Here is a 45,075-nt window from a genome sequence, read left to right as displayed (position 1 = left end):
GTGACCAATAGTTCCTATATTAGCGTGAGGCTTCGACCTCTCAAATTTTGCCTTTCCCATAATAATTCCCTTGAGTTTTGCGTTAAAAAAGTTTAAAAACCAGTCTTAAACTACAGAAATCTGTAAAAATGTCAATTTATTTCTTTATTAATAAGGAATTTTCATCTTTTTGAAAGTTTATCCGAATAGTTTTATCTTAATAACATATTCAAATAAAGCTTTTTTCGTTTGTTTTCAGTGTTATTGTTATTTATCTATAATTATTTTCCTGTCTTCTTTTATAAATGGATGACCTTGTTTTTTTGCTAAGTCATTGTAATGATTTACAAATATAGGATTCAGCCTATGCTGCATTAGATCTTCATATATACTATTATAACCTGTTGCCTTCTCTCTAAAACTGGCTTGTTCTTGGCAATCTTTAGTCATATACCTTACGACATCTAAGTAGCTGATTTTGGGACCCAAATCCTTATCATCTTTAAATTGCCTTAAAATGCGATACATCCCTATTTTTATACAATCACTTGCCAAAACATCATCTTTTCTGTTGTGAGTTCCAATAAAATATTTAGGCTCGGTAACTATCATTTCCATTATGTTTGCTACCGAATTAAAGACTCTTGAAAATGCAGATCTTAAGTTTGATGATTTTGTCATACCAGCCTCCTTTGTTAATTCTAAGGCTAAACAAAAAATCCTGCAAAATCAATAAGATATAGTTAAAAAATTTTAAATTATGGTACATGAATAACGAGCGAAGCTGAGTCAAACCTAGGTGAGCGAGGAAATGGCGCATACCAAATTTATAAAGGATTAACTATATAAAAAAAGGGCGCCTATATTTCTATAGACGCCTTTTTAATATTCATCTTAAAATTAAGATGCTTTTGAAATCACTTCGTCAGCAACATGTTGCGGAACTTGTGAATAATGAGAGAAGATCATTGAGTATTGCGCACGACCCTGTGACATTGATCTAAGTTGGTTTACATAACCGAACATCGATGCAAGTGGCACCATAGCATTAATTACTTGCGCGTTAGCTCTGTGTTCCATACCAGAAACCTGACCTCTTCTTGAGTTTAAGTCACCGATGATGTCACCCATATACTCGTCTGGTGTAATTACCTCAACTTTCATAATAGGCTCAAGTAATTTAGCACCCGCTTTTGGCATAGCTTCTTTGAAAGCAGCTTTTGCAGCAATTTCGAATGCAAGTACGCTTGAGTCAACGTCGTGGTAAGCACCGTCAAGTAATGTAACTTTAAAGTCAATTACTGGGAATCCAGCAAGAGCGCCCGATTCTTTAGAAGCTTCCAAGCCTTTTACAACACCTGGAATATATTCTTTTGGTACAGAACCACCAACGATTTTAGATTCAAATACGAATCCTTGACCTGGCTCAAGTGGCTCGAACATTAATTTAATTTTCGCAAACTGACCAGCACCACCAGATTGTTTCTTGTGTGTGTAATCAAGCTCTGCGCTTCTTGTAATTGTTTCTCTATAAGCTACTTGTGGAGCACCAACGTTAGCCTCTACTTTGAATTCACGACGCATACGGTCAATGATAATTTCAAGGTGAAGTTCGCCCATACCTTTAAGTACTGTTTGACCTGTTTCTTCATCAGTCATAACTTGAAGAGAAGGATCTTCAGATACGAGCCTTGAAAGAGCCATACCCATTTTTTCCTGGTCAGCTGTTGTTTTTGGTTCAACCGCAACTTCGATTACCGGAGCTGGGAATTCCATTCTTTCAAGAATTACAGGATTATCTGGGTCGCAGAGTGTATCACCTGTTGTTGTATTTTTAAGACCTGCAAGCGCAACGATGTCACCAGCTCTAGCTGATTTGATATCTTCACGGTTGTTCGCATGCATAAGTAACATACGGCCGATTCTTTCTTTATTATCTTTAACAGAGTTAATTACTGTTGTACCTGAGTTTAATGTACCAGAATAAATTCTTACGAAAGTAATAGAACCTACGAATGGATCGTTGATTACTTTGAACGCAAGAGCTGAAAATGGCTCTTTTGGATCAGATTTACGGAGTAATTCCTCTTCTGTTCTTGGGTGAATACCATGTACCGCAGGAACATCAAGCGGGCTTGGTAAATAGTCAACAACTGCATCAAGAAGCGGCTGAACACCTTTGTTTTTGAACGCACTACCTAAGAATACTGGTACGAATGTACTTGTGAGTACACCTTTACGCACACATCTTTTAATATCTTCTACAGCAATTTCTTCACCGCCTAAGTATTTTTCCATAAGACTGTCGTCCATTTCTACTGCCATTTCAACAAGTGCAGCATGGTATTCTTTAGCTTTTTCTACTAAGTCAGCAGGAATTTCACCAATGTCGAATTGAGCGCCTAGGCTATCATCACGCCATGTGATTCCTTTCATTTCTACTAAGTCTACAACACCTACGAATGTATCTTCGATACCGATTGGAAGCTGCATAACCATAGGACGCGCACCTAAACGGTCTTTAATCATATCAACGCAACGGAAGAAGTTAGCACCAACACGATCCATTTTGTTAGCAAAACAAATTCTTGGAACACCATATTTATCAGCCTGACGCCATACTGTTTCTGATTGCGGCTCTACACCAGCAACACCGTCAAACACTGTGATAGCACCATCAAGTACTCTCATAGAACGCTCTACTTCAATGGTAAAGTCTACGTGACCCGGTGTATCAATAATGTTAATTCTGTTTTCATTCCAGAATGTTGTTGTAGCAGCAGAAGTAATTGTAATACCTCTCTCTTGCTCCTGCACCATGTAATCCATTGTTGCAGCACCTTCGTGTACTTCACCAATTTTGTGTGACTTACCTGTATAATAAAGGATACGCTCTGTTGTTGTTGTTTTACCAGCATCGATGTGCGCACAGATACCAATATTTCTATATCTCTCTAAAGGATAATCTTTTGACATGTTTGTTTTGACCTCTAAATTATGCTTGCCGTAAATTTTACAGATTTTTTAAATAAAATCTACAAAATTTAAATAAGTAGTTTTCACAACTCTACATGAGTATGAATTTTTATAAAAATTTACCAATTCAATTACTGCTTTGGTAAAAAATATTGCCATTGAATTTGAGGTTCGAATGGCAACTTAATATCAAAAAGCACCAGTTTAAATTGGTGCTTTTCAATGTATTATTCTTAGTTTGATACCCAAGCAAAGTGAGCAAAAGCTTTGTTAGCTTCAGCCATTTTATGCGTATCTTCACGCTTCTTAACAGAAGAACCTCTGTCATTGAAAGCATCCATGAATTCACCCGCAAGTCTTTTCATCATTGACTGCTCTGAACGCTTTGAAGCATATTCAATAAGCCATTTAATAGCTTTTGCAATACTTCTAGCTTCTCTTACTGGTGTTGGTACTTGATATGTAGCACCACCAACCCTTCTCGATCTAACTTCAATTGCAGGTCTAACTTTTGCTAAAATTGCAAGGAACATTTCTACTTTCTTTTCATCGCTATCAATTTTAAGCTTTTGCGCTGCCAAATCAATTGCACCATAGAAAATTCTTTCAGCTACAGACTTTTTACCACCTTTCATGAGACAGTTGATAAATTTCTGCATAATTACGTTATGATACTTTGTATCTGGGAATATTACGCGCTTATTTGCACTATGACGTCTTGCCATCTTCTACCTATTATATTAAAATTACTTCGGTTTTTTAGCACCATATTTCGAACGTGCCTGCTTACGGTTTTTAACACCCTGAGTATCTAATGCACCCCTAATAATGTGGTATTTAACACCCGGAAGATCTTTTACCCTACCGCCTCTCATAAGAACCATAGAGTGTTCTTGTAAGTTATGGCCTTCACCTGGGATATAAGCAATTACTTCCATTGAATTTGAAAGTCTAAGTCTTGCTACTTTACGTAACGCTGAGTTTGGTTTTTTTGGTGTTGTTGTATATACACGAACGCAAACCCCTCTTACCTGCGGACAATTTTTCATTGCAGGAGCTTTAGATTTGATCACTTTTTTAACTCTAGGCTTTCTTACAAGCTGGTTAATTGTTGACATTGATTCCTCATTTTAAAAATAATAAAAATTATATATTTTACTAAGCTCAGAATATTATTAAAACCTAAAGACTTAGTCAAGCTTTATTTATTAGCGATATTCTCAGAATTTTCTAAAATCACCGACTAATAATATATACGGCAATAACCTTTCATTAAGTAAAATTAATATAATTTTCAGTAATTTAACTAACAAAACCAGCCAAAGAGCCACCTCTTTTCCTGGTATATTTTAACTATCTTATGTATTAAATTAATTAGGTAATGTCAATTTTTTTATAAATATATATAATTTTATTTTAATATTTTATCTAAAAGCTTGTATAAGACCCACCTAATTTTTTAATATCATCAAAAAATCCTGGATAACTCGTTGATATCATATCATAGGTTTTAATTCTGACCTTATCTTTTGATATCATACTTAAAATACCAAAGCTCATTGCCAGCCTGTGATCGTATTCAGAATCAATTAAAACCCCACCTTTTGGGCTACCGCCTGTTATTTCAAGGTTATCACCTATTATTTCAGCATCTATTCCCATTTTATTTAAGTTATTACATATTGCCATAAGCCTATCAGTCTCTTTATTACGCAAACCTAATAAACCTTTAAACACAGACTTACCTTTACTACATGCGGCTGCAACACTCAGTATTGGATATTCGTCAATTAAGTCAGCAAAATCAGAAGCTTCAGTTTGAAAGGCTTTTAAAACCGAGTGTTTAATAACTATATCCACAGTTTTTTCGTATATAACATTTGATTCGTTTATTATTGTTATATTTCCGCCCATTTTCTGTAAAATTTCTATCGCTTTAAAACGCCTTGGGTTATAACAAATGTTTCTGATGGTAATTTCCGAATCAGGTATAATTAAAGCGGCAACTATCAAAAACAGACTTGAAGATACATCACCTGGCACTTCTATGTCCTTTGCATCAAACTGACAATCACCTTCTATTATGATTTTGGAATCTTCTGTTTTTATAGGATAATCAAGGTATTTCAGCAGATTTTCTGTATGATCGCGCGTAGGAATAGCCTCATAATATACTGAAGTTCCAGGCGCATTAATACTTACTAAGATAAAAGCAGATTTTAGCTGAGCTGATGGCGATAGCGGTTCATATTCACTATTTAAAATATTGTTATTTCCTTTCATTAAAAGAGGAGCTTTATAATCATCATGCTCAAAAACCACCCCTAAGTTTTCCAGCATTTTAATCACGTGCTGGTTACTTCTCGATGAAAGACTTTGATCACCATAGAAAAAACTTTTGAAAGAAAATGGCGCAAGAAGCCCCATTAATAACCGTAAAGAAGTACCTGAATTCCCTACGTTAATAGCATTCTTAGGCTTATTCAAACCTTTAATCCCCACTCCATCAACATAGTACTCGCTATGTAATTTATAAACTTTCACACCTAAATTAGCCAGAGCCTTTAATGTTGAGAATATATCTTTAGATTCCAGTAAATTGGTAATTTTTGTAGTGCCATTTGCTATAGAAGCGAGTACCAAAGCTCTATGGGAAATTGATTTATCAGGACTTGCGCTTACCTCACCCTGTAGAGGTAAAAATTGCCAAAATGATATTATGTTAAGTTTGTTATTTTTTTCCATAAGATATATGCATTAATAATTTGTAGTGACTTTTTTCCTATAAAAAAAGCACCATTTTTTTCAAAATGATGCTTTTTTCTTTATTAATCAAGTAAGTTTTAGTCTATAATTTTTTTCCAAAGACCTCTGAGTAAAGAAGGACTATCATCTTTTTTACCTTCAGCACCTACCAACTCAGGCTCCTTACCTGAATTTTGCATGCCTCCACCTTCTTTATTATTCCTTCTTTTAAATTTACGACGATTATTACGCCTGTTAGGCTTTCTGTAACCACCAGCTTTTGTTGTTTTTACTTCATCTTCAATCATTTCTACATTTGAGGTAGAAGTAATCGGTTCTATTAAAGAAATTGGCTCATGCTCAACTTTTGCAGCTGCTGGCTCTTCTTGCGACTGATTATTTTGGTTTTTATCTTTATAATTATTACGCCATTTTTTCTGACGCTTGTTTTTATTATAATTAGATTCGCCATCACTGTTTGCATATGCATCAATTTCTCTTGGAGAATCATAATATAAATAAGGCGATCTTCTTACTTTATCGATTGAATACTGATCAGATTGCATCAGATAATCAATCTGAAACATAATTTTTGTTCTAAATCTGTTACTGATTCTGTCAATATCAACTCTATAGTTATTTAACAGGTAAACGATATTATCAGGAGATGCATATACATTAACTTCGTCGTAATCACCACGGCTTAATTCTGTTTCTACGGCTCTCATAATGTTAATTGCCATAGTTTCGATAGCTCTTACCCTACCTTTGCCACTACAATGGCTACAAACAACAGTGTTTGACTCCTGGAAGCTTGGTTTAAGCCTTTGTCTTGAAATCTCTAACAAACCTAGCGGACTAATACGACTTAAATGGATTTTTGCTTTATCACTTTGCAAAGCACCTCTTAGTGCATTTTCTACTGACGCCCTGTTCTTTGGCTCAAGCATATCAATAAAGTCAACAACTACTAAGCCAGATAAATCTCTAACTTTCATTTGCTTAGCAATTTCTACTGCCGCTTCCATATTGGTTTTAAGAGCTGTTTCTTCTACGTTTTTCTCAGAAGTTGCCTTACCAGAGTTCACATCGATTGCAACTAATGCTTCTGTATGGTTAATTACCAGATAACCACCAGATTTCAATGTAACTGTAGCATCATGCATATTTGCGATTTGATCTTCAACATCAAACCTTACAAATAAAGGCACCTTACCTTTGTAGTGCTTAATTTTCTCAGCATGATCAGGCATGAATATAGACATAAAGTCTCTAGCCGCCTTGTAAGATGATTCACCTTGAATAATGATTTCGCCAATAGTAGAATCATAGTTATCACGTATGCAGCGCTTGATAACATCGCCTTCTGCATGAAGGAATATTGGAACAGTTGAAGCATTATCAATAGCTTCTTTAATATTATTCCATAAGTTTACTAAATAGTTGAAATCCCTTTTAATTTCAGCGTTAGATCTATCAGCCCCAGCTGTTCTTATGATAACACCTGCACCGTTTGGAAGACCAAGATTTTCAATTAAATCTCTAATTCTTCTTCTATCATCGATATTAGAAATTCTGCGAGAAATTCCGCCACTTCTCATGCTATTTGGCATTAAAACCGCGTATCTTCCTGCTAAAGACAGGTAAGTTGTAATGGATGCCCCCTTATTACCACGCTCTTCTTTCATTACCTGAACCACAATAATTTGGTTCTTTCTGATAACATCCTGAATTTTATATTTCTTTAAAGCCAAACTTTCTGCGTCTTCTGAAACAGGTTCAATTTCTTCACCAAATTCATCAAACTCGAGTATATTAGCATTTTCAGCTGATGATTCCTGAGAGTTAGCGTCGATTACATCAAAAATTTCTGGAGCAGGCTGATCAACAATTTGATTATGCTCTCTGATTTCTGGAATAGTTTCCGGTGGAGTTTCATCTTCTGGAACAAGTGGCTGGATATTAAATGTCTTATTTTCCAGCATTTTCCTTAGATTAAAGTCATCTGCAACATCCTGCATTGTACCATCTTCATTAAGCGGTATATAATAATCAGGATGGATTTCAGAAAACGGTAAAAAGCCATGTCTGCCATCAATGTACTCAACAAAAGCAGCCTGTAGTGATGGCTCAACTCTTGTAATTTTTGCTAAATAAAGGTTGCCCTTTAGCTGTTTTTTTGCGATCGTATCATAGTCATATTCTTCAACCTGATTGTTGTCGCAGTTTACTACACGAACTTCCTCCGGATAGACACCATCTATCAGTATTCTTTTTGTCATTACTTATTTTCTCCAAAAATTTATAAGAAACAGCAATATAGCTGTTGAAATTTTGCATTTTAATTTTGGAAAGAGATACAAATTGCTTAGACTTATTTCGATATGAATGTGTGTTAGCAAGGATACGTGAAGCCCTTTGCTTTATGAGTCTAGCTATATTTTGTAAAAAAAAGTGCATCCCCTTCACTCAATAATGTTATATATTACAGTAATTTATTTATAAACCACTGTCTACACCAAATGTGTTGTATTATTACCTCTAACGTTTTACTAAGTTTAGAGAAATAACTCAACTGTTATTGCAAGTTTTTCTATTAAAATATATTGTGACATTAAAAGGCAATAATTTTTTTCAAAATATTTGGTTAATGTACACAAAAGCATTAATATTTTTAATACTCATTTTTACTTGGGCAAGCAACTGCTTTGCTACAAACGATATCGTATTGCTTAGATGGTCTGATGATAAATCTAGAACACGGATTGTTTTAGAAACTTTTTTAAAGCCTACTTATTCAATTAACGAATTAGATGATAATCTGGACATTTTTATACAAAACGGCAAAATAAAAAAATTTGATATCAGCAAAAATCTTAACAAACACCCAAACTTAATTAAAAACGCTATAATTTCAAATCAAACGGGCGGAACTCTTTTTAGCTTAAGGCTTAGAAAAAATGCAATTATTAAACATTTTGTTATAGACAATGATGATCATCCTTATTATCGCATAGTAATTGATGCTATTTACAGCTCATTTCCTAATCAAAAAATTCCACCAAAACCTTTACACGTTGATATTTATAGAGATAAACCATCTGCAAAGCCCTCCGCATCTGTTAAAGTTGCAGAACCTAAAGAAATTGACGTTAAAGTTACTAAAAAACGTCATGTACCAATTATCGTAATTGATCCTGGTCATGGCGGTAAAGATGTTGGCGCTACCAGTAGCAGCGGCGTTCATGAAAAAAATGTTACATTAAAATATGCCTTAGCTTTAAAAAGAGCATTAGATAGTAAAAAGAAGTTTAAAATATATATAACACGAAGCAGAGATGAATTTATTCCACTTTCTCAAAGACTTAGCAAAACGGCAAATCTTAAAGCAGACTTATTCATTTCAATTCATGCTGATTCTCACTATGATAAAAAATTACGTGGTTTATCAGTTTACACGCTCTCAGAAAAAGCATCAGATGCAGAAGCCGCGAATTTAGCTGACCATGAAAATAAGGTAGATATTCTGTCTGATATTGATATTGATGCTCGACATAAAGAAGTATCTGAAGTGATACTAGACATGATCTACCATAAAAAACAAAACTATGCTAAAATGTTTGCTGAGTTTTTAATAAAGCAATTATCTAAACAGGTTAAGATGCTAAACCATTCACATAGATATGCGAATTTTAAAGTTCTTAGAAGTAAACACGTGCCATCTATACTAATTGAATTAGGGTACTTATCTAATTTAGATGATGAAAAATTACTTACTAATGACAATTACAAACAAAAAATCATTGCCTCAATAGTGCAGGCTATCGATCATTTTTTCAATAATTACAGCAAGTTATAAGTTATGTTACGCAGAATCTTTTCTATACTTTTTATGACATTCATTTTACTAGGTTTACTCGGAGCATCAGGCCTTGTATATTTAATTAACTATTATAAAAATGATCTACCTGATTATAAACAGCTTGAAGAATACAACCCGCCAGCTACAACTCGCGTTTATAGCGTTGACGGTAGATTAATAGCTGAATTCTCAAATGAAAATAGAATCTTTGTGCCTTTTGAAATGATGCCTAAAACATTAATTCATGCATTTATTGCAGCAGAAGATCAGAATTTTTACTCACATCCTGGCATTGACCTCACCAGCGTACTTAGGGCAATTGTACAAAACGTATTGAACATAGGAACCAGAAAATCACTTGTTGGCGGATCGACTATTACCCAGCAGGTTGTAAAAAACTTTTTACTAACCAGCGAAAGGTCTTTAGCACGTAAAATTAAAGAAGCCATTCTTGCATATCGTATATCACAAGTATATTCCAAAGACCGTATTATCGAATTATATTTAAACCAAATTTACTTAGGTAATGGTGCATATGGCGTTGCTGCTGCTGCACTCAGTTATTTTAATAAATCTTTAGATCAGCTTACTCCTGCTGAATGTGCATTTTTAGCAGGACTACCTAAAGCACCAAGCACATATCACCCAAAATCTAATTACTCCAGAGCAAAAGCCAGAAGAGATTATGTAATAGATAGGATGTATGAAGATGGTTATTTAACCGAAGCTGCTGCTAAAATTGCTTTAAATAGCAAAATTGTAACTGCTAACAAATCAGATATTAAATTATTCCGCACCGATTATTTTACAGAAGAGTTACGCAGACAACTCTTTGAAATATATGGAGAAAAGACTGTAATGGAAGGTGGTTTAAGTGTTTATACCACTGTAATCCCTGAAATGCAGGTAGAGGCTGAAAAAGCCTTAAAAACCGCTTTAATTAATTATGACCAGAAACGTGGATATCGCGGGGCAGTTACAAAAATTGATTTATCCACTTGGAAAGTTGCCAAAGAAAAGATTAAAAAACCAGCAGGTAGCGGGAACTGGCAATTAGCAGTAGTTCAAAGCGTAGAAACTACTAAAGTAAATCTTATTACAAACGCAATGACCAAAACTAGCGTTCCTATAACTGATCTTGTATGGCTTAAACGCGAAGTTACCAATCTTAAGGAACATTTCAAAACTGGTGATGTTGTATTAGTTGAGAAAACTCCAGAAAAATACTTAATCCGTCAAATACCTGAAATAAGTGGCGGTATGATTGCCTTAAACCCTGATAATGGAAAAATATTAGCTATGGTTGGCGGATATGACTTTGCTATATCTCAGTTTAACAGAGCAACTCAGGCTAAAAGACAGCCAGGTTCTACCTTCAAACCTTTTGTTTATCTTGCTGCACTTGAAAACGGAATATTACCAACAAAGATTTTTGAAGATGGACCTATTGAAATATCCCAAGGCCCAGGACTTCCAATGTGGAAACCTAAAAACTTTGGAAATAACTTTATGGGACCTATAACAATGAGGGAAGCCCTTGAAAAATCAAGAAATACTGTAACTCCAAGAATTGCTCAAATGATAGGCATGGCAAAAGTTGCTGAAATTGCCACACGATTTGGCATATATAATAACCCTCCTAAAAACTTTGCAACAGTACTTGGAGCGAGTGAAACTACTTTGCTGCAAATGACACTAGCTTTTGGTATGATTGAAAATTTAGGCACAAAAATTAATCCTAATGTTATTGATTATATTCAAGATATTAATGGTAAGACCATATATAAAAACCCTGATATAGAATGTAGAGGCTGCATGCCTGGTAATGTCACAAACGATAACATAGATAAAGAACCGACTATAGAATACACAACGCCTAAAGTAACAGATGAAAGGTCTGCCTATCAAATTTTATCTATTTTAAATGGCGTGATACAGCGTGGTACAGGACAGCAGGCAAAATCTTTAGGTATGACATTATTTGGCAAAACTGGCACTACAAACGATAGTAAGGATGTATGGTTTATTGGTGGAAATACTGACTTAGTGGTTGGTACTTATATTGGATATGACCAACCTAGAACATTAGGACAAAGGGTAACAGGTGCTACGCTTGCACTTCCAGCTTTTATTGACTTTATGAAACGTACAAAAGATTGGTATAATGATCATGACTTTACAGAACCGGAAGGAATTAGTTTTATAAATATTGATTATAAGACCGGAAAAAGTACCCAAGAAGAAGCAGATGGAAAAAGAATTATTAAGGAAGCTTTTAAAGCAGGTAATGAACCTGAAGAAACTTATGATGAATCATTGCCTACTTCTGATAATTCTGCTAATAACTTAGAAGATTTTGATGACGATGGGGTCTATTAAAATAATAGAGGATTATCAAATTGATAGAAAATATTGAAGAAATTAGGGCTAATATCGAAAATGTAATAGATCTGCTCGGGAGGGCGCTTTGAAAAGCAAAACGCCTTTAATAGACTCAAAGAGCTTGAAGAAAGCTCGCTAAGTTCTAACTTTTGGGATGATCAAAAAAATGCCCAAAAAGTAATGAAAGAAAAATCATTAGTAGAAGCCAAGGTAAATAATTACAATAAATCTAAGCAAGAAGCATCTGATTTATATGAACTTTTTGAACTTGCAAAACTTGAGCAGGATGAAAGCGCTAAGGAAGATATAGCAACATCAATGCTTAGCCTTGCTGCGAAACTCAAAAAAGATGAGATTGAATGTTTATTTTCAGGGGAAGTTGATAGCAACGACTGTTTTATTGATATAAATGCAGGAGCTGGCGGAACTGAAAGCCATGACTGGGCGCTAATGCTTATGAGAATGTACTTAAGATGGGCGGAAAAACGCGGCTTTAAAACTGAAGTTGTAGATGAGCTGGACGGCGAAGAAGCAGGTATAAAGTCTGCAACTATTAAAGTTTCCGGGATGTTTGCATATGGCTGGTGCAAAAGCGAAAGTGGAGTTCATAGACTTGTTAGAATCTCTCCATTTAATGCAGCAGGTAAACGACAAACCAGCTTTGCAAGTATTTGGGTATATCCTTTAATTACAGACGCAGTAGAAGTTGAAATTAATGAAAAAGATCTAAGAATCGACACTTACAGGGCATCAGGTGCAGGTGGGCAGCATATTAATAAAACAGACAGTGCCGTTAGAATTACCCACCTACCTACTAATATAGTAGTGCAGTGTCAAAGCGACAGATCTCAGCATAAAAATAAAGCAGCTTGCATGGATATGTTAAAATCAAGGCTTTATGAGCTTGAACTTAAAAAGCGAGAAGAGACTATAAACTCCTTAAGTGCTACTAAAACTGATAATTCCTGGGGTCATCAAATAAGATCTTACGTACTTCAGCCCTATCAAATGGTAAAAGACCTACGTACTGATTATGAAACTAGCGATACTTCAGGTGTTCTAGATGGCGATATAGATAATTTTATGTCGAGTTATTTAAAATCCTTAGTAACAAACTAAAAAAAAAGGGGGCGATAAACGCCCCTCTTTTTTTGTAAAACCTACTATTAACCAATAAGTTTGAGTAAGCTTTGTGGTAATTGGTTAGCTTGAGCAAGAACCGAAATACTCGCTTGAAGTCTAACTTGTGAGCTTGCAAAGTTTGTAGACTCAGAAGCAACATCTGTATCAAGGAAGATACCACGTGCAAAGTCTTGGTTTTGAATACTACTTTGAATGTTAGAAGCAGCATAAGCAAACCTTGATTGTAAAGCACCAATGGTAGCTCTGAGTGATGTTACAGTACTGATAGCTTTATCAAGTACGTCACCAGCAATGTTAGCATTAGCAAGTGTATCGATAGAAATATCTACAACGTTACCATCAGCATTACGATAAATGTTGTTTGTTGCAGAGCTTTCCATTTGTACAAGTACTGTATCTGTAGATTTTGTACCTACCTGGAATGATAAGCTTGTTCCACCTTCACCTACACCAAACGCTTCTTCAAAAGCTTTTTGTAAACCTTCTGCTTCAGCTTTGTTTGTAATATCAATTTGTACAGCACCGTTTGTGAACTGAAGTACTTTTTGTGGATCAGTTGTGCTTACAAAACCAATGTTAGCAGCAGCCGCTATTGAACTACCCAATGCAGTTGTAACACCAAAGTTGTTATAACCACTTCTGAATGTTTCACCATTAATTGTGAACTCAATTAATGCTTCTGTACCACCAGAAACTGGAGCTTCAACTTTAACTTTCTCAACTTTTAAATTTTCAAAAGAACTGTTAATTAATCTGAAGGATGTACCAGATAAGTTACCGCTTTGTGTTGTACCACCTGTAGGGAATACAGAACCTGCAGCAACATAGCTTGATACTGTACGTTTTTGGAAGAAATTTAACCCTTCAAACGCTTTATCAATACGAGCTGCGAAATCATCAGATTCTTTTTGGTTTGTTACAGCTGTTTGACCAGATGTAGCTGAATCATTTACCTGAAGGTCAAAGAATCCGCCACCATCTTCAATTGAAGACAACCTTACAATAGTATCAGCTGCAGGAGTTGTTTCTACGTTTTTAGCTTGGTAAGTATAGTTACCAACTTTAATTGATAAATCAACACGGTCAGGTGAAGAGTAAACAGCCTTAAAGCCTGAAACTTTACCAACAAAAGCTGAGTTATTTGAAACACCAGAAGTGTTCACACCAGTTGCGTTACCAGCACCAGCAGCAGCTGCTACAACGTCAATAGCGGTTAAGATTGAGTCAGAAACTGTTCCTCTAGCAAATGTAGAAGCTGTAGAGTCATAAGCACTTGTACCACCAGTTGCGAACTTACCAGCATTTAGGTCACCTGTAACACCAGCCACACCACCTGCAGTATTTAAGTCATATACTGTAGCTACGTTAAGAGCTGTTGTACCGTTTAATGTTAAGTCAGTTGCAGCAGCAAATGTCACACTACCTGTAATATTGATTTCTCTACCACCACCACTGTTAAACTCTGTACCAGAAGATTTAGAAGTAATAGTTACTTGACCTAATGTGTCATTAAGTTCAAACTTGAGAGCTGACAAGTTAGCTTTATCATCTGCACGAGCAGGATCAAGAGAGTTTATAACGTTTTGAATAGCATTATAAAGTGCAGTAGCTTTACCAGCAATAGTTGTCTGTGTAGCATCTGCTTGTCTTGGGTCAGAAGATGGTGTTGTATCAAATGTAATTACAGTTCCATTGATTGTTAGTGTTGCACCATCGGCAATTGCGACACCTGCGGTACCAAATGTAAGTACACCTTGTACTGAAGTTGCGTTAGCTTTAGCATCTGTTTTGATTTCAGCAGGAGCAAAAATACTACCATCTAATAATTTAATACCGTTAAAGTTGGTAGATCCAGCAATCCTGTTGATCTCATCTTTAAGATTCTTAAACTCGAGATTTAAGTAACCACGTGTTGTAGCATCAAGAGTACCTGAAGTAGCTTGTGTTGCAAGAGCTTTCTGACGAGATAAAATCTCACCAATATTCTTTAAAGCACCGTCTGCCACCCCTAAGAGTGAGCTAGCCTGAGCAGTGTTTGTAAGAGCTGCGTTAAGTGTGATTACGTTACCTTGAAGTGATGTACCGATAGCGAGACCTGCCGCATCGTCTCTTGCTTCAATAATTCTTTCACCAGAAGCAAGCCTTTTTGATGAAGAAGCTGTCTCACTGTTAGCTTTTTTGAGACTTGCTTGTACACCAATCGCTGTTGTATTAGAAATTATACCAACCATAATTGTATTCTCCTACATGGAATAGTTAAATTATTTGACTATATGTCATATTATTAAGATTAACTTTTTTGACTCAAAAGTGTCAAGAAAATTAATATTTTAATTAATCATACCATGATCAAGAATTTAATAAAAGTAAAAATTTTAACTATTTTAAAAAATTATTTATTTGACGATGATTTTACAAAATGTTATATTTATTAATATATTAACTTTTATGAAACGAATGGTAGCTCATATGAAAAGTTCAGTAACACGTGCAACACTTGCAAGAAAAGTAGGGAAGAAAGCTGGTATCCCTGAGAGTGAAGCAGGTATTATTATAAATACATTAGTAAACTCATTATGTAAAAGTATTACTACAGGTGAAAAGGTCAATATTATGCATTTTGGATCTTTCCAACAAAAAAGTAAGAAACCAAGGATTGGAAGAAATCCAAAAACTTTGAAAAATTATGAAATTTCTGCTAGAACAGTTATTAAGTATGTTGTATCCAAAGATCTTAAGCAAAAAATCAATGGTGAGAGTGCTAAAAACGATAAAAATGAAAGCAATTAATAGCTTTTTATAAAATATTTGTAAGATGGTTTTGAAAAGTGTCAGACAATAAAACATATAAAACAATTGGTGAAGTTTCAGATATATTAAATATACCTGAATATGTTTTGCGTTTTTGGGAGACTAAATTCCCTCAGATATCTCCTGAAAAAATTAATGGACGCCGCTACTACACTGAAAGCCATATTGATAATATTCGGAAAATTAAATCATATTTATACGATAAAGGCATGACCATTAAGGGCGCTTTAAATGCATTATCTAACAATAACATTGAGCTAGACTCAAGTAAAACATCTTTTTCTAATGATAATATAGTTAGTTCACTGGAAGAAATTAAAAACAACCTAGAACTAGCTTTAGGGAAAATTATTAAAGCAGATTTATAAATAGACCATATAATATGGTCTATTTAGGTCTTAAATTTATTTCATCTAAATTAGCTTGCTCTAATCTTTCAATTTTTGCCATTTTCTCTGCTATCTGTTTTTCTTCTATAATCTCATATTTTTTCTTACTTTCAAAAAGCAGCCTTAAAATCTCTTGCTCTCTTGCCAAGCTTTCCTCTATTTTCACAATCTCATTTTTCAGCATTTCCTGGCGTTCTATATTAGTAGCCATGTAGGAAGTTGCAATATCAGCAAAACCATAAATAGTGACTGCCATCTCTTCTTCCATTTGAGTTTTTAAATGATTTAATGCTGCGTTCAAGCGTTCTAGATGAAGATTTATCTTACCGATAATTTCAATTTGCTTATCGATATCATTTTTATGAAGTCTTATAAGGGTTTTAAGGCTTTTAGGCATTTAATAGAATTAATAAGCAATTGTTTTACTTATAAATTCTATTAATATTATACTTGCGCTGCAAGTTTTTTTGCTTCTTTGGCTTTTTTAAATTCTTCCATAAGGATTACAGCATTACCTGCAATAATAAATACTGCACCTACTAAAACAAATTCTGTAGGAATTTCATTATTAAAAAGATAATCCATAACTATTATCCAGCAAAAATAAGTATAATCATATGGCGCAAGGCTTAGACCTTTTGTTAATTTAATTGCAATTGCAAAACCATATTGCGATAAAGCTGCCATTGCTCCAATAGCAATTAGAAGTAGCCAATCATCATAATCTAATGGCTTCCAGCTTTCACTAATAAATGGCAATGAAATTAATATAAGAAAGATATTAGGATAAATTATTATACCTAAAGAATTATCATGAAATGATAGTTTTCGTATTATAATTTTATTTACTGAAGCAAAAAAAGCCCCAACCAATGTCACTAAAGCACCTAGCCTAAATATTTCAAATCCTGGTCTATATGCAATAACCACACCTATTGCCCCTAAAACTATAGCAATAATATGATATCTTTGGAGCTTTTCGTTTAAGAAAACTACTGATAATATTACAAAAAATATAGCAGATGTGTAACTAAGCGCTGAGGCTTCTGCAAGCGGTATAAGTTTAAAAGCCCACATAAATGCATAAGTACGCCCGCAACCAATTACAGCATTTATTAAATGCGCCCACGGGCGGTTGGTTTTAAGAGGAGCCAAGCTTCTATAAAATAGTAATAAAGCTATAATTAATGGTATTAATCTGGAAACTGCTCTTAAAAAAGTAACCTGCTCCACTGAGTAATTTTTATTTAATAACATTTTTACAAGAGCGTCTGAGTATGCATATAGAAAGAGCGAAAAAAGTACAACACTTATCCCCTTGATAGCATTGTACTTTTTTGCTTGACTTTGCATAAAACCTCTATGAAGCTAAAGCTTCTATTTTTTTCTTTGCTTCTTTGGCTTTTTTAAATTCTTCCATAAGGATTACAGCATTACCTGCAATAATAAATACTGCACCTACTAAAACAAATTCTGTAGGGGTTACATCTGTAAATAAGTATTCCATCAGAATAATCCAGCAGAAGTATGTATAGTCATATGGTGCAAGAGTTAAACCTTTTGTAAGCCTTAAAGCAATGGCAAAGCTATACTGTGCTAAGGCCGCCATAGCACCGATTGCAAGGAATACTAACCAGTCTTCCATTTCTACCGGCTTCCAGTTTTCACCAAGGAAAGGAAGAGTAATAAGAAGTAAGAATAGGTTAGGATAAATTACGATACCAAGAGAATTATCCTGGAAAGATAGTTTTCTAATAATAATCTTATTTACCGCCGCAAAAAATGCGCCAACAAGCGTAACAATCGCACCAAGTCTAAATATTTCAAGACCTGGTCTATATGCGATAACCACACCTATAGCACCTAAAACTATAGCAATAATATGATATCTTTGTAACTTTTCATTTAGGAAAACTACTGATAATATTACAAAAAATATAGCAGATGTGTAACTAAGCGCTGATGCTTCTGCAAGCGGTATAAGTTTAAAAGCCCACATAAATGCATAGGTACGAGCGCAACCAATAACCGCATTGCTTAAATGCGCCCATGGACGATTAGTCTTGAGCGGAGCCCAGCTTCTGTAAAATAAGGCAACAGCCCCAAAAAGCGGAATAAGCCTTGTGAATGCTCTTAAAAAAGTTGTTTGTTCAACGGAATAGTTTTTATTCAGCAATACTTTAATTAAAGCATCTGAATACGCATATAAAAATAAAGAAAAGAGTACTAAAGCAATACCCTTTAAAGTATTTAATTTATTTTTTTGTAAATTTACGGTCATTTATAATAAAAATTAGAAGGTGGTGGCTGGACCAGGAATCGAACCAGGGACACAAGGATTTTCAGTCCTTTGCTCTACCAACTGAGCTATCCAGCCTTAACTTTATCTATTTCTTTTGACCAAACATAGCGTCAAAGCCGCCAAATTTGCCCATGAATTTAGTAACTTGTTCTGATTTTGTATTAAGATCAGATACAACTGCTGTTTTCTTCCACGCTGGGTGATCATGAATTGATCTCTCACAATGGAACTCATCGCCTTTATATGTTGAAATTGTTTCAAGAATTTCGCCATTAGGCATGATAAATTTTACTACTTTACTTTTTGGATGAATATCTTTTTGCATGATTATTCTTCATTTCAATATATTAAATTATGCTTGTTATATACAATGGGTTTTTAATTGATGCAACCTTTTTTTCATTTATTTTGCGTATTTTTTCAATAAAACATCTCGAGCCTGATTAATTTTCTGAGCAAAATACTCCGAACCACCCTCTTTATCTGGGTGAAACCTTGCCATCATTTTTTTATAAGCCTTATTTATTTCTTCTTTTGATTCTCCACCTTTTAAGCCTAATATCTTGTATGCTTCCTCTTGTTCTAAGGTATCGCCATTAGCTGCAGAAGACGTATTGTTATAATATTGTTGATATCTTGCTCCTGAGCCAAATTCAACGCCGCTAAATCCCTTAAAGAATTGATTTATATCGATATTTCGAGGAAGTAGCGATGTTGCTACAAAAAATAAAGCTCCTAAAATTATTAACGTGGTAATACCAAATTTTATAAGCAATATCGCTAAAATCAGCATTCCAAAGGTTTTTATTATACTCTGCAACTTTCTAATATTCAAACCACCCATGAGCATTTTATATCCAAAAAATGCCATCACTCCAGCTATTAATAAGGTCATTTAAACCTCCTCTATCTCCATTTCATAACTACTAGCAAATAGATTAGAGGTTTTTAACGATTCATCAATCTTTTTTAGACCTAAAGCCTTTAAAAATAATTTTAGCTCCTGTCTGGCACTAATATGTGATAGTGTAAGAGGTATATTTTGCGCAGCTAAATCAAGCAGCGTAATACCCTGCAGAAATAATTCTCTAAAAATTACCCTTTCTGAAAAGCCAGGAGCATGTCTAAAACCGATTCTTGATGAAAGTTTGTTTAACACCTCTGTCATATTTCTTTTATTTTTAGCATCGATATTACTTAGGCGATTACGTAATAAAATCCAGTCAATGGACTCCTGATTTTTTGCCGCTCTTTTCATTTTTTGCTCCCAAACCATTTGGCTATAATGCGCTGGTTTTTCGATTGCAAAAGTATCAGGATTTACTTTAGCTAAAACGTCTAGATCTACAAAACTATCATTCATAGGAGTGATAATAATATCAGCATGAGCATGAGATAAATTTGATAAAAATGTGTTATTGCCAGGCGTGTCGATTACTATAAAATCCATTTCGGTGGCGTGATTTATTGCGTCATTAAAACGCTCCTCTTCCTCTTTGGATTTTTCATTTAAATCAGTAGAATTTGACTCAGGTATTACAAAATGCAGAGGCATTAATAGTACTCCGCCTGCTTTCTTTTCATTTGTATTAGTGCGGTTCTCCACATAACGGGTAAGGCTTTTCTGGCGAGAGTCTACATCAATTGTTGCCACTTTAAACCCTAGTGTAAGTAATGATGTAGCAAGGTGCATTGTTGTTGTAGTTTTACCTGCCCCGCCTTTCTCGTTACCAATTACAATAATAACAGTTTTTTTGTTATCCAGCGGATTAATGCCATTTAATTTCATAAACTCGGTATTCCTCTTACATTGTCTTTATTAAAAAACTATATTAAACATAAATTCCTTGATATCCAAGACTTTTTAACGTTCATTATAACTTAAATTACCCTAACTATTGACGAATTAATCAATTAGTGATAGATTAATCAAAATTTAATTTGATTATAAATTATATGCAAAGCTTAGATGTACAAACTATTGTATTTTCTAAAAGCCCGTTTTCAATTGGCTTAACCGCTTTTGCTACCTCTTCCTTTAAACGCTTCCATTTCCATTGGCTTTAAGCCAATTATATGCCCTAAACAGGCGGGATTTGGAATACTAGCTTCCTCAAACACTTTTATTACCAAGTAAAACTTTCTTAAATATTAAGTCCCGTCTTCTAAACTCCGCTAGATTTACACGCTTAATTTAAAAGGAAAAATTACAATGACTATACTTCAAAGTCAGCCTAAGGCATTTAGGCTAATAGCTTTAATCCAGATATGCGAATCTTTTAGCTATTATGGAATGAGAGCAATTTTAATATTATTTTTAATGAAATCATTTTTAGCAAGCGATAGCAAGGCATATGCTATTAGCGCAGTGTTTGTTACATTAGTAGAGTTTATAAGGCTTATTGGAGGGGTGGCTGCCGATAAAGCACTCGGTCTTAGGTATTCTATAATTTTAGGAACCATTATAATATCCTCAGGACACATATTAATGTCATGCAGTGACTTTATATACCTTTCTGAAAATACCTTATTTTACATAGGACTCGGAATGATTGTGCTAGGAAGTGGTTTATTTAAAGCCAACTGTGCTAGCTTACTGGGTGAATTTTATCAAAAAGATGATCCAAGAAGACAAAGTGGATATACACTTTACTATACATGTATTAACATAGGGGCATTATTATCTACTATATTATGCGGCATAGTATCTGAGGTTTACGGATATAAATATGGCTTTTCTCTTGCTGCAATAGGAATGTGCATTGCTAATATCTTTCTATATATAATGAACGGGTATTTAGAGGATAAAGGAAGACTTCAAAACTTTAGAATTTCTAAAGCTATCAAAGTTTTTTGTCTTTATCTATTGTTACTTCCAGTAATTATATATGCTGTTATTAATGCAGAACAAAGCCTTAATATTTTACCTATAATTATGGGTATTGCGCTTTGTATTATTTCTTTAAATTTCAGGAACTTATGTAAAGAAGAGATTAAAAATATTGGAATTATTGCTCTTGCCGTAATTTTAATGGCATTGTTTTATAGTATCGAACTTCAAATGGGTAGTACTCTAATAATATATGCTGAAAACTTTGTAGAGAGACAAATTATGGGCTATACAATACCTTCAAGTGTAGTCAATGCTATAAATCCTTTATCTATCATATTCTTAGGGTCAATTGTTGCTAAAATTCTGAGTCGAAGATCTTGTGGTTTAATATCAAGCTTCAAAAATATTGGATACGCCTTTACAATAGTAGGACTAGGTTTTATCGCATTATCATCTGTAGGCATCATAAATCCCGAAACTAAGTTATCATTAATAGCTTTTTTGCCCATATTTGCATTAATTGGAGCATCTGAATTATTAGTAGGTCCTGCCATATATGCCTTAAGCTCAAGGCTTGCTCCTTCAAACCTAAAAGGATCGGTAATGGGATTAGTAATGTTTGGTTATTCTCTTGCAGGTATTATTAGCGGCTTTACCAGCAAAATGTTTGTATTCAAAACAACACCAACTATTAAAGACTTTTCAAATAACTATAGTTTAATAGGATTTACACTGCTTTTAATAGCCTTTGCTATTATAGGAGTTACTACAATCAAACAAAGTAAAAACGCTAAATTGGCTTATTAGTGAAAAAAGAGGTTATGTTAAGTATAACCTCTTTTTTGTAGTATTTTTAAGTTAGATTAAATATAGAAATAACGAGCGAAGCCTAGTAAAACCTAGGTAAGCGAGGAAATGACGTATATGTAATCAACATAAAGTACTATAATCAATGGCGCTTCACTTCATCTCTATCATTAAACTTATTATCTGAAGTAATAAGCTTAGGATTATTAATAGCTATAATTTCTGGATGATCATCTGCAATTGGCACAATCTTTTTAGTTAAAGCTACCTCTAAAACGTCATTTAAGTGGCTAACTGGTATGATATCAAGTGCATTTTTGATAACATCTGGAATTTCGGCTAAATCCTTTTTATTCTCTTCAGGAATTATTGCTGTTGTAATACCGCTTCTTGTAGCAGCCAGCAATTTTTCTTTTAGTCCACCAATTGCAAGCACTCTACCGCTTAAGGTTATCTCACCTGTCATTGCAACGTCTTTTCTTACTGGTATGTTAGTAAATAAAGATACTATAGTGGTAGCCAATGCAATACCTGCTGAAGGTCCATCTTTTGGTGTTGCTCCTTCTGGCACATGAATATGAACATCATAGTTCTGATAAATTGATGGAAGTATACCAAATTCTTTAGCTTTAGATTTTACATAACTTACAGCAGCTTGTGCTGATTCCTGCATAACCTCTCCAAGTTTACCTGTAACTTTAACATTACCTTTGCCAGGTATTTTAACTGCCTCAATATATAAAAGCTCACCTCCTGCCTCGGTATATGCCAGACCATTAGTAAGACCAACGCGGCTTTCTTTTCCAGCTTCTGTAGATAAGAATTTTTTAACCCCTGCAAAATCTTCAATATTATCTTTTGAAATAACAATTGATTTAATATCAGAAGTCATAATCTTGCGAAGTGACTTACGTATAGCTTTTGCAAGTTCGCGTTCTAAATTTCTAACCCCTGCTTCACGCGTGTATGACCTGATAAGCTCTAATACCGCATCTTCTGTAATGGTCACTTCATCTTTTTTAATCCCATGGTCTTTTAGTAACTTAGGAATTAAATGGAGCTGGGCAATTTCAAGTTTTTCTATTTCTGTATAACCTGAAAGCCTGATTATTTCCATTCTATCAAGTAAAGGTCTTGGTAAGTTAGTAGAGTTTGCCGTTGCAACAAACATTACTTTAGATAAATCAAATTCTACTTCCACATAATGATCAACAAATGTGGCATTTTGAGCAGGATCTAAAACCTCTAAGAGGGCAGAAGTTGGGTCACCCCTAAAATCCATTCCCATTTTGTCAATTTCATCTAGTAAAATAAGTGGGTTTGCAGACTTCACTTTCTTAATAGAATTTATCACTTTACCTGGCATAGCACCAACGTAAGTTTTTCTATGACCCCTAATTTCAGCCTCATCACGTACACCACCAAGCGATATTCTTACGTAATTGCGATTTGTAGCTTCCGCTATTGATTTAGCAAGTGAAGTTTTACCAACACCTGGAGGACCCACTAAACAAATAATCGGACTTTTAAGGGAGTTGGTACGTTTTTGCACCGCCAAATATTCTAATATTCTTTCTTTAACTTTTTCTAAGCCGTAATGATCGGAATCTAAAGTTTTTTCAGCTTTATTTAAATCTATTTTGTTTTTAGTAAACTTACCCCAGGGTAAAGATAAAATAAGCTCAATGTAATTACGAATAACTGATGCTTCCGCAGACATAGCGTTCATCATTTTAAGCTTTTTAATTTCACCAGTAAGCTTTTCTCGAGCTTCTTTGCTGAGTGGTGTATTTTCAATTTGCTGTTCAAGTAACTTAATATCATTTCTAACATCATCTACTTCACCAAGCTCTTGCTGAATGGCTTTCATTTGCTCATTAAGGTAATATTCCCTCTGAGTTTTTTCCATTTGCTTTTTAACACGCGCCTTAATTTTATGCTCAGCGTCTATCAGACTTATTTCTTTCTGCAAATATGTTAAAATTTCTAAAAACCTAACTTTTTGATCTTCGATTTCTAAAAGCCTTTGCTTTTCTTCAACTAAATTAGGTAAATGATAACATACAAGGTCTAAAAGTTTTAAATGGTTTTGAGTTGCAAGAATATTTGAGTGTAGATTAGGATTAGACCTGCGCGTAAATTTTGAAAAATATTCAAAATCGTTTTTCACCGACCGCGCTAAAGCCTCAACTTCAACGTCGTCACTATCTAATTGATCTTCAATAACTGTATATTCACAGAAAAATGTCCCTTCATTATCAATATATTTGTTCACTTTAACTTTCTGATGACTTTCTACTAATAATTTTAATGTGCCGTCTGTAAGCTTGAGGATTTGTATAATATTTCCTATTACACCTACTTTATAAATATCATCCAATTTAGGGTCTTCAATCGCTGCATCTTTTTGAGCAACAAGCAGAATTTGGCTATCAGTTGAATTTGTTGCAAAGTCTATTGCTCTAAGTGACTTTTCACGACCTACATATAATGGAACCAAAATACCTGGAAAAACTACTTCATCACGGAGAGGGAGAACAGGGAGTAAGTCTGGCAATTCCTTGAATTCTTTGCTGTTAAATAAATCTTGATCTGTATGCATTATTACTCTCCCTACGTATTTGTTAGGACATATTCTTATAAGTAAGATTTATAATATAAACACTTATGGCACTTAAGAATTTTCATTCTAACAGTGCCATAACTTACTGAAAAACTAAAGACTAATTGCCCGAGGCTTTCTTCTTCTTTTTATTTCCGGAACTGTCCGCTAATACTATTATAGGTGCTGATTTCTGTTCTACAACATCCTTTGTAATAATTATTTCTGCAATATCCTGATTTGATGGAACTTCAAACATTAAATCAAGGAGTAAATCCTCCATAATTGCCCTAAGTCCTCTTGCACCAGTTTTTCTTACTATTGCTTTTTGCGAAATAGCTTTAAGAGCCTCTTCTTCAAATTTAAGCTCTACATTATCCATTTCAAATAATTTTGCATATTGTTTTGTAAGAGAATTTTTTGGCTTAGTTAAAATATCCATAAGCGCTGCTTCATCAAGATCATGAAGTGTTGCAATAACCGGAAGTCTTCCGATAAATTCAGGGATCAGACCAAATTTTACTAAATCTTCAGGCTCAACTTTACTAATCATTTCACCTGCTTTTTTAATTTCCTTAGATTTAACAACCGCATTAAAACCAATAGATCCTTTATTTAATCTATCAGAAATGATCTTTTCAATACCATCAAATGCACCACCGCAAATAAATAGAATATTTGAAGTATCAACTTGCAAAAATTCTTGCTGCGGATGCTTTCTGCCACCTTGAGGAGGAACAGATGCTACAGTACCTTCAATAATTTTTAGAAGCGCTTGTTGCACACCTTCACCTGACACATCGCGCGTAATAGATGGATTATCTGATTTACGGGAAATTTTATCAATTTCGTCAATGTAGACAATACCTTTCTGGCAACGCTCAACGTTATAATCAGACGCTTGTAATAGCCTCAAAATAATATTTTCAACGTCTTCACCAACATAACCAGCCTCAGTTAAGGATGTTGCATCAGCCATTGCAAAAGGAACGTTAAGTACGCGTGCTAGTGTTTGCGCAAGTAATGTTTTACCACTACCTGTAGGTCCTAAAACCATGATATTTGATTTAGATATCTCTACATCACTATTTTTATCGACATTCATTAATCTTTTATAATGATTATGAACGGCTACAGCTAAAGTTTTTTTAGCTTTGTCCTGACCAATAACGTATTGATTTAATACTTCAGCAATTTCACTTGGTTTTGGCAAAGAGTCGACTTTCTTAACGCCAGATAATTTAGCATCATCTTTTATGATATCACCACAAAGATCAACACATTCATCACAAATAAAAACAGCTGGTCCTGCGATTAGTTTTTTTACTTCGTGCTGGCTTTTACCGCAAAATGAACAGTATAGGGTGCCTTTGTTGTCAGTTTCGCCTGATTTTCCCATGTATGACTCCCAAAGAAGCTTAGTTTATTCTACTTATTTCACATAAATTTTTATATTTATATGAAATAAGATTTTTTTATTACATTCTGATTTTAAACATTAAAATTTGAAAAACCAGAGGATTTTTATTTTTTTGTGAAAATCTATATTTCACAGTATTTTATCAATAAATCCGACCAAATTTACAGCCGGATTTATTATAGAAATTTAATTGTTATGCATCCTGACGCTTGTGAACAACTTTATCGATGAGACCAAACTCAACAGCTTTGTCAGCAGACATGAAGTTATCACGTTCCATATTGTCCTGAATAATTTTTAGCTTTTGTTTTGTATGATGCACATAAATATCATTAAGCCTTGCTTTAAGATCTAATATTTCTTTTGCATGAATTTCGATATCAGTTGCCTGACCTCTAAACCCGCCAGATGGCTGATGAATCATTACTCTTGCATTTGGAAGAGCATATCTCATGCCTGGCTCACCTGCAGTCAACAATAACGATCCCATAGAACAAGCCTGACCGATACATAATGTAGATACTTTCGGTTTAATATATTGCATAGTGTCATATATCGAGAGACCAGCGGTCACAACACCACCCGGAGAGTTAATGTACATCCATATGTCTTTCTCTGGGTTTTCAGCTTCCAAAAACAGAAGCTGAGCAACCACTAAACTAGCCATATTATCTTCAACAGGACCAACTAAGAAAATAATTCTTTCTTTAAGCAAACGAGAAAATATATCGTATGCGCGTTCACCACGATTTGTTTGCTCTACGACCATAGGAACTAGGTTCATATAATCTTCATATTTGCTTATGATATCATGCATTTTACTACCTTTTCATTAAAAGATTAACATATTTAGCAATAATCTAGCATGCTTATATTTTTTCTGCAAACTCTTTTGGGCTAATTTCAATTTCATTTAATTTCACTTTGCCCATAATGTGGTTTACAACTTTATCTTCAAGCACTGAATTTCTAATTTGATCTAAGAAAACCTGATTTTTACTGTAAAGCTCAACAATTTGCATTTCCATTCCAGGGAAGTTTCTTGCCTGATCTAAAATTGCATTTCTGATTTCTTGTTGATTTACATGAATATGTTCATCATCAGATAATTTAATAAAATATAAGCTTAAAAGAACACGTCTTTTAGCAATTTTAATATTCTCTTCTTCATCATCAGCTGGATTCATTTTTTTAACTTCTTCAAGCTCTTCTTTTAAGAGTTGCTCTGGAACGTCATTATCTAACTGATCAACCAATTTATCAAATAAATCTTTTTTACTTAAAGAATGCGCAGCACCTGCAAATTCTCTATCTTTGTATTGCTTTACTTTTTCTTTTAAATCTTCGTAAGTTTTAATACCACTTCCGATTTTAGCAAAAAATTCTTCGTTAACTTCAGGTAATTCTCCAGGAATTTTAATGTCTTGAATTGTTACATCAAATACTGCAGGCTTGCCTTTTAAATCAGCTGCATGATAGTTCTCAGGGAATGTTACTTTAACAGAAACTTTATCGCCTTTTTTATGACCGATTAACTGACCTTCAAATCCTTCAATAAATTGTTTTGAACCGATTGTAAGCTCATGACCTTCGCCTGTACCGCCGTCAAATTCAACTCCGTCAATTTTTCCAACAAAATCAATAACAGCAACATCGCCTTCTACGATTTTGTGTTTATCGTCAGCGCTTTCAAGATCTCTCATGTTTTTTCTAAGGTCTTCAACTACTTTTTCAATGTCATCTTCACCCATAACAACTTTATATTTGTCTACAGTGAATGCAGAGAAATCAATTTTACCAAAATCAGGGAAAATCTGGAAAGAAAGGGTAAATCCTAAGTCATCACCTTTGTCAAAATCTTTGAAGTTTACATCTGGCTTTGTTGCAGGTCTTACATTGTTTTCCTTGCAAATCTGTGCAAAACTTTTATCTACCAATTTAGATACTACATCTGGCATAACCTGATCTTCGTATTTAGCTCTTACGATTTTAATCGGAGCCTTACCTTTTCTAAATCCTGGTAATGATGCTGTAGATTGAATTTTTGCTATTTCTTTAACTACTTCTTCTTCAACCTGTGTTTTGCTTACAGTAATATCATATGATCTACTTAAGCCTTGGTTTTCAATTTCACTAATTTGCATGAAATGTATCCTTCAATATATGTGTAAAACGTGGTGCGGATGAAGGGACTTGAACCCCCACAACTTTCGTTACCAGAACCTAAATCTGGCGCGTCTACCAGTTCCGCCACATCCGCTTAAATCCTAAATTCGAGATATTAATAACAAGGAATTTATGACTATACAAGTAAAATCTACAATTTGCGCAAATTAAAAATAATTTAATAACTTAATTAGGATTCAAAAGACACATTTTTGATTTTAGAAACATCTATTTTCTTAATTAAAGCTTCACCCAATTTATTTGGCACGACTAGATTAATAGTATTATTTTCAGCTCTTTTTTTGTCACTTTTTACAGCAATCTCAATGATATTATCTAAATTTCCTAAATATTCCGGAACATCATATGCTTCCAAAAGAGATTTAATTGCTGAACTTGTTTTCTTTGATGATAGCCCTAGCTTATGAAGCAAATCAGTTTCAATGTACATACCCATACCCACAGCTATACCGTGAGGAATTTTATTTTCTTCATATGATTCAATTGCATGACCAATAGTATGACCAAAATTAAGTATCATTCTTTGGTTACTATCCAGCAAATCTTTTCCAACCACCTGATTCTTAAGCTTTATTGCCTTTGTTATTAATTTTCTGATGAGTTTAAAATCTAAATTTAAGATATCATATTTTTTATTTTGCAAAAACTTACAAAAATTAATGTCTCTGCAAATTGCGATTTTAATAGCTTCGCATACACCTTCTAGAATTTGAGCTTCAGTTAAAGACTTTAGCATTGAAGTTGCGATAATAACATTATTAGCAGGATAAATTGTCCCGATTTTATTTTTAAAATTATTATAATTTATACCGTTTTTACCACCAATTGCGCTATCTATCATACTTAGCAAAGTAGTAGGTATTAAAATAAGCCGAGTACCTCTGTTAATTATACTTGCAACAAAACCTACAATATCAGTAATAACGCCCCCACCAAGACCAATAATGTAATCTGATCTTTTGGGGTCAAAACTTATAATTTCATCTATGATTTTCCCTATAGTTTCCCATGACTTACTCTTTTCAGAAGCATCTATAATTATAAATTCAGCTTGACCTTTAGAGCTTACTTTTGCTAAAACTTCCTGAAGGTATAAATTTGCTACGTTACTATCAGTAATAATAAAAAATCTGCTATCTTTTTTTACATCTATATTAAAATCAAATGCATCAGATATTTCGACTTTAGTTTTATACTGAGAGTTATATTTTTTATCTATTTGCATCTTCTTCATTATATTTTTGGATTGCAGTGATAATGTGCTTTACTGTTTCGATATGAGTATGGTTATCGCTGGTTACTATAATATCCGCTTCTGAGTAAATAGGATATCTTTGGGAGGTTAAAGCTTCAATAATAGTTCTTTTGTCACCAGTCTCTAATAGCGGTCTGTCACTTCTTCTTGAAACCCTTTCTAATAAGACATGAGCGCTTGCTTTTATCCATATAGATAATGCTTTATCTTTTATTACTTTACGCACTTCCGGGTGAATAAATGATCCCCCACCTGATGCTATAACTTTAGGAATTGAATCTGTAAGAAGAGCATCAATTACCTGCTTTTCAACTTTTCTAAAATATTCTTCACCTGCATAGTAAAAAATATCTGAAATCGAACAACAGGCTATTTTTTCTATTTCTTTATCAGTATCGTAAAAAGGTGCATTTAGAGATGCAGCAAGCCTACTTCCAAGGGTAGTTTTACCTGACCCCATCATGCCAACAAGTACTATTGGTGTTCTAAGTATAAAATTCATCTTGATTGCTGCTTATAATTACAATATTATTTTCATAGCTAGTAAACATTAAATATAAAGAATAATCAAGGCAAAATGAAAAAATCTAACTTTTTATCAAATTTAAAATATGCAATTTTGCTAGTAATAGCACTTATAGTTGGTTTAATATTTTACGGAACAAATATAAGCAACCCAGAATTTAAAGAAGTAAGCTCTGAAATAAAGCTAAATGCTCATACAAAATAATCAAACAGTTTTAGAAAATTTTCAAAATTATTTAGTATCTGAAGCAGGTTTAGGTAAACTCAGTATTAAATCATATGTTACTGACCTAATACTCTTTTGCAACCACGTGAATAAAAACCTGGTTTCAATTACTTCAGATGAAATCAATGGTTATTTGAATTTCTTGAGAAAGGAAAATACCAAACAAACTTCTATTAACCGTAAAATATCGGCGTTCAAGCATTTTTATAATTTTTTAGTGTCTGAGAATATCATAGAGATATCCCCCACCTCTCTTTTAAAACATGGTAAAACGGGGAAGCAAATACCTAAATATCTTTCAAAAGCTGAAATTGATAAAATTTTATCATATGCAAATGAAACAAATCATACATTTGAAGAAGCAAGGTTGAGCTGTATGATTCATATTATGTATGCAAGCGGACTTAGGGTTACAGAACTTATATCACTTAAAACTTCTAATGTAAATTTAGAAAAGCTAATTAAAGAGCCGATCCTTAGAATCATTGGTAAGGGCAACAGAGAACGCATTGTTCCATTATACCCAGATGCCATTAAAGCAATTCATGAATATTTAAAATGGCGCAAAACTAGCCCTCTGGATGATAGTTTATATTTATTTCCTTCTAAAGCAAAGCAAGGGTATATTACAAGGCAAAGGTTTTTTCAACTTCTTAAAGAGGTTGCAATACTTGTTGGAATAGACCCAAATACTATTTCACCCCATGTTATCAGGCATTCTTTTGCAACACATTTATTAGAAAATGGGGCCGACCTAAGAGTTATTCAGGAAATGCTAGGTCACAAAGATATTGCAACAACCGAAATATATACTCATGTTAGTAATAAAAGGCTCAAGGGAATAGTAGACAGGTACCATCCCCTTGCTAAATAAGTTTAAGCCTCCTGAGTAACTACTGATAAGTAGTGGTCATACACTTTTTTAATACCGTCTTTTAATTTTAGACTTGGCTTCCACCCCATATTAAATAATTTATTTGAATCAAGGCATTTACGCATTATCCCATCAGGATAATTTGGGTCAAAATCAATGATTCCTGCAAATCCCGTAACTTCCTTGACGATTTCAGCAAGCTCTTTAATTCTTACTTCTTCCATAGATCCAACGTTAATTACTTCGCTTGAATTATAATTGTTCATTAAAAATACAAATGCATCAGCTACGTCGTCTGAATAAATAAACTCTCTATATGGAGTTCCACTTCCCCATAAAGTAACTTTATCAGCATTTTCAGACTTTGCTTTATAAAATTTCATTATTAATGCGGGTATAACATGTGAGTTTTCTAAGTTATAATGATCGTTAGTACCATAAGTATTTGTCGGCATAACAATGACAACATTTAAACCATGTTCTTTTGCGTATGACTGACACATTATAACACCATTTAGCTTAGCTGTTGCATATGCAATATTTGTTGGCTCTGGCATGCCTTGGTATAGCTTTGATTCATCCATTGTAGCGTTCTCTATTTTTGGATAAGTACAAGATGATCCACAGAAAAGCAGTTTTGCAACTTTATATTCATAGCATGCATGAACAATATTTGCCTGCATCATTGTATTATCATAAATAAATTTAGCAGGATAAGTCGAGTTTGCTTTAATTCCGCCCACAATAGCCGCCATATGAAATACATACTCAGGATTTACACTTTGAAATAGTTTATCTACTTCTTGCTTACTTCTAAGGTCGCAATCTTTTGAAGCAATACATACAATATTTTTATACCCTTGCTGCTCTAAAATTTTCTTTAAAGACGAGCCAATTAGACCAGTTGCTCCTGTTATAAGTATTTTGCTATCAGCCTTCATTAAAACTTCCTAATTATAAATTGAAAAATCCCTCGACAATTTATCTTAATTAGTTATATAAGGCAATTGAAATGAACTAATGGAGTAAATCTATGTCTAAACATCTCGATACTATTAAGCAAGGAATTGAAGCTTACTGCGCAGAAAATTTCAATTTTGAATTTAATCCTGAAAATCCTGTAATCCGTCTTCATGAACCTACTTTCTCTCACGAAGAAGTCTTTGCTGCAACTCAGCAAATGTTATCAACATATGTTACAATGGGTAAACAGGTTAGAACCTTTGAAGAGCAATACGCCGAGAAATTTGGACATAAGTATGCTGTTACAAATAATTCAGGATCATCTGCAAACTTACTTGCTGTATCTTTACTCTCCAATCCAAAAACAGAAAATCATTTGAAACCAGGTGACGAAGTTATAGTTCCTGCACTTTCCTGGTCTACAACAGTTTGGCCTATTATTCAGCACGGTTTAGTACCTGTATTTGTTGATTGCGATCCTAAAACATTCAATATGACAGCAAAGCATATTGAGGAAGCCATTACTCCAAAAACACGCGCTATTAAACTTGTTCACGTTTATGGCAATCCATGTGACATGGAAGAAATTATGGCAGTTGCTAAGAAACATAATTTGTTTGTTATTGAAGATTCATGCGAATCTATGGGCGCAAAATTCAAAAATCAGTACGTAGGATCTTTTGGTGATATTGGTACACTTAGCTTTTTCTTCAGCCATCATATCACAACATTAGAAGGTGGCATATGTACAACAAATAGCTTTGAAATGGCTGAAAATCTTAGAATTTTAAGAGCGCATGGCTGGTCAAGAGAAGCAGACGAAAAACAAAAATACATTGATATGTATCCTGATATTGACCCTAGATTTATTTTCGTAAACCTTGGTTACAACTTAAGAATCACAGAAGTTCAGGCAGTAATTGGTCAGCAGCAACTTGTAAAGTTCGACTCAATTGTTTCAAAAAGAAGAGAAAACGTTGATACATATAAAAAATTACTTAGCGAATACGAAGACATTTTTGACTTCCAGCATGCTACAAGAGAAAGTGAGCCTACATGGTTTGGCTGTAACTTTATATTAAAAGAGAATGTAAATTTTGGTCTTAAAGATATTACATCTTTCATTCAGTCAAATAAAATTGAAACACGTCCAATTATTGCAGGTAACATGGCAAAACACCCTGCTCTTACAATGTTTCAGCATAAGTTAGTTGGCGACATGACAAATGCAAACCGCATTATGGCACGTGGTTTTTCTTTAGGATGCCACCAAGCAGTAACAGAAGCAGGATGTGAATATGTAGCAAATGTAATCAAAACATTTATTAAAAATAATTACGTATCTGCACATAAAAATACAGCCGAAACAGTAGCTTAAGGTAATAAAATGCAAAAACTTTTAGTATTAGGCGCAACAGGATTTATCGGCAGAAATATGCTGGAATACTTTGCAGCACAAAATAAATACGATGTACATGCTGTATATAACAAACGCCCAAGTTTTGACATAGCAAATGTTACATGGCATAAAGCAAACTTATGCGAAGCATCTGACATCAACAATGTCTTAGATGGTGTAGATATTATTGTACAAGCCGCTGCTACAACATCGGGTTCTAAAGATATTGTTACAAGACCATTTATACACGTGACCGATAATGCTGTAATGAATTCATTACTTTTCAGAAGCGCAATGGAAAAAGGCGTAAAGCACGTTATTTTCTTTAGCTGCACAGTAATGTATCAGTCTAGTGATATAGCGCTTAAAGAATCTGATTTTGACGCAAGCAAACCGCTTCATCCAAGATATTTTGGTGTTGGCAATACAAAGCTTTATATCGAGAAAATGGCAGAATTTTTTGCATCCATAAGTGATACAAAATATACGGTTATCAGACACTCAAATATATATGGTGCGCATGACAAATATGACTTTGAACGTAGCCACGTATTTGGTGCAACAATCTCTAAGGTTATGCTTGCTGATGAAAAAGTAGTAGTTTGGGGTAGCGGTGAAGAAGAAAGAGATTTACTGCATATTGATGATCTTACGAATTTTGTTGATATGGCAATAAATAATCAAGAATCTAAATATGCTTTATATAACTGTGGACTTGGAAAAGCTGTATCAATCAAAGACCTAGTTCACAAGATTGTAAATTATTCCGGTAAAAAGCTTAAAATTGAGCATGATTTATCACAACCAACCATTAAAACAAGCTTATTTTTAGACTGCTCAAAAGCAAAAGAAGAACTTGGGTGGGAGCCAAAAGTAAACCTTGATGAAGGTATTAAAGATACTTTATCGTGGTGGAAAGAAAATATTGACCCGCAAACATTAAAACTAAAGGAGACAAGTGATGTCGTTTTATAAAGGAAAAAGTATATTGGTAACTGGCGGAACAGGTCTTATTGGCAGACCACTTGTTGAAATGCTGATTGCCCAGGGTGCAGACGTTACGGTTGCATCACTTGATGATCCTTCAAGAGTTCCAAATGGCGCTAAATTTAAAAGACTTGATCTTCGTGAGTTCCAAAATTGCGTAGAAGTTTGTAAAGATCAAGAAATTGTGTTTAACTTAGCTGGAGTCAAAGGCTCGCCTGCAATGACTGCAAAACGTCCTGCAAGCTTTTTTGTTCCTACACTTCAGTTTAGTATTAACATGATGGAAGCAGCAAGAAGAGCGGGTAGTGAGCGATATCTTTTTACAAGTTCTGTAGGCGTATATTCCCCTAATGAAGTTTTTTATGAAGATGATGTTTGGAAGACTTTCCCATCACCAAATGACAGATTCGCTGGCTGGGCAAAAAGAATGGGCGAACTTCAGGCGGAAAGCTATAAAATTGAATATGACTGGGATAAAATTTCTATAGTAAGACCAGCTAACGTTTATGGTCCTTATGATAATTTCGATCCAGAAAATGCTATGGTAATACCATCACTAATTAGAAGAGCAATGACTGAAAACCCACTTGTTGTTTGGGGAGACGGCTCACCAATTCGTGATTTTATTTTTGCAAAAGACGTAGCGCGCGGTATGATGCTTGCTGTAGAAAAAGGTATTAATGAGCCGATAAATCTTGGTAGCGGTACTGGCGTTACCATTAAAGAAGTTGCAGAAATCATTTGCAGAAATCTTCCAAACTCACCTATTGAGCTTGTTTTTGATGAAACAAAGCCAAAAGGTGATGCAAAAAGACTTATGGATATGACTAAAGCTAAATCCTATGGCTTTGAATGTGAGACATCCATTGAAGAAGGCATTAAAGAAACAATCAATTGGTATTTAAATAACCAAAACAATTTAAGCAACAGGTATAATGCGTTTACTGATAGCGCTCACGTACCACAAAAGGTAACAGAAAATGTCTAAGACATTATTAATAACTGGCGGCTCAAGTCCTATTGGAGCTGCCATTATTAAAAAATTTGCTGAAAACGGTTATAATATATTCTTTACGTATAATAGCCGCAATGATGAAGCAAATCAGCTTGCAGCAGATATTAAAAATATTGGTAAAGAATGCATAGCATTTAAGCAGGATATGACTGATATTCATGCTGCAAGTAACATAATATCACATTTTGAAAAGCATTTCGATCATCTTGATATTTTAGTGAACAATGCCGTTATTAAGCCTTTACGCCAGCCTTTAATATCAATGTTAGATGAAGAAATAGACAATCAAATTATGGTAGGTCTTACTAATGCCATTAAGCTTTGTAAACATGCTAGCAGCATTATGAAAAACGGCAGTTCAATTATCAATATATCTTCAGAGTCTGCTAAATTTGGTGGAAATAAGATTGCAGTTTACGCAGCTTTAAAAGGCGCTCTAAACAGCTTTACTATTGGTTATGCCCGTGAGATGGCTGAAAGTGGAATTAGAGTTAACGCTATAAGTCCTGCAATAATTCATGAATCGGAAGATGTTATAGAAGATCAAACCATTCCATTAGGAAGAAAAGGTAAGCCTTCAGAAGTTGCTGATCTTGCCTTCTTCTTATGTTCAAAAAGTGCAGCTTATATATCTGGAAGCATTCATACAATCAGTGGCGCAAGATAATTACGCCACTTCAAATTTTATTAAAACTATAATTTATTAAATATATAAATTATTTATCCTTTGCAACCCTGTATATTATTTGCTAACATATTGATATATAACTTTATATGTTTATGAATTATGGTAATTGTTAAAATGAAATCCCTCATTGCTAATCTTCAAGAGGAACTCCAAAGATTTTGGAAAGAAATAAATTATAAATTCCATCATATAGCTGAGTCAAACGAAGAGCTTTGCTATTATTATATATTTAACAAAAATTATAGTGACTTAAGGTTTAGACTAAAGTTTTTACGTAAATTCTATCCTAATTATACAGGCTTTAGATTTTTTAATGCTTTTGATATGATGATAAACGGTATGGAAGGTGATGCTAAAGAAGAGTTTAGATATGTTGCTAAAGCTATCCCTAATCATCCTTTTGCAAGCTATTATGCAGATGCTTTATCTGGAGAGTTTCAGGATAATATACCTGAAAACATTATAAAAGCTCATTTTGACTTAGTAGCACCTTTTTATACACAGTTAGATAAAACTGAAAGAGAAGCATACATTATTCAGTTTATGCATAACCATAATTTATTTAAATTTGAGCAAGATCAGGTCTCTGTTCTTGATGTTGGCTGCGGCAATGGCTATACCACAAAACGTATTTATCAATTTTTAGGTAAAATGCCTGTAATACGCGGCGTTGATATATCTGAGAAAATGATAGAATGGGCAAAACAAAGAAAGCTTTCAAGTGGTGTTGATTTATATGAAGAAACACATTTAATGGATGCTAAAGATTATTTATCTAATCAGAAAGACAAGCATGATATTATTCTTTGCTTAAGTCTCATAAATTACATAAACGATTTGCCAGGCTTTTTTAAAGAAGTAGAAAGTAAACTTTTAACAAGCGGCGCTATGATACTTGGTTTTGAGTTCGACGATCGTTTAGAAAGCAGATCAATAAGTAAAGACTATATGAAGTATACATATTCAAGAGAATATATAAAAGATCTTCTCAAAACGGCTAATTTAAGAATTGTAAGTGAGCCAATACAGGCAAGCTCAGGATTTTGCTTAAACGTTATAAAGAAAAATAGTTAGTTATAAATACCTATCAAATTACTTATTATCCTTAATTATAAGTTGATGCTCGTTGTTTTGTAATGGACGGGCATTCATCTTATATTTATTTTTATACATTTCAATTTGCTCTTTAGAAGCTGTAATAGGCTGCTGCATTACAAACCAGTTTACCCCTTCGTCACAAGGAGGGGTAGTTAGTGACCCAATAAATCTGAAATACTTCTCATCTTTCGGCAATAGCTTAAGTAAATCAAGATTATCAATAGTAACTTCTTTTGCATCGCCCGAAGGAATAGCTTTAAACATTTTCTCAATTTCAGTGTTTGCCTCACCTTCTTCAAACATAATACCAATTACTGCTAAGGTATTAGAGTCTTTTTCTTTATGAACTAAATGCAGCTCCATAGGATACGCTTCGTTACTAATATGATATTCACTAGGAGTATGAAAATGAATCTGTAAAAGCTCATAAGTTTTTTTCTCAGCTATAATCGTATTGCCACTATCAAAATTTAGCTGAAAGTTAAGCCCTTTATCTATAATTTTCCCACTACCTTTTATATAATTATATTTTATAGACTCAAGGTCAGCTTCTACGTAATTTTTAATATTTACAGGAGACTGCACTTTCCCTGTTTCACATACAGTATAATCAGGATGAATTTTACCCCAGTTTTCAGCACCTTTTTCTCCAGTGTATGTCCAGCTTTCTTTATCATTTGCATACATATTATTGAGAGTAATTACTGATAAAAAACCATAAGCGATTAAACTGACTAAAACTTTCATAATCAACCTTTATATATATTTCATTAATAATTATGAATTATAGAATAAAATATTACAACAAATATGTTAATATTTGTACAAATTTACAATTAGTGTCAGTAGTGTTTTTAAAGAATTTATAATATTAGTTTCAATTAGCTCGTAACAAATTATTCGTGACAATGCCCTTAAATACCATTTTTTTAGAACTTTATAATCAGTTTTATCGATTGTTTTATAGCTAGTTTTGATACGGTTATAGATTTTTACATGTTCTTTATAACATTTTAGGATAGTTCTACGATTATTTCCAAACGTAGTAGAATTTTGATGAACTAAATAGTTATAAAACCCACTATTATCGAGAATATCAAAGCTTTTTTTATTAAGAACGCACTTCAATATAAACTCTAGATCAGCCGCAATAAAATTTGAACCATCATCGTCTTGTTCCCAAAAATAGTTATTTTCTATAAAAACATCTTTTTTAATAAGCTTTGCGCCAATATTCGGATAATATAGCGCATTATATATATTTAAAGACTTTTGATCATAACTTTCAAATGTACGTAAAACTTGATTGTTTTCATCTATAAACTTACAAGGCAATGAAATAATGTCAGGTGATTTATGGTCAGCAATTATTTTAGCATTTTTTAAAATATCACCTTCATAAAAGTCATCGGCAAAAACATACCCTATGTATTTGCCTTTTGCTAGTTTGGCGCCTTTTGCCATAGCATTGGTTGCTCCACTATCTTTTTCAGATATGAAAATATCAATTTTGTCTTTGTACTTATTGATTACATCAAGAGTTCCATCAGTAGACTGTCCGTCAATTACAACATACTCTATAAAGTCAGGCTTATTCTCAACTACAGATAATATAGCTTTTTCAATCGTATTAATATTGTTTCTGACAACTGTAATTATTGAAAATAAAACCTGACTCATATTATTTAGAATGGTCCTTTAAATGCATCAATTTCGCTAACACCAAATGCTACTGCGGGGATACTATTTTCATCAAGCTCTGCATCTTTTACTAACTTATATGCTTTTTTTGCAATAGTAAGCGGATTTGGATAAAAATGATCTTCTAATACCCTGGTTGTTGGGCATGTTGTAAATGCAAAACCTTCACGCGCCATTTTTAAAGGCTTTTCATCTATTCCATTAGGAAGCATTTCCATCATTTTTGCCATAACTTCACTGGACAATCCACAAGGCAGCCATGCGTTATCTACTATGAGCAACCTTTTGGTTTTTGAAAATGATTTCACAACAGATTCATAATCCATTGGACTGAGCGTAACAGGATCGATAATTTCTGCATTAATACCTAAGGCAGCTAAAATTTTTTGCGCTCTTAATGCTTCGATAACCATATGAGAAACAGCTAAGATTGTAATATCGCTACCTTCGATAAAAATTCTTGCTTTTCCAATTTCACCTTCAATGTAGTCTGTTGGCACAAAGTTTTTTGTACTATATAAAAGTCTATGCTCAATAAAGATAACCGGATTATCATCTCTAACAGCAGCAGCAAGCATTGCTTTTGCATCATAAGGGTTTGATGGTGCAATAACTTTAATACCGGGAACATGCATAAACATAGAATGCAGCGCTTGTGAATGCTGTGCACCCTGCCCCCATGATCTTCCTATCATAGCCCTTACTACCATTGGTACTTTTACCTTACCTTCTGTAACATAATTTGCTTTAGCTGCCATGTTTATAAGCTGATTCATAGCTAACAATACAAAGTCCATACGAATGTGTACGTGGATTGGACGCATACCATGCATAGCAGCCCCTATTGCAACACCAGTCATAGCATCTTCAGATAGCGGAGTACCGAAAACACGATCCTTACCGAATTTTTCTTTAAGACCTAAAGTAGAACCCTGAATTCCCAAATGATCATCAACATCAAGACCAAATAAGAAAACGTTTTCATCCTGCTCCATTGACTGCTCAATCGCCTCATTAATAGCAACAGCATAAGTGATCTCGCGTATTTCCTGATTTTGCTCTAATTCTTTATTTTCAAGCGTAGACGTTTGCATATAAGTCCTCTTTTGTTGGGAATAAATCATTTTCAGCAAATAATTTTGCTTCTTCAATTTCCTGAGCAACTTGCTCTTTTATTTTCTGTACTATATCAGAAGGAAGTTTTGCCTCTAACATATCAATTTGATCATGGCTTCTCCATTTTTGATATACCGACTGATCTCTATATGCCTGATGAATATCGTCTTTGGGTCCTACGTGTTCTTTATACCTGTAAGTATCAATTTCAATAAATGCAGGTTTTTTTGTAGTTCTAATATATTCTAGAAGTTCATTGGTTGCTTCATATATCTCAAGTACATCACCGCTTCTTACTGCTTTTGTTTTAATACCGTATGTAGCAATTCTTTCTAGCAAGTAAGGCGTTGCCCATCTATTCTCTAAAGGATTATGAATTGCAAAACCATTATTCTCACATACAAATAACATTGGTAAATCATGAAGTGCTGCAAAATTTATAGTTTCACTAAAACAACCTTCTTCTGTAGATCCATCGCCAAAAAATGAAGTCATAATTCTTGATGTATTATTTTTGGCATTTTCTCTTTTAAGAGCAAGCGCATATCCTGCAGATACTGGTATTGTTGTTCCAACTACTGCAGATGCTCCTGTAATACCGCTCTCTAAATCAATAAGATGCATAGAACCTGCTTTGCCACCAGCACAGCCATTTTTCTTGCCATAAAGCTCTGCCATCATTTGCTTAAGGTTTCCGCCTTTTGCAATATAAGTAGCATGACATCTGTATGTATGAGCGATTAAATCATCTTTATTTAATGCTTCGCAAACACCGCTTGCAACTGCTTCCTGACCAATAGATAAATGTACAGGACTTTTAATAACATCTGTAAAATACACTTTGCAAATTAGTTCTTCAACTTCTCTAATAAGCAGCATAGATTTATACAATCTTTCTGTAAGATTACTGTTTTGCATAAACATTCCCAATAAAAATTTTCAAGCCCAAACTATCAGTTGAAGCACCCAATGTCAATTATATCCAAAATTCCTTGACTAAAATTTTATAAAAATTTATGGTTCGCGGTAAGTAACAACTAAGAATTATATCAATGAGTCACTTATGAAAAAGAAAGTTTTAATCACGGGCATTACTGGAATGGTTGGATCCCACTTAGCAGATTTTTTATTAGAAAAAACTGACTGGGATATTTATGGAATGATCAGATGGCGTAGTCCACTTGATAATATTAGTCATATAATAGAGCGCATTAACAAAAAAGATCGCGTGTTTTTAGTATATGGGGATTTACGTGACGATATTTCACTAAATAATATTATTAAAGATGTTCAGCCTGATTATGTGTTTCATTTGGCAGCTCAAAGCTATCCGCAAACAAGCTTTACAGCACCTGTTGATACACTTGATACAAATATTCAGGGAACAACAAGGCTTCTTGACGCTCTTAAAAATCATAAACGCGATGCAATAATTCACGTATGTGCCTCTTCTGAAGTATTTGGTAGAGTTCCAAAAGAAAAAGTTCCAATTGATGAAGAATGTACATTTCACCCTGCTTCACCTTATGCAATTTCTAAAGTAGGTACTGACCTGGTTGGAAGATTCTATGCAGAAGCATATAATATGACTGTAATGACAACCAGAATGTTTACACACACAGGTCCTCGCCGAGGTGACGTATTTGCCGAATCCACGTTTGCTAAACAAATTGCAATGATCGAAAAAGGATTAATGGCACCTGTCGTAAAAGTTGGTAACCTTGAATCACTAAGAACATTTGCAGACGTAAGGGACGCTGTTCGTGCATATCATATGTTAGTTACCGTAAATCCGATTGGTGGTGAGTATTATAATATCGGCGGTACTTATACATGCACCATTAAAGAAATGCTAGATTTTTTAATTTCACACTCCACAGTTAAAGGAATTGAAGTTAAAACTGACCCTGAAAGACTTCGCCCAATCGATGCGGATCTTCAGGTTCCTGACACATCAAAATTTTTCAAGCATACGGGCTGGAAACCAGAAATTTCATTTGAAACAACTATGCTTGATTTACTTAACTACTGGCGCGAAAGGCTTAATACAGGAAGCTTTACAGACAGGTAATGCTAAAGGCTCTTACTCAAGAGCCTTTTCTATTTATAGTAAAATTACAACACCTGCAAAAATTTGTATTTCAAATATGCATTTTAGGTAAATAATTTATAGCAATATTCAAATAACTACATATTATAACTATTGACTTATACATAAATAAAATGTACTTACTGTACGTTTTGTATGTATAACTTAAACACAGGTTATACAATGTAACTTAATTTTTTTGGAGTTTATTATGGTAAAGCAACTTCTTTCTTTAGCTTTCGTAGTTTTCTTAGCTTCTTGTGGTACAGGGTTTGGTAGTGGCGCTGGCGGTGCTGGTGGTGCTGAAAATGCTCATATCGTTCCAGGTACACAATCAGATTTAGAAGCTAACGTTGGCGACAGAATTTTCTTCGATTTCGATCGTTCAAACGTTAGAGAAGACGCAAAAGAAACATTAGCTAGACAAGCTGCTTGGTTACAACAGTATCCAAACGTTCACGCAACTGTAGAAGGTCATGCGGATGAGCGTGGTACACGTGAGTACAACCTTGCTCTTGGTGAACGTCGTGCTGAAGCTGCAAAGAAATATCTTATCAGCTTAGGTGTAGATGCTAAAAGATTATCTACAATCTCTTATGGTAAAGAGCGCTTAGCTGTTGTTGGTAACACAGAAGAAGCTCATGCTCAAAACCGTCGTGCAGTTTCAGTTGTAGTTAGCCACTAATTATTGCTGAGCTTCAAGAGAGCTTATATATTAAAGGCGCCTTTCTAGGCGCCTTTTTTAATGGGATAAATTATGGAAATTTTAGATTTTAATTTTAAAGATAATGACAGAAGTAGAAATATTCCTGTAAGGATATATTATCCTGATGCAACAAGTCCTGTTAAAACTATGATTTTTAACCCAGGATATCAGGGACAGGAAGAATTTACTAAGCCAGACTTTGTATATGCTCATCTTGAACATACTTGGCTTGCAAACTATTTTGTTAATAAAAACTATACATTTATTACCATTCAACATGATACTGCCGGTGATTCTGATGGATTAGAAACTATTAATCTTGATGACATTCAGCATTATGCTAGGGAGCATTTATACAAAAGGGGCGTACTGAATATATCATTTGTTCTTGATCAGCTTAAAACGGAATTACCTGAAGTGAATTTAGATAACTTTATTATAGGCGGTCATTCTAACGGTGGTGATATTGCAAAATATTTTGTAAATGAATATTCTGATTACTGTAATGATATAATACTATTTGATGCCAGACGCTGTTTTTTAAGACCACAAAAGCCTATTAAGTTATTGATGTTTGAAGCTGATGATACGTCAACTGATACAAAAGTAATTCCAGACCCTGAGAATATTCCTAATTCTGCAAGATCAATGATTGACTGGCTTATAGTTAAACCGAAAAATGCAGTGCATGCAAGTTACATGGATCCTTATATAACCGAGGATTTGAAACAAAAAGTCTACAAATATTTAGATATATTTCTTGATATATAACTTCAATTGTTCCTGAATTATAATAAATTACTTTCCAATCTTTTTATATTCTTTAAGTGCTCTAGTCCCTAATATAAAATCTGTGAAATTAAATTTAAATCTGTGGTTTAGAATTCTTGCTCCACCAGAGAAATTAAGTACTTGCTCTTTTTTAATATATTCCATTAAAGTAGCATTATCTTTATTACTATCACGTGCACCCATTAACAACAAATTCAATGGCTTTGGAAGATTAAAACTTGCAAGTTCCAGGAAATAATTTACGAAGCTTGAGAAAAAATATGCGGCAGCTTTTCTTACATATTTTGATGCAAATAAATTCCCAGCCTTTGGAGCAAATGCAGCAAGTGCCATATCAAATAAAAATGCCACCCCTATTCTTCTAAGAATATTTTGACCAAATACTAAAGCCTTTTGAGCAGTCGGAGCAAATGTTAATCTATTATTCATTTCCTTATCTCTAGCCTTCATAGCATCTTTAAGATAATTTGCTATGTCACCACAACCTGACATTTCTTTAGCAACTTCATAAGGAGTCATTCTTGTGTTATTTATAATTCTAGCTCGCTCAAATAAATCTGCTTTATTCTCTACTAGTAACTTTACAATCTCTAAATTATTTTCGTAAACAGCCCTATGTAAAGGTGATCCTAAATCTTCTCGGCAATTACCTAAATTTACGTATGCTCCGTTTTCAAGTAAATATTTACAAAGATCATATTTACCATTTAATACTGCTCTGTATAATATACTTGTTGCGTGGTCGCCATTTGTAAGCCTATAGTTTACAGCTTTCCTTCTATCATCCTCGTTTAATTTTTGTAAATATTGATGTAACTTCTCAAAACTATCATCGCTTTTTGGTAGAGGCAGACCGAAAATAGATCCCACTTTTTTAAACCCATTATTGTGTAAGTCTTCTTGAAAAGCTTTTTCAGCATCAGTAATTTTTAAAAACCATTCAGGAGCTTCATTGTAAACAGGTACATTTGCTGGGGTAAAGTTAATTTGCTTAGACATATCAAAACCATAGAAATATTAAATAATGCGCAATATTAACCTATTTTTAACAAAATATCAATAAATTTATAATATCGCTTTAGTAAACTTAATATTATCAATAGTTTACAAACGAAATATAGAACCTAAATTCTAGAATCTAATGCAACAGCTGATATGTAAAAAAGGTAAGGAAGTGGTGTTGAGTAAAAGAAGGATTGGAAT

Annotated in this window: 39 protein-coding genes, 2 tRNA genes and 1 pseudogene; 15 read left to right on the top strand and 27 right to left on the bottom strand. The window is 33.9% G+C overall.

What is annotated here, in order from left to right; translation table 11 throughout:
* Window positions 1-246: 246 nt before the first annotated feature.
* From BGO27_00440 to BGO27_00415, 6 genes are all read right to left on the bottom strand, one after another.
* The gene (locus tag BGO27_00440; GenBank protein ID OJV12040.1) at window positions 247-597 is read right to left on the bottom strand and encodes a hypothetical protein; all 351 of its coding nucleotides are present in this window, start codon (window positions 595-597) and stop codon (window positions 247-249) included.
* A gap of 282 nt (window positions 598-879) precedes the next feature.
* Window positions 880-2,955, bottom strand: a complete 2,076-nt coding sequence (locus BGO27_00435) for a translation elongation factor G (GenBank protein ID OJV12039.1) — start codon at window positions 2,953-2,955, stop codon at window positions 880-882.
* Between the two features lie 233 nt (window positions 2,956-3,188).
* On the bottom strand, window positions 3,189-3,680 hold the full coding sequence (locus tag BGO27_00430; protein ID OJV12038.1) for a 30S ribosomal protein S7: 492 nt from the start codon (window positions 3,678-3,680) through the stop codon (window positions 3,189-3,191).
* A gap of 21 nt (window positions 3,681-3,701) precedes the next feature.
* Window positions 3,702-4,073, bottom strand: a complete 372-nt coding sequence (locus BGO27_00425; GenBank protein OJV12037.1) for a 30S ribosomal protein S12 — start codon at window positions 4,071-4,073, stop codon at window positions 3,702-3,704.
* A 310-nt stretch (window positions 4,074-4,383) separates the two neighbouring features.
* A complete protein-coding gene (locus BGO27_00420) occupies window positions 4,384-5,700 on the bottom strand; it encodes a 3-phosphoshikimate 1-carboxyvinyltransferase (protein ID OJV12036.1) in 1,317 nt (438 codons plus the stop codon).
* Window positions 5,701-5,798: 98 nt separating this feature from the next.
* Window positions 5,799-7,982, bottom strand: coding sequence for a hypothetical protein (locus BGO27_00415; GenBank protein OJV12035.1), 2,184 nt, complete (start codon window positions 7,980-7,982; stop codon window positions 5,799-5,801).
* A gap of 368 nt (window positions 7,983-8,350) precedes the next feature.
* On the opposite strand from BGO27_00415, the gene BGO27_00410 reads away from it, so the two are divergent.
* The 3 genes from BGO27_00410 (at window position 8,351) to BGO27_00400 (ending at window position 13,063) form a co-directional block, all read left to right on the top strand.
* Complete coding sequence (locus BGO27_00410) at window positions 8,351-9,559, top strand: hypothetical protein (protein OJV12034.1); 1,209 nt, start codon at window positions 8,351-8,353, stop codon at window positions 9,557-9,559.
* A 3-nt stretch (window positions 9,560-9,562) separates the two neighbouring features.
* A complete protein-coding gene (locus tag BGO27_00405; protein ID OJV12033.1) occupies window positions 9,563-11,941 on the top strand; it encodes a hypothetical protein in 2,379 nt (792 codons plus the stop codon).
* 183 nt (window positions 11,942-12,124) lie between these two features.
* The gene (locus BGO27_00400; GenBank protein OJV12032.1) at window positions 12,125-13,063 is read left to right on the top strand and encodes a peptide chain release factor 2; all 939 of its coding nucleotides are present in this window, start codon (window positions 12,125-12,127) and stop codon (window positions 13,061-13,063) included.
* Between the two features lie 47 nt (window positions 13,064-13,110).
* Here the strand turns inward: BGO27_00400 and BGO27_00395 are convergent, their stop codons facing one another.
* Window positions 13,111-15,318, bottom strand: coding sequence for a hypothetical protein (locus tag BGO27_00395; protein ID OJV12031.1), 2,208 nt, complete (start codon window positions 15,316-15,318; stop codon window positions 13,111-13,113).
* 238 nt (window positions 15,319-15,556) lie between these two features.
* Between BGO27_00395 and BGO27_00390 the strand changes: the two genes are divergently transcribed.
* Together BGO27_00390 and BGO27_00385 are read left to right on the top strand one after the other, a co-directional pair.
* Entirely contained in the window at window positions 15,557-15,877 is a 321-nt protein-coding gene (locus BGO27_00390) for a hypothetical protein (protein ID OJV12030.1), read from the top strand.
* Window positions 15,878-15,915: 38 nt separating this feature from the next.
* Window positions 15,916-16,266, top strand: coding sequence for a hypothetical protein (locus BGO27_00385; protein ID OJV12029.1), 351 nt, complete (start codon window positions 15,916-15,918; stop codon window positions 16,264-16,266).
* A gap of 19 nt (window positions 16,267-16,285) precedes the next feature.
* On the opposite strand, the gene BGO27_00380 is transcribed toward BGO27_00385, so the two are convergent.
* From BGO27_00380 to BGO27_00350, 7 genes and pseudogenes are all read right to left on the bottom strand, one after another.
* Complete coding sequence (locus BGO27_00380; protein ID OJV12028.1) at window positions 16,286-16,684, bottom strand: hypothetical protein; 399 nt, start codon at window positions 16,682-16,684, stop codon at window positions 16,286-16,288.
* A 47-nt stretch (window positions 16,685-16,731) separates the two neighbouring features.
* The gene (locus BGO27_00375) at window positions 16,732-17,640 is read right to left on the bottom strand and encodes a hypothetical protein (GenBank protein ID OJV12027.1); all 909 of its coding nucleotides are present in this window, start codon (window positions 17,638-17,640) and stop codon (window positions 16,732-16,734) included.
* 7 nt (window positions 17,641-17,647) lie between these two features.
* Complete coding sequence (locus tag BGO27_00370) at window positions 17,648-18,568, bottom strand: hypothetical protein (GenBank protein OJV12026.1); 921 nt, start codon at window positions 18,566-18,568, stop codon at window positions 17,648-17,650.
* Window positions 18,569-18,588: 20 nt separating this feature from the next.
* Window positions 18,589-18,664 (bottom strand) — tRNA-Phe (locus BGO27_00365).
* 10 nt (window positions 18,665-18,674) lie between these two features.
* Window positions 18,675-18,914 (bottom strand): 50S ribosomal protein L31, encoded by a 240-nt coding sequence (locus BGO27_00360; GenBank protein OJV12025.1) that lies wholly within the window; start codon window positions 18,912-18,914, stop codon window positions 18,675-18,677.
* A 78-nt stretch (window positions 18,915-18,992) separates the two neighbouring features.
* A pseudogene (locus BGO27_00355) lies at window positions 18,993-19,202 on the bottom strand (hypothetical protein).
* A gap of 282 nt (window positions 19,203-19,484) precedes the next feature.
* Window positions 19,485-20,363, bottom strand: a complete 879-nt coding sequence (locus tag BGO27_00350) for a hypothetical protein (GenBank protein OJV12042.1) — start codon at window positions 20,361-20,363, stop codon at window positions 19,485-19,487.
* A gap of 438 nt (window positions 20,364-20,801) precedes the next feature.
* Here BGO27_00350 and BGO27_00345 point away from each other — a divergent pair, with 438 nt between their 5' ends.
* Entirely contained in the window at window positions 20,802-22,229 is a 1,428-nt protein-coding gene (locus BGO27_00345; protein ID OJV12024.1) for a hypothetical protein, read from the top strand.
* A 142-nt stretch (window positions 22,230-22,371) separates the two neighbouring features.
* Here BGO27_00345 and BGO27_00340 read toward each other — a convergent pair whose 3' ends face one another.
* From BGO27_00340 to BGO27_00310, 7 genes are all read right to left on the bottom strand, one after another.
* On the bottom strand, window positions 22,372-24,831 hold the full coding sequence (locus BGO27_00340; GenBank protein OJV12023.1) for an endopeptidase La: 2,460 nt from the start codon (window positions 24,829-24,831) through the stop codon (window positions 22,372-22,374).
* Between the two features lie 121 nt (window positions 24,832-24,952).
* Window positions 24,953-26,230: an ATP-dependent protease ATP-binding subunit ClpX gene (locus BGO27_00335; protein OJV12022.1), complete on the bottom strand. Its 1,278-nt coding sequence runs from the start codon at window positions 26,228-26,230 to the stop codon at window positions 24,953-24,955.
* Between the two features lie 214 nt (window positions 26,231-26,444).
* A complete protein-coding gene (locus tag BGO27_00330; GenBank protein OJV12021.1) occupies window positions 26,445-27,068 on the bottom strand; it encodes an ATP-dependent Clp endopeptidase, proteolytic subunit ClpP in 624 nt (207 codons plus the stop codon).
* A 52-nt stretch (window positions 27,069-27,120) separates the two neighbouring features.
* Entirely contained in the window at window positions 27,121-28,395 is a 1,275-nt protein-coding gene (locus BGO27_00325) for a trigger factor (protein OJV12020.1), read from the bottom strand.
* Between the two features lie 31 nt (window positions 28,396-28,426).
* Window positions 28,427-28,511 (bottom strand) — tRNA-Leu (locus BGO27_00320).
* Between the two features lie 96 nt (window positions 28,512-28,607).
* A complete protein-coding gene (locus BGO27_00315; protein ID OJV12019.1) occupies window positions 28,608-29,663 on the bottom strand; it encodes a hypothetical protein in 1,056 nt (351 codons plus the stop codon).
* A complete protein-coding gene (locus tag BGO27_00310) occupies window positions 29,650-30,195 on the bottom strand; it encodes a hypothetical protein (GenBank protein ID OJV12018.1) in 546 nt (181 codons plus the stop codon). Before BGO27_00310 ends, BGO27_00315 begins: the two co-directional genes overlap by 14 nt.
* Before the next feature lie 211 nt (window positions 30,196-30,406).
* Between BGO27_00310 and BGO27_00305 the strand changes: the two genes are divergently transcribed.
* Window positions 30,407-31,318: a hypothetical protein gene (locus BGO27_00305; protein OJV12017.1), complete on the top strand. Its 912-nt coding sequence runs from the start codon at window positions 30,407-30,409 to the stop codon at window positions 31,316-31,318.
* Between the two features lie 2 nt (window positions 31,319-31,320).
* Here BGO27_00305 and BGO27_00300 read toward each other — a convergent pair whose 3' ends face one another.
* The gene (locus BGO27_00300; GenBank protein OJV12016.1) at window positions 31,321-32,259 is read right to left on the bottom strand and encodes a GDP-fucose synthetase; all 939 of its coding nucleotides are present in this window, start codon (window positions 32,257-32,259) and stop codon (window positions 31,321-31,323) included.
* A gap of 182 nt (window positions 32,260-32,441) precedes the next feature.
* Here BGO27_00300 and BGO27_00295 point away from each other — a divergent pair, with 182 nt between their 5' ends.
* The 5 genes from BGO27_00295 to BGO27_00275 all read left to right on the top strand — a co-directional run bounded on the left by BGO27_00295 (window position 32,442) and on the right by BGO27_00275 (window position 37,444).
* Window positions 32,442-33,659: a hypothetical protein gene (locus BGO27_00295; GenBank protein OJV12041.1), complete on the top strand. Its 1,218-nt coding sequence runs from the start codon at window positions 32,442-32,444 to the stop codon at window positions 33,657-33,659.
* 9 nt (window positions 33,660-33,668) lie between these two features.
* A complete protein-coding gene (locus tag BGO27_00290; GenBank protein OJV12015.1) occupies window positions 33,669-34,655 on the top strand; it encodes a hypothetical protein in 987 nt (328 codons plus the stop codon).
* A complete protein-coding gene (locus tag BGO27_00285) occupies window positions 34,642-35,655 on the top strand; it encodes a hypothetical protein (GenBank protein ID OJV12014.1) in 1,014 nt (337 codons plus the stop codon). Before BGO27_00290 ends, BGO27_00285 begins: the two co-directional genes overlap by 14 nt.
* The gene (locus tag BGO27_00280; GenBank protein OJV12013.1) at window positions 35,648-36,349 is read left to right on the top strand and encodes a hypothetical protein; all 702 of its coding nucleotides are present in this window, start codon (window positions 35,648-35,650) and stop codon (window positions 36,347-36,349) included. The genes BGO27_00285 and BGO27_00280 overlap by 8 nt, the downstream gene beginning before the upstream one ends.
* Before the next feature lie 135 nt (window positions 36,350-36,484).
* Window positions 36,485-37,444, top strand: coding sequence for a hypothetical protein (locus tag BGO27_00275; GenBank protein OJV12012.1), 960 nt, complete (start codon window positions 36,485-36,487; stop codon window positions 37,442-37,444).
* 18 nt (window positions 37,445-37,462) lie between these two features.
* On the opposite strand, the gene BGO27_00270 is transcribed toward BGO27_00275, so the two are convergent.
* The 4 genes from BGO27_00270 to BGO27_00255 all read right to left on the bottom strand — a co-directional run bounded on the left by BGO27_00270 (window position 37,463) and on the right by BGO27_00255 (window position 41,203).
* Window positions 37,463-38,215, bottom strand: a complete 753-nt coding sequence (locus tag BGO27_00270) for a hypothetical protein (protein OJV12011.1) — start codon at window positions 38,213-38,215, stop codon at window positions 37,463-37,465.
* Between the two features lie 66 nt (window positions 38,216-38,281).
* Window positions 38,282-39,148 carry a hypothetical protein gene (locus BGO27_00265; protein OJV12010.1) on the bottom strand — a complete coding sequence of 289 codons (867 nt, stop codon included), beginning with the start codon at window positions 39,146-39,148 and terminating at the stop codon, window positions 38,282-38,284.
* A gap of 5 nt (window positions 39,149-39,153) precedes the next feature.
* Complete coding sequence (locus BGO27_00260) at window positions 39,154-40,263, bottom strand: alpha-ketoacid dehydrogenase subunit beta (protein OJV12009.1); 1,110 nt, start codon at window positions 40,261-40,263, stop codon at window positions 39,154-39,156.
* The gene (locus BGO27_00255; protein OJV12008.1) at window positions 40,244-41,203 is read right to left on the bottom strand and encodes an acetoin dehydrogenase; all 960 of its coding nucleotides are present in this window, start codon (window positions 41,201-41,203) and stop codon (window positions 40,244-40,246) included. The genes BGO27_00260 and BGO27_00255 overlap by 20 nt, the downstream gene beginning before the upstream one ends.
* 145 nt (window positions 41,204-41,348) lie before the next feature.
* Here BGO27_00255 and BGO27_00250 point away from each other — a divergent pair, with 145 nt between their 5' ends.
* From BGO27_00250 to BGO27_00240, 3 genes are all read left to right on the top strand, one after another.
* Entirely contained in the window at window positions 41,349-42,356 is a 1,008-nt protein-coding gene (locus BGO27_00250) for a GDP-mannose 4,6-dehydratase (protein ID OJV12007.1), read from the top strand.
* Window positions 42,357-42,585: 229 nt separating this feature from the next.
* Window positions 42,586-43,059, top strand: a complete 474-nt coding sequence (locus BGO27_00245; protein OJV12006.1) for a peptidoglycan-associated lipoprotein — start codon at window positions 42,586-42,588, stop codon at window positions 43,057-43,059.
* 72 nt (window positions 43,060-43,131) lie between these two features.
* Window positions 43,132-43,851 (top strand): hypothetical protein, encoded by a 720-nt coding sequence (locus tag BGO27_00240; GenBank protein ID OJV12005.1) that lies wholly within the window; start codon window positions 43,132-43,134, stop codon window positions 43,849-43,851.
* Between the two features lie 27 nt (window positions 43,852-43,878).
* Here BGO27_00240 and BGO27_00235 read toward each other — a convergent pair whose 3' ends face one another.
* Window positions 43,879-44,871, bottom strand: coding sequence for a hypothetical protein (locus tag BGO27_00235; protein OJV12004.1), 993 nt, complete (start codon window positions 44,869-44,871; stop codon window positions 43,879-43,881).
* Window positions 44,872-45,075 lie beyond the last annotated feature (204 nt).

The organism is Alphaproteobacteria bacterium 33-17 (assembly GCA_001897445.1).
In the GTDB taxonomy this organism is placed as follows: Bacteria; Pseudomonadota; Alphaproteobacteria; order Rickettsiales; family 33-17; genus 33-17.
The sequence above is the reverse complement of the archived record's forward strand: the minus strand, read 5'-3'. Positions and strand labels throughout refer to the sequence as shown.

What these genes read in the sequence shown, in the direction of transcription:
- BGO27_00300 (OJV12016.1), bottom strand. Translation starts at nt 32,259, where the DNA reads ATGAAGGCTGATAGCAAAATACTTATAACAGGAGCAACTGGTCTAATT.
- BGO27_00305 (OJV12017.1), top strand. Translation starts at nt 30,407, where the DNA reads ATGCTCATACAAAATAATCAAACAGTTTTAGAAAATTTTCAAAATTAT.
- BGO27_00310 (OJV12018.1), bottom strand. Translation starts at nt 30,195, where the DNA reads ATGAATTTTATACTTAGAACACCAATAGTACTTGTTGGCATGATGGGG.
- BGO27_00345 (OJV12024.1), top strand. Translation starts at nt 20,802, where the DNA reads ATGACTATACTTCAAAGTCAGCCTAAGGCATTTAGGCTAATAGCTTTA.
- BGO27_00430 (OJV12038.1), bottom strand. Translation starts at nt 3,680, where the DNA reads ATGGCAAGACGTCATAGTGCAAATAAGCGCGTAATATTCCCAGATACA.
- BGO27_00260 (OJV12009.1), bottom strand. Translation starts at nt 40,263, where the DNA reads ATGCAAACGTCTACGCTTGAAAATAAAGAATTAGAGCAAAATCAGGAA.
- BGO27_00420 (OJV12036.1), bottom strand. Translation starts at nt 5,700, where the DNA reads ATGGAAAAAAATAACAAACTTAACATAATATCATTTTGGCAATTTTTA.
- BGO27_00335 (OJV12022.1), bottom strand. Translation starts at nt 26,230, where the DNA reads ATGGGAAAATCAGGCGAAACTGACAACAAAGGCACCCTATACTGTTCA.
- BGO27_00265 (OJV12010.1), bottom strand. Translation starts at nt 39,148, where the DNA reads ATGAGTCAGGTTTTATTTTCAATAATTACAGTTGTCAGAAACAATATT.
- BGO27_00360 (OJV12025.1), bottom strand. Translation starts at nt 18,914, where the DNA reads ATGCAAAAAGATATTCATCCAAAAAGTAAAGTAGTAAAATTTATCATG.
- BGO27_00440 (OJV12040.1), bottom strand. Translation starts at nt 597, where the DNA reads ATGGAAATGATAGTTACCGAGCCTAAATATTTTATTGGAACTCACAAC.
- BGO27_00370 (OJV12026.1), bottom strand. Translation starts at nt 18,568, where the DNA reads ATGACCGTAAATTTACAAAAAAATAAATTAAATACTTTAAAGGGTATT.
- BGO27_00380 (OJV12028.1), bottom strand. Translation starts at nt 16,684, where the DNA reads ATGCCTAAAAGCCTTAAAACCCTTATAAGACTTCATAAAAATGATATC.
- BGO27_00400 (OJV12032.1), top strand. Translation starts at nt 12,125, where the DNA reads ATGAAAGAAAAATCATTAGTAGAAGCCAAGGTAAATAATTACAATAAA.
- BGO27_00290 (OJV12015.1), top strand. Translation starts at nt 33,669, where the DNA reads ATGCAAAAACTTTTAGTATTAGGCGCAACAGGATTTATCGGCAGAAAT.
- BGO27_00240 (OJV12005.1), top strand. Translation starts at nt 43,132, where the DNA reads ATGGAAATTTTAGATTTTAATTTTAAAGATAATGACAGAAGTAGAAAT.
- BGO27_00435 (OJV12039.1), bottom strand. Translation starts at nt 2,955, where the DNA reads ATGTCAAAAGATTATCCTTTAGAGAGATATAGAAATATTGGTATCTGT.
- BGO27_00255 (OJV12008.1), bottom strand. Translation starts at nt 41,203, where the DNA reads ATGCAAAACAGTAATCTTACAGAAAGATTGTATAAATCTATGCTGCTT.
- BGO27_00330 (OJV12021.1), bottom strand. Translation starts at nt 27,068, where the DNA reads ATGCATGATATCATAAGCAAATATGAAGATTATATGAACCTAGTTCCT.
- BGO27_00325 (OJV12020.1), bottom strand. Translation starts at nt 28,395, where the DNA reads ATGCAAATTAGTGAAATTGAAAACCAAGGCTTAAGTAGATCATATGAT.
- BGO27_00270 (OJV12011.1), bottom strand. Translation starts at nt 38,215, where the DNA reads ATGAAAGTTTTAGTCAGTTTAATCGCTTATGGTTTTTTATCAGTAATT.
- BGO27_00405 (OJV12033.1), top strand. Translation starts at nt 9,563, where the DNA reads ATGTTACGCAGAATCTTTTCTATACTTTTTATGACATTCATTTTACTA.
- BGO27_00410 (OJV12034.1), top strand. Translation starts at nt 8,351, where the DNA reads ATGTACACAAAAGCATTAATATTTTTAATACTCATTTTTACTTGGGCA.
- BGO27_00340 (OJV12023.1), bottom strand. Translation starts at nt 24,831, where the DNA reads ATGCATACAGATCAAGATTTATTTAACAGCAAAGAATTCAAGGAATTG.
- BGO27_00390 (OJV12030.1), top strand. Translation starts at nt 15,557, where the DNA reads ATGAAAAGTTCAGTAACACGTGCAACACTTGCAAGAAAAGTAGGGAAG.
- BGO27_00375 (OJV12027.1), bottom strand. Translation starts at nt 17,640, where the DNA reads ATGCAAAGTCAAGCAAAAAAGTACAATGCTATCAAGGGGATAAGTGTT.
- BGO27_00395 (OJV12031.1), bottom strand. Translation starts at nt 15,318, where the DNA reads ATGGTTGGTATAATTTCTAATACAACAGCGATTGGTGTACAAGCAAGT.
- BGO27_00285 (OJV12014.1), top strand. Translation starts at nt 34,642, where the DNA reads ATGTCGTTTTATAAAGGAAAAAGTATATTGGTAACTGGCGGAACAGGT.
- BGO27_00315 (OJV12019.1), bottom strand. Translation starts at nt 29,663, where the DNA reads ATGCAAATAGATAAAAAATATAACTCTCAGTATAAAACTAAAGTCGAA.
- BGO27_00245 (OJV12006.1), top strand. Translation starts at nt 42,586, where the DNA reads ATGGTAAAGCAACTTCTTTCTTTAGCTTTCGTAGTTTTCTTAGCTTCT.
- BGO27_00275 (OJV12012.1), top strand. Translation starts at nt 36,485, where the DNA reads ATGAAATCCCTCATTGCTAATCTTCAAGAGGAACTCCAAAGATTTTGG.
- BGO27_00235 (OJV12004.1), bottom strand. Translation starts at nt 44,871, where the DNA reads ATGTCTAAGCAAATTAACTTTACCCCAGCAAATGTACCTGTTTACAAT.
- BGO27_00415 (OJV12035.1), bottom strand. Translation starts at nt 7,982, where the DNA reads ATGACAAAAAGAATACTGATAGATGGTGTCTATCCGGAGGAAGTTCGT.
- BGO27_00250 (OJV12007.1), top strand. Translation starts at nt 41,349, where the DNA reads ATGAAAAAGAAAGTTTTAATCACGGGCATTACTGGAATGGTTGGATCC.
- BGO27_00280 (OJV12013.1), top strand. Translation starts at nt 35,648, where the DNA reads ATGTCTAAGACATTATTAATAACTGGCGGCTCAAGTCCTATTGGAGCT.
- BGO27_00425 (OJV12037.1), bottom strand. Translation starts at nt 4,073, where the DNA reads ATGTCAACAATTAACCAGCTTGTAAGAAAGCCTAGAGTTAAAAAAGTG.